Source organism: Pseudomonas mendocina, assembly GCF_003008615.1.
Classification (GTDB): domain Bacteria; phylum Pseudomonadota; class Gammaproteobacteria; order Pseudomonadales; family Pseudomonadaceae; genus Aquipseudomonas; species Aquipseudomonas mendocina_C.
The window spans coordinates 112,726-168,611 of record NZ_CP027657.1 but is presented as its reverse complement, the minus strand read 5'-3'; the positions used below and the strand labels follow the sequence as shown (position 1 = coordinate 168,611).

Here is a 55,886-nt window from a genome sequence, read left to right as displayed (position 1 = left end):
TTCGCGCTCTTCGTGGAACAGCTTGGTGTGCGGCTCCTGGGTGCGTGCGGTGACGCGCCAGTCGATGGTGCGCACATCGTCACCGGCCTGGTAGACGCGCACCTGATCGAAGTCCACGCCACGCCCACGCAGGCGTGAGTGGTGCAGGCCGATCAGCGGGCTGCGTCGCGCCGGCGTGGAGAACAGCGGCACTTCATGCACCTTGTGGCGCATGTCGATCAGCTCGCCGAGGGTGACGTGGATGCCGGGTTGGCTGGCTGGGGTTTGCATGGACATCAGCATGTAGCCCGGATGCAATCCGGGAAGCAGGGTGAACCAGCCCCGGATTGCATCCGGGCTACGGGAGGGGATTGTGCTGCGAGCAGCTGCATCAGGCCACCGCCACCACATCGAGGATGCGCTGGATCACGCGATCCTGATCCACCCCCGAGGCTTCGGCTTCGAACGAGAGAATGATGCGGTGGCGCAGCACGTCGAACAGCACCGCCTGGATGTCTTCGGGGCTGACGAAGTCGCGTCCGGCCAGCCAGGCGTGGGCGCGAGCGCAGCGATCCAGGGAGATCGAGCCACGCGGGCTGGCGCCGTAGGCGATCCAGTCGGCCAGCTCGGTGTCGAACTTGGCCGGGGTGCGGCTGGCCATCACCAGTTGCACCAGATACTCCTCCACGGCATCGGCCATGTACAGGCCGAGGATTTCCTTGCGCGCGGCGAAGATCGCCTGCTGGCTGACCCGGTGTTCGGGCTTCGCTTCGCCATTGAGCGCATCACCACGGGCCTGGGCGAGAATCTTGCGTTCCACGGCTGCATCGGGAAAACCGATCTTCACGTGCATCAGGAAACGGTCGAGCTGGGCTTCCGGCAACGGGTAGGTGCCTTCCTGCTCGATGGGGTTCTGCGTGGCCATGACCAGAAACAGCGGCGACAGTTCGTAGGTGCTACGGCCTACCGATACCTGGCGCTCGGCCATGGCTTCGAGCAATGCCGACTGCACCTTGGCTGGCGCGCGGTTGATCTCGTCGGCCAGCACCAGGTTGTGGAAGATCGGCCCCTGCTGGAACACGAAGCTGCCGGTTTCCGGGCGGTAGATCTCGGTGCCGGTGATGTCCGCAGGCAGCAGATCGGGAGTGAACTGGATGCGGTGGAACTCGCCCTCGATACCTTCGGCCAGCTCCTTGATCGCCTTGGTCTTGGCCAGGCCGGGCGCACCTTCGACCAGCAGGTGGCCGTCGGCTAGCAGGGCGACCAGCAGGCGGTCGATGAGCTTGTCCTGGCCGAGAATCTGGCTGGAAAGGAATTGTCGCAGGGCGACTAGCGCGTCACGGTGTTCCATCGTCGGGCTCTTCTGGGCAATGGGCGAGCGCTGTTTTCAGCCTCGCGTGCAGACCGCCGACTTTAATGCATTTGCGGCTTCAGCCGCTATGCATCGCGTGCGCGTTATGACTGGCCTCTCAACAGATGTAGGGTGGGTGTAACCCGCCGCTTGACGGTGGCGGGTTGCACCCGCCCTACGCAGTAGACCGGTTATTGCCACTGTTTCAGCAGTTCGCGTTGCTGGTGTTGAGCGCTGTCCTGGGTGCTGGGTGTCAGGCGTACCTTCTGTCCGGGCAGGCACTGGGCCAAGCGGGCAACGGCTTGAGGCGTCAACGCACCGAGGCGCGGATAACCACCGATGGTCTGCCGGTCGTTGAGTAGGATGATCGGCTGGCCATCGGGCGGAACCTGCACCGCGCCCAGGGGAATGCCTTCGGAGATCATCGAGCCACGGTTGCATTGCAACTGCGGGCCATTCAGGCGAATGCCCATGCGGTCGGCGCGAGTGTCGATCAGCCAGTCGCAGTTGAACGCGTCGAACAGGCTCTGTCCGCTGAAGTCGCCGATCTGCGCGCCCAGTACCAGTGGCAGGCGAGGGCAGGACGAGTAGTGTGGAATCTGTTCCCGAGGGACTTCTCGCACGGACTCGGTGGTGCCGGCCCAGCTCAGTTCGTCGCCGTTGGCCAGGGCCTGGCCGTCGCCGTGCAGGCCACCGAGGCCTTCGCGCAGCATGCTGGCGCAACTGCCGAGTACCTCCGGTGCCAGGAAACCTCCGGGGGCGGCAAGGTAGGCACGGGCGCCCTGGCGTGGCTGGGCGAACGTCAGGCGCTGGCCGGCACGCACGCGGAAACTGCGCCAGGGCTGCAGGCTCTGTTCATCCAGGCGCGCGCTCAGGTCGGCACCTGCCAGCGCCAGCGTGGCGCCGCGAGTGCATTCGAATTCGCCATTGCCGAGGGTGATTTCCACCACGGCGGCGGTCAGTGGATTACCCAGCAGCCAGTTGGCCCAGTACTGCGCGATCCAGTCCAGCGCGCCGCTCTGGGTCACGCCCAGGTGGCGTACGCCAAAACGGCCGGCATCCTGCAGTTGGATGAAAGGGCTGCTACGCACGATGCGCAGCCCATTGCAGGTCTGGGTCATTGCACGGTCTCCAGAGGGCTGTCGTCGCCGCCCAGGCGGATGAATTCGGCACGTTCGACCGGTACGAAACGTACCCGGTCGCCCGGTTGCAGCAGGCTGTAGCCTTCGATGTCATCGCCGAAGAGTTTCACCGGGGTGCGCCCCAGCAGGTTCCAGCCGCCAGGGGAGGTCACCGGGTAGGCTGCGGTCTGGCGTTCGGCAATGCCAACGCTGCCCGGCGCGATGCGTTTACGCGGGGTGCTCAGGCGCGGCGTGGCGAGTAGCTCTTCGACCAACCCCATGAAGGCGAAACCCGGGGCGAAGCCCAGGGCGAAGACCTGATACGCGTGGTCACTATGGCGAGTGATCACCTCGGCTTCGCTGAGGCCGGTGCGTTCGGCCAGCAGGGCCAGCTCCGGTCCGACGCTGCGGTCGTACCAGGTGGGCAGGCAGTGTTCGCGGCCACTGCCGGTGACGGCAGGTTGCAGGCCTTCGAAGGCCTGGGCCACCAGGGCGCGAACCTGCTGTGCGTCGAGCAGGGTGAGGTCGTAATGCAGCAGCAGCGTGGTGTAGGAGGGCACCAGGTCGATCAGTGCCGCGCCGAAGACTTCCTTCAGGCGCAGACTGGCGGCCAGCATCCAGGGCATGTTGTCTTCGTCGATCTGCTCGAACAGACGCAGGATCAGGCTATCGATGCCGGCGACTTCGAGCCGTGGGGTGGGTGCTTTCATGCCTGATCCAGCGTATCGAATGCCTGGCGGATACGTTTGACCGCGGCGACCGAGCTGGCGTTGTCGCCATGCACGCACAAGGTCTGAGCCCGCAGCAACAGGGCGCTGCCATCGCTGGCGACCAGGGTCTCGCCACGTGCCAGGGTCACGGCCTGGTCGACGATGATTTCGCTGTCGTGGTGCACCGCTGCGGGCAGTTTGCGGCTGACCAGAAAACCCTCGGCGTCGTAGGCGCGGTCGGCGAAGGCCTCGAACCACAGCGTCAGGCCGTACTCGTCGCCCAGCGTCTGGAACTGGCTGTTGTCGCGGGTGCACATCAGCATCAGCGGCAGGTGGCGGTTGTACTTGGCCACGGCGCTCATCACCGCACGCAGCGTGGCGGGCTTGCGCATCATGTCCTGATACAGCGCGCCGTGCGGTTTGACGTAGCTGACGTGGCTGTCCTGGCTACGGCAGATGCCTTCCAGTGCACCGATCTGATAGAGCATCAGGTCTTCGACTTCCTGCGGCGTGCAGTCCATCGAACGGCGACCGAAACCGACCAGATCCTGATACGCGGTGTGCGCGCCGATGCGCACGCCATGTTCGACCGCCAGGGCCACGGTCTTGCGCATGGTGCCGGGGTCGGAGGCATGGAAACCGCAGGCGATGTTGGCGCAATCGATGAAGGGCATGACCTCGGCGTCCATGCCCATGGTCCAGGCGCCGAAGCTTTCGCCGATGTCGCAATTCAGAAGCAGGCTATTCAAGGGAGCATCCTAATCGTGGCTTGCATGTGGAGGACGTCTAGTGGACAGCGCGCAGGCTGTTCTAATGGTTGTCGTTCATTTTTCAGAGTGCCGCCTGAGGCGTCCAACTAATAAAAACATCCGCCCGAGATAGGAAAAGCTGATGGTGGCGGGTATCGGATTTTCTGATCGGACGACCCCGTTTTTTCCCGTTGGACAGTGTCGCCTCAGCGCTCGACAGTGAGCCCCGTGAGACGCTCCTTGGCGCTGTTTTGGCGCACCCCCGGTTCCCGTACCGGGGGACTTTGCTTTCCGCTGTGCAGAAGTCGGGCCGATTCTGCACCAGACCACCTGTCCAGTGGGGAACCCCATGAAGACCGTACACTGCGTGTCGGCGCTCTGCGCTCTGCTTGTCGCTTTGCCCGTGGCCTTTCCCGTGCAGAGTAACGAACGCTGGTCGATGTCCGTCGAGCAACCTGCGGGCAACTTCATCAGCCGTGTCGCGGTGGACTTCGCCAGAAGCGTGCGGCAGGCCACCCAGGGCCATCTGGACATCCGCGTACATCCCAACTCTGCCCTGTATCGGCGCCTGGATGTGAAGCCAGCGGTGAGCCGTGGCGATATTCAACTCGGCGACCTGTTCATGTCGGCGCTGGGCAACGAAGACCCGATCTACGAACTGGACAGCCTGCCGTTTCTCGCCACCGATTACGAGCAGGCCCGCAAGCTCTGGGCGGTCAGCCGCAGCGCGATCGAACAGCGACTGCTGGCTGACGGTGTGCGTCTGGTCTACGCGGTACCATGGCCGGCACAGAGTCTGTTCAGTGATCGCCCTCTGCAGCATGTTGGCGATCTGCGTGACCTGCGTTTTCGCAGTTACAACCCGACCATTTCGCGCCTGGCGCACCTGCTGCACGCGCAGCCGACGACCATCAATACCGAGGACGTGGCGCAGGCCTTTCGTGATGGCAAGGTCGACGTCATGCTGACCTCCAGCGCCACGGGCATGGATCTGCGCGCCTGGGATTTCGTTTCCCACTTCTACGATGTCAGGGCGTTCATTCCCAAGAACATCGTCATCGTCAACGAACGGGCCTTCCAGCGTTTGCCCGAGGCGCACCGGCAGGCGCTGCTGCATGCCGGCGAGCGCGCCGAGCGGGCCGGCTGGGAGCTTTCCTGGGCGTTGACCGGGTATCAGACACGCATGCTGGCCCGGCGCGGCATTACCGTCGTTCAGGACATTCCGCCGGCGCTGCATCAGGGCCTGACCGAGGTCGGCCAGACTCTGACCAACGAGTGGTTGGCGCGCGCGGGCGAGGATCGCGCACGCATCATCGATGACTATCTCGAGGGCGGCGAACGCTAGAGTCGCAGCAAGCGGTGAGCAAGGCCCGGCCGATGGATATCGGTCGGGCCTTTTCGTTCAGACCAGGCGGAACTGGCTGGCGCTGCGGCCGAGGGCATCGACCTGAGAGGAGAGGCCTTCGGTGTGATGGCCGAGGTTATGCCGCAGATCCTTGCTCTGGCCGGTATGCAGGTTGATGGACTCCATCTTGTCGGCGATGTCCTCGGTGGTGGTGGACACTTCTTCGATCGCCACCACGACCTGATTCATTTCACCGTTGAGGCGCTCCATGGCCTGGGTGATGGAGTCGATGGCGTTGGCCACGTCGCCGGCATGGCGTTCGCTGTCTGCCGCGAGGCCGAGGCCGTTGCTCATCAACTGATGCATGTGCCGGGTCTGCTGCTGGAACTCGCCGACGATGGCGCTGATGTCGGTGGTGGCGGCGACGGTTTTCTGTGCCAGCGAACGCACCTCGTCGGCGACCACCGAGAAGCCACGCCCGGCTTCACCGGCCCGCGCAGCTTCGATGGCGGCGTTGAGCGCGAGCAGGTTGGTCTGGTCGGCCAGGCTGTTGATCACATCGACGATACCGCTCACGCGAGCGCTGCTTTGCCCCAGTGCGTCGACCTGAGCGTGCGTGTCCTGAATCAACTGGGCCAGGCGGCTCATGCTTTCGACACTGGCGGCGATCACCTGGCCGCCGTTGCGGGCAGCATCGTAGGCGCTGCTGGTTGCCGTGCCGACCTCGGCGGTGCGTTGCGCCATGTCGTTGAGCGTGGCGCTGATCTGTTGCGAGGCGGAGGCGGCCTGTTCGGTCTGCATCTCCACCTGCATGCTGTTGTCGCCCAGTTGGCGCATGGCATCACCGAGATGACCATGCAGGCGGCCCAGTTCGCCATTGGCCTTCACCACCTGGGAAACGATGCCACCGATGCCCTGGATCATGCGATTGGCGGCAGCGGCCAACTGGTTGAATTCATCCTTGGGATTGTTGCCCACCGGCAGCTTGCCGGTCAGGTCGCCCGAGGCCACCTGGCTGAGCAGTTGAGTGGCATTGTGCAGACGTGCCACCAGTACGCGCGAGGCCTGCAGCAGGGTGATGGTGAGCAGGCCGGCGACGATGACGAAGCTCAGGCCCATGATCCACTGCGCAGAGCTGCGTGCCTGTTGCGCGTCCATTTCGGTTCGTGCCAGCAAGCCGCCTTCGAGGTTGCGGCTTTGTGCATCGACACTCTCCTGTAACTGCCGGGCAAGTTCGGCGATCTGCCGATTGGCCGCGTTGATGCGTTCGATGCTCTGCTGCGCCTGGTTGAAGGCTGCCGAGAATTTCTGCGCATTCTGCCCGATGGGGGTTTCCTGCCAGTCCAGGTCGGTGATCTTGGTCTGCAGTTCGCCGATGGCGGCCTGGGCGGTTTGGGCGAAGGCGTCATCGAAGGTCGACAGGTAGTCGCGCTGCGCGCTCAGGGCCTCGCTGATGGCGGGCTGGATCAGGCTGATGGTGATGGATTCGAGCTCGCGTGCGCTGTCAGCCAGGACTTTGCGCTGGCCCTCGAAGGGGGTCAGGCCCAGGCCTTGATTGAGGGTCAGCCAGGTGCGTTGTTCGGCCACTTCTCGCTGCAATACCGTCTCGATCTGTTGGGCATCTTCAATCAGGCTGGCGTCATTCAACTGCTTGGCCTGCTCCACGAGTTGTCTGACGAGCGCCTCCAGTTCGGTCAGATGCGCGGTGTAGCTGGCCACGTCGTTGGGGCTCAGTTGCTGTCGCTGCGCGCTTGTACGCCACCACTGGTTCATCAGCTCCGTGGTCGCGCTGGCATAGGCGCCGGCACTGCTGCGCGCCTGCAGCGCATCGCCCAGGCGCTGGTTAGCCCAGAATGAAGCGGCCGCCATCAGCGTCAGACTGATCAAGGTCAGTGCGACGAGCAAACGGAATTTTTGTTGCCAGGACAGTAAAAAGCTCACGATAACGCCTCGCCATCTTCTTCAGGATGATTCTCGGGAATCGGCAAGTTGTCATACAACTTGAAGAAAAGTCTATGGCCGGACTGCCTCCCGAGAAATGAAAAACGGGGCCTAAGAAGGCCCCGTCAGTGCGTCGCTATCACCAGAGTGGCAGTGTGTAGCTGAGAATCAGGCGGTTCTCGTCGAGATCGTTGCCGAAGTTGGAGCGAACTGTGGCGTTACGCCATTTCAGCCCGAGGTTCTTAAGCGGGCCGTTCTGTACCACGTAGGTGATGTCCATGTTGCGTTCCCATTCCTTGCCTTCGCTGCTGCGACCGGCGACCTCGACGTTGTTGCCGGAGATGTAGCGGGTCATGAAGGTCAGGCCGGGGATACCGAGGCTGGCGAAGTTGTAGTCGTAGCGCACCTGCCAGGAACGTTCCTCGGTGTTGGCGAAGTCGTTGATCTGCACGAAGTTGACCAGGAACGGATCGCTGCTGGCGATGTACGGGAACGGGTCGTCACCACTCATGCGCTGGTAGCCGGCACCGAAGGCGTGGCCACCCAGGCTGTAGGTGAACATGGCACCGAAGGCCTTGTTGTCGAGGTCGCGGAAGTTGCCGTCCTTGCGGCTCTGCGAATAGCGCAGGTCGCTCTTGAACGATTGGCCATCGCCCAGCGGCAGTACGTGCACCAGGGTGCCGTAGTACTGTTGGTAGACATCCTCGAGGGTGCCGTAGTGCAGGCCGGCGGTGAGCTGCGGGGTGATCTTGTATTCGCCGCCGCCGAACACGAAGGAGTCGCTGTTGCCGCCGATGCGGTTGCCGGTCATCTCGGTGTAGTCGGTGGAGCTGTTGGCCTTGATGCGGTTGATCTTGCCGCCCTGCAGGGTCAGGTTGTCGATTTCCTGAACGTTCAGCAGTGCACCCTGGAAGGTCTGCGGCAGCAGGCGTGAATCGTTGGCCGAGACGATCGGGCTGCGGAAATGCAGGGCGCCGGCTTTCAGCGTGCTGTTGGAGACCTTCACCTTGGCGGTCAGGCCGAGTTTGGAATATTCGTCCTGCGAACCGCCGGAACGATCCGCCGGGAGCAGGCCGCTACCGGCGGTGCCATCGCCGGAGTCGAGCTTCAGACCGAGCATCCCCAATGCATCGATACCGAAGCCGACGGTACCGTCGGTGTAGCCCGATTCCATACGCAGCAGAAAGCCCTGCGCCCATTCCTCTGCCTTGTCACGGGCGCCGCTCTGGCGGAAATCGCGGTTGAAATAGAAGTTGCGCATCTCGATGCTGGCTTTGCTGTCAGCGATGAAGTCGGCATGCGCGAGGGTTGGCAGGCCGCTGCCGAGCAGCAGGGCGGATGCCAATGGGTAATGGGGTTTCATGGTGCAGTGTCTCCTGTTGGGAGCGCGCAGCCGACGTGGGCGGGCTGCTTGGCAGAGCGCGTTTGGAATGATGTTGTTGTGGTCTGCGCAGAGCGCGGCGCCATTCTTCAAAGCGTTTCAAGATGGCGTCCAACGAGAAAAAACAGGGGCGGGCGATAAGAAAATTCATCAGCCGAATAGAATTTGCCTGGCATGCAACCTGCTACGCCCGACGCCGGGAAACGCAGTTGGCGAGGCCCGTTCTTTCAGCATTTCGAAGAGGCGTCGTGGCATGAACCTGAGATTTCTCGAGACCTTCGTCTGGGTGGCGCGGCTGAAGAGCTTCCGCCTCACCGCGGAGAAGCTTTTCAGCACCCAGGCTTCCATTTCCAGCCGTATCGCTGCGCTCGAGGACGAGCTGGGCACGCGTCTGTTCCTGCGTGATTCCAAGGGCGTTTCCCTCACTCCGGAAGGGCAGAAGGTGCTCGAGTATGCCGAGCGCATGATCGACACCATGCACGCCATGAAGCAATCGATCAGTGATACCGGCAGCATTCAGGGGAGGATTCGCGTGGGGGCGATGGATACCGTCATTCACACCTGGCTGAGTCCGTTCGTAACACGGGTGATGGAGCGCTACCCGGGGGTGGAGATCGAATTGACCGCCGACACCGCGCGCAACCTCAACGAGCAGTTGCTCAAGGGTTATCTGGACATCGTGTTTCAAACCGACATGGTCAACGGCGACAGCGTGCGCAATCTCGAACTGGCCAGTTTTCCGGTGCGCTGGATCGTGCCCACCGGTTCGCTCTACCACCGCTCCTATGCCTCGATGGACGAGCTGGCGCGCGAACGCATCATCACCTTCTCGAAGAACTCACGACCGCATCAGGACATTCTCAACCTGCTGCACATCGGCAACGTCAGTGCGCCGCGCATCAGTTGCGTGAATTCGATTGCGGCCATGACGCGGCTGATCCGCGATGGTTTCGGAGTCGGCGCCTTGCCGCCGGCACTGGTGCGCGACGAACTCAAGCAAGGGCTGCTGACCATTCTCGACGACGTACCCGAACCACCGTCGCTGCCAGTGGTAGCCACCTGGCGCACCGGTGTTGGCCTGGAGCTGAGCGAGGACATCATCTCCCTGGCCTGTGAAGCCCTGGGTGCCTATGTAGAAGAGATGGGGCAGGGAATGATGACCTGCATGGCGCCTCAGTCCGAGCAGAAACTCGCCTGATTTTCCTGCTGTTACCCGCCTTGATGATCGCCCGTTTATGGTGCGCGGAGGCTGCTTTTGCCTCGTTTCGTCTCATAACGATTTTTGATCATGCGCCCCCGGTTTTTCTAGTTGGACAGGGTTGGACGATCTGCCGAGACTCGGTTTCGTCAACACCTTGGCGCCTCGACCAGCGCCCATAACAACGATCAGGAGCATTGCATGAAAAGTACCGCATCAGGTTTTGCACTTTCCGCTCTGGCCGCGTGCCTCATCGGCTTTTCCAGTGTGAGTGCGCAGGCCGCCGAGCGCTGGAACATGAGTGCCGAACAGCCCGACGGCAACTCCATCACCAAGGTTGCCAAGGCCTTCGCCAAGGACGTTACCGACGCCACCAATGGCGAACTACAGATCCGTGTGCACAGCAACTCCGCTCTGTTCAAACGTCCAGAGGTGAAGCGTGCCGTGCAGACCGGGCAGGTTCAGCTCGGCGACGTACTGATGTCGGTTCTGGGCAACGAGGATGCGATTTTCGAAATCGACAGCGTACCGTTCCTCGCGCGCAACTATGACGATGCCAAGAAGCTCTGGGAGGTCAGTCGTCCGGCTGTCGAAGCGCGCCTGGAGAAGCAGGGCGTCAAGTTGCTCTATGCCATGCCCTGGTCGCCACAGAGCATCTTCACCAAGACCCCGATCAATACCATGGCCGATTTCAAGGGCATGAAGTTCCGCGCCTACAACCCGGCCACCTCGCGCATGACCGAGCTGATGGGCGCCGTGCCTACCGTGATCCAGACCGGTGAAGTGCCTCAGGCCTTCAGCACCGGCATGATCAGCGGCATGCTGACCTCGCCGACCACGGGCGTGGATACCCAGGCCTGGGATTTCTCCAAGTACTACTACGACGTCAAGGCGTTCATCCCGAAGAACTTCGTGATCGTCAACGCCCGTGCTTTCGCGCGTCTGCCCGAAGCGTCGCAGCAGGCCGTACTGGCGGCCGCCAAGCGTGCGGAAGAGCAGGGCTGGGCCGCCGCTCAGGCAGAAACCAGTGCACTGGTGGCGACCCTGGCGGAGAACGGCATGGAAGTCAGCGAAAGCGCTCCGAGCGAAGTGGAAGCGGGTTTCGAAAACATTGGTGCGACCATGGCAGCCGAGTGGCTGCAGCGTACCGGGGACGAAGGCAAGGCGATCATCGACGCCTACCGCAATTGATCCAGTGCGGCGCGCTTGCCGCGCCGCCTCCCGGGTGGGTTCGCCAGGGCCCGCCCATCGCTTCCTTCGCGTGCGAGGCATTCGTCTCATGAGTTGGCTACGTAAGTTGTACACCTTGTCCGGCCTGCTGGCCGGTCTGTTTCTGATCCTTATCTGCGTGCTGATCGTGGCGCAGATTCTGGCCCGGCAGTTCGGCACCATGATTCCGTCCACCGACGAGTTCGCTGCCTACTGCATGGCCGCTTCGGGTTTTCTGGCGCTGCCTTATGCGCTGATGCGCGGCGCGCATATTCGTGTCGAACTGCTCTTTCGTCTGCTGCCGCAGCGCAGCCTGTTCGCCGTCGAGGTGTTGGGCAACGTGGTCGGCTTGCTGATCGCCGCCTATCTGGCCTGGTACTGCGCGCTGTTCGTGCTGGAGTCCTACGAGTTCAGGGAAGTCTCTTCCGGTCTGTTGCCGATCCCGATGTGGATACCGCAGATACCGATGGTGCTGGGCACCGTGATCCTGGTGATCGCCATGGCCGAGCGTCTGGTACTGGTGTGCCGTGGGCAGCGCTTCGAAGACCAGACGCCTGGCGTGATGAGCGAGTGAGTGGCGCGTACCCCAATTAGATGTGGCGGCACAGCCGTCTAAAACAACAGTGAGTTCGCCGTGGAATACACAATCATTGCAATCACCCTGCTGGTGGCGCTGTTCGTCCTGCTTGGCGGTGGTGTCTGGGTAGCCCTGTCTCTGCTGGGCGTCGGTATCATCGGCATGGAGCTGTTCGGCGGGGCGCCTGCCGGTTCGATTCTCGCCTCCACCAGTTGGACGGCCAGTGCCAGCTGGACATTGACGGCGCTGCCGCTGTTCATCTGGATGGGTGAAATCCTCTATCGCACCAAGCTCTCGGAAGACATGTTCCGTGGCCTGGCGCCCTGGGTACGTGGTCTGCCGGGGCGGCTGCTGCACGTCAACGTGCTGGGCTGTGGCATCTTCGCCGCGGTCAGTGGCTCCTCTGCCGCGACCACCGCCACCATCGGCCGCATTTCGCTGCCCGAGCTGAAGAGCCGTGGCTATCCGCAAGGCATCGCCATGGGCTCGCTGGCCGGTGCCGGCACCCTGGGGTTGCTGATTCCGCCGTCGATCATGATGATCGTCTATGCCGTCGGCGCTCAGGTATCGGTGTCACGCCTGTTCATCGCCGGCATTCTGCCGGGCCTGTTGCTGCTGGTGATTTTCTCCGGCTACCTGATGATCTGGTCGAAGCTCAATCGCGACCAGCTACCACCGGAAGAGCCGGCATTGCCGCTGCGCGAGAAGCTGCGCCGGGCGCGTTTGCTGATTCCCGTGGTGGCACTGATCGTCGCCGTGATCGGCTCGATCTACACCGGTGTGGCGACCGCTACCGAGGCGGCGGCGCTGGGCGTGGTCGGTGCGTTGTGCATCGCCCTGTACTCGCGTTCGCTGACGGTCGAGACCTTCATGTCCAGCCTGCTCGGTGCGGTGTGCACCTCGTGCATGATTTTCTTCATCCTGCTCGGCGCCGCTTACCTGACCGCCGCGATGAGTTTCACCGGGCTGCCGTCGGCGCTAGCCGACTGGATCATCGCCAAGCAGATGTCGCCCTATGTGCTGCTGGCTGCGCTGCTGGTGTTCTTCATCATCCTCGGCAGTTGCCTGGATGGCATCTCGATCATCCTTCTGGCCACTGCGGTGATCCTGCCGGCCGTGCAGGCTGCAGGTATCGATCTGCTGTGGTTCGGCATCTTCATCATCCTCACCGTGGAGATGGCGCAGATCACGCCGCCGGTTGGCTTCAACCTGTTCGTGATCCAGAACCTCACCGGGCGCGACATGTGGACGGTGGCCAAGGCCAGCTTTCCGTTCTTCCTGTTGCTGGTGCTGACGGCGATTCTCATCACCCTGTTCCCGCAGATCGTCCTGGCACTGCCCGAGGCAATGCGCGGCGCCTGAGTCGCATCCATGCTCCGCCCGCTTTTCGTGGGCGGGGCATGGTTCGTAGAGCGCACCGCTCGGGTGCGCCCTTGACCGAAAATGTCGCAGCCTTGCAAGCGGCTGCGTACCGTCCCTCGTTAAGCTGATCCGCCATATGTGACCGATCGGTCGCCATTCTTCGTTACGGTTCTTGCGCTGCCTGCCGCTGTCATTGGCGCTTCATGGACTAACGTTGAACTAACGCGTGGATGGCGTGATCAAGACCTGCGATTGCCTTCCTGTCGAACCCCACCAGCCAAATGGAGCATAACCATGGCGTTCTTTACGGCGGCCAGCAAAGCCGACTTCCAGCACCAACTGCAAGCGGCCCTGGCTCAGCACGTGAGTGAGCAGGCGTTGCCACAAGTGGCGCTGTTCGCTGAACAATTTTTCGGCATCATCGCGCTCGAGGAGCTGATTCAGCGGCGCCTCTCCGACCTGGTCGGCTGCACCCTGTCAGCCTGGCGCCTGCTGGGCAGCTTCGACCCAGCTGAGCCGCAGGTGCGGGTCTTCAACCCGGATTATGAAAAGCACGGCTGGCAGAGCACCCACACTGCCATCGAGGTGCTGCACCCGGACATCCCGTTCCTGGTCGACTCGGTGCGTATTGAACTCAACCGCCGTGGTTACAGCATTCATACCCTGCAGAACAGCGTGCTCAGCGTGCGCCGTGACAAGAATGGCAACCTGCAGGAATTGCTGGCCAAGGGCAGTACCGGCAAGGGCGTTACCCAGGAATCGCTGATGTTCCTGGAGATCAACCGCTGCGCCAGCAACGCCGACATGAAATCGCTGCACAGCGCGCTGCTGGAGGTGCTGGAAGAGGTGCGCCTGAGCGTGGCTGACTTCCAGCCGATGAAGGCCAAGGCGCTGGAGCTGCTCGGCAAGCTGGACAAGAGCAAGCTGAAGATCGAGGCGGCCGAACTGGAGGAGGTCAAGGTCTTCCTGCAGTGGTTGCGCGACGACCATTTCACCTTCCTCGGCTATGAAGAATTCACCGTGCACGAGGCGGCAGACGGTGGCTATATCGAGTACGACGAAAGCTCGCTGCTGGGCCTGTCCACACGCCTGCGCAAGGGCCTGAGCCGCGCTGACCTGCATATCGAACCCTACGCCCTGAACTACCTGCGCGAGCCAATGCTGCTGTCCTTCGCCAAGGCCGCGCAGCCGAGCCGCGTACATCGTCCGGCCTATCCGGATTTCGTCTCCATCCGCGAGATAGACGCCAAGGGCAAGGTGATCAAGGAGTGCCGTTTCCTCGGCATCTACACCTCCATCGCCTACAGCGAGAGCGTGCGCGAGATTCCCTATATCCGCCGCAAGGTCGCCGAAGTGGAGAAACGCTCCGGCTTCACCGCCCATGGCCACCTGAGCAAGGAGCTGGTCAAGGTGCTGGAGGTGCTGCCGCGCGACGATCTGTTCCAGACGCCGGTGGACGAGCTGTTCAGCACCGCGCTGTCGATCGTGCAGATTCAGGAGCGCAACAAGGTGCGCCTGTTCCTGCGCTTCGACCCCTACGGCCGCTTCGTCTACGCGCTGGCTTACGTGCCACGTGATGTGTATTCCACGGAAACCCGCCTGCGCATCCAGCAGGTGCTGGTCGATCGTCTGCAGGCCAGCGACTGCGAGTTCTGGACTTACTTCTCCGAATCGGTCTTGGCACGCGTGCAGTTCATCCTGCGCGTCGACCCGAAGAACAAGCTCGATATCGATCCGCAGCAGCTCGAGCGTGAGGTGATCCAGGCCTGCCGTTCCTGGACCGATGACTACGCCGCACTGGTCGTCGACAGCCTCGGCGAAGCCAAGGGCACGCGCGTGCTGGGCGACTTCCCGAAAAATTTCCCGGCCGGCTATCGCGAGCGTTTCGCCCCGCATTCGGCGGTGGTGGACATGCAGCATCTGCTCAGGCTGAGCGCCGAGCGGCCGCTGGTGATGAGCTTCTACCAGCCGCTGGCGCAAGGCGACCAGCAACTGCACTGCAAGCTCTACCACGCCGACACGCCGTTGCCGCTGTCCGACGTGCTGCCGATTCTGGAGAACCTCGGCCTGCGCGTACTTGGCGAGTTCCCCTACAAGCTGCGCCGTGCCGACGGCCGCGAGTTCTGGATTCACGACTTCGCCTTCACCTATGCCGAAGGATTGAACGTCGATATCCAGCAACTCAATGACACGCTGCAGGACGCCTTCATCCATATCGTCGGCGGCGACGCCGAGAACGATGCCTTCAACCGCCTGGTGCTGACGGCCGCCATGCCCTGGCGCGACGTGGCGTTGCTGCGGGCCTACGCGCGTTATCTCAAGCAGATTCGCCTGGGCTTCGACCTGAGCTACATCGCCGCGACCCTGATCAACCATGCCGATATCGCCAAGGAGCTGGTGCGCCTGTTCAAGACGCGCTTCTACCTGGCGCGCAAACTCAGTGCCGAGGATCTGGAAGACAAGCAGCAGAAGCTCGAGCAGGCCATCCTCGGTGAACTGGACAACGTCGCGGTGCTCAACGAAGACCGCATCCTGCGCCGTTACCTGGATCTGATCAAAGCCACCTTGCGTACCAACTTCTACCAGTTGGGCGAGGGCGGTCAGGCTAAAGGCTACTTCAGCTTCAAACTCAGCCCACGCCTGATCCCGGACATTCCGCGTCCGGTGCCGAAGTTCGAAATCTTCGTCTACAGCCCACGTGTCGAGGGCGTGCACCTGCGCTTCGGTGATGTCGCCCGTGGCGGCCTGCGTTGGTCCGACCGCGAGGAGGACTTCCGTACCGAGGTGCTCGGCTTGGTCAAGGCGCAGCAGGTGAAGAACGCGGTGATCGTGCCGATGGGCGCCAAGGGCGGCTTCGTGCCGCGCAGGATGCCGGTCGGTGGCTCGCGCGACGAGGTGATGGCCGAGGGTATCGCCTGCTACCGCATCTTCATTTCCGGCCTGCTCGACATCACCGACAACCTCAAGGAAGGCGAAGTGGTGCCGCCGCAGAACGTGGTGCGCCATGATGCCGACGACCCCTACCTGGTCGTTGCGGCGGACAAGGGCACCGCGACTTTCTCCGATATCGCCAACGGCATCGCTGCCGAATATGGCTTCTGGCTGGGCGACGCCTTCGCTTCTGGCGGCTCGGCTGGCTACGACCACAAGGGCATGGGCATCACCGCCAAGGGCGGCTGGGTTTCGGTGCAGCGTCACTTCCGCGAGCGCGGCATCGACGTGCAGAAGGACAACGTCACCGTGATCGGTATCGGCGACATGGCCGGCGATGTGTTCGGCAATGGCCTGCTGCTGTCGCAAAGCCTGCAACTGGTGGCGGCCTTCAACCACATGCACATCTTCATCGACCCCAATCCGGACGCGGCCAAGAGCTTCGTCGAGCGCAAGCGTCTATTCGAGCTGCCGCGTTCGAGCTGGGCCGATTACGACGCCAAGCTGATCTCCGAGGGTGGCGGCATCTTCCTGCGCAGTGCCAAGAGCATCACCATCAGCCCGCAGATGAAGGAGCGTTTCGACATCGCCGCCGACAAGCTGGCACCGACCGAGCTGCTCAATGCATTGCTCAAGGCACCGGTGGATCTGCTGTGGAACGGCGGTATCGGCACCTACGTGAAATCCAGCAAGGAAAGCCACGGCGATGTCGGCGACAAGGCCAACGACGCGTTGCGCGTGGATGGCTGCGAGCTGCGCGCCAAGGTGGTGGGCGAGGGCGGCAACCTGGGCATGACCCAGCTTGGCCGTGTCGAATTCGGCTTGAATGGCGGCGCCAGCAACACCGACTTCATCGACAACGCCGGTGGCGTGGACTGCTCCGACCATGAGGTGAACATCAAGATCCTGCTCGGCGAGATCGTCGCCGCCGGCGACATGACCGAGAAGCAGCGCAACAAGCTCTTGGCCGAGATGACCAATGACGTCTCCGAGCTGGTGCTGGGCAACAACTACAAGCAGACTCAGGCGCTGTCGCTGGCCGAACGTCGCGCTCGCGAGCGCATCGGCGAGTACAAGCGCCTGATGAACGCGCTGGAGGGCGCTGGCAAGCTCGATCGTGCCCTGGAGTTCCTGCCGACCGACGAGGCACTCAACGAGCGTGCCTCCAGCGGTCGCGGCCTGACCCGTCCGGAACTGTCGGTGCTGATCTCCTACAGCAAGATCGACCTCAAGGAGTCGCTGCTCAAATCCCTGGTGCCGGATGACGACTACCTGGCTCGCGAAATGGAAACCGCGTTCCCGGCGATCCTCACCGAGAAATTCGGTGACGCCATGCGCCGTCACCGCCTCAAGCGCGAGATCGTCAGCACGCAGATCGCCAACGACCTGGTCAACCACATGGGCATCACCTTCGTGCAGCGCCTGAAGGAGTCCACTGGCATGAGCGCGGCCAACGTCGCGGGTGCCTACGTGATCGTGCGCGACCTGTTCCGCCTGCCGCACTGGTGGGCACAGATCGAGGCGCTGGACTACAAGGTGCCGGCCGAGCTGCAACTGCAGTTGATGGATGAGCTGATGCGTCTGGGCCGTCGCGCCACGCGCTGGTTCCTGCGCAGCCGCCGCAACGAGCTGGATGCCGCGCGCGACGTGGCGCATTTCGCGCCGCGCATCGAGGCGCTGGTCGGTCGCCTGGACGAACTGCTCGAAGGTCCGGCGCGCGAGCAGTGGCTGGCGCGCTATCAGGGCTTCGTCGAAGCGGGTGCACCGGAGGAGCTGGCCCGCGTGGTCGCTGGCACCACACACCTCTACACGCTGTTGCCGATCATCGAGGCGGCGGACGTCACCGGCAAGGATGCCAGCGAAGTGGCCACGGCCTACTTCGCCGTGGGTGGCGCGCTGGATCTGTCCTGGTATCTGCAGCAGATCACTGGCCTGGCGGTGGAAAGCAACTGGCAGGCGCTGGCCCGCGAAGCCTTCCGTGATGATCTGGACTGGCAGCAACGGGCGATTACCGTATCGGTGCTGCAGATGGCCGATGGCCCGCAGGAGATCGAAGCGCGTATGGCCCTGTGGCTGGAGCAGCATCAGCGCCTGGTGGATCGCTGGAAGGCGATGCTCACCGAGTTGCGTGCGGCGACTGGCAGCGACTATGCCATGTACGCGGTGGCCAACCGCGAGCTGATGGATCTGGCGCAGAGCGCCTGATCTGCGGCTGAAACGAGAAAGCCCCGCCAAGTGCGGGGCTTCTTCGTTTCAGTCGGGTGAGGCTGTCATCGGTGCGCATGGCGCACCCTACGGGCGATACACGCGATGCGGTGTGTCGTAGGGTGCGCCGTGCGCACCGTCATCGCCTCGGTTAGCGCAGCATCTGCTCGACCAGGCGTTTCTCTTCGGTCAGCTCACGCTGACGTGCATCGATGCGTGAAGCCAACTGGAAGTTGTTGCTGGCGCGGCGCTTGGCGAAATCGAGCTGTTCGATGGCCTGGTTGTAGTCACCGACCAGAGCGAAGTATTCAGCACGCGCCTGGTGCAGGCCTATGGTGTTGCCGCTCAGGCCGCGAACCTCGGCGACCTGATACCAGACATCGGGATCCTTGGGGCGGGTCTTGAGCAGTTCGTCCAACGCACGCTCGGCGTCGCGCACGCGCTGCTGCTTGAGCAACAGATCGATGTGCGTCTGTTGCAGCGGGTAGTTGTTGGGATACAGGGTGAACAGGCGCTGCTGGCGGCGTTCGGTGGCGTCCAGGCGGTTGGCGGCCATATCGATTTCGATCTGCGCCAGGTTGTAGACGATATCGTCCGGCGCCTTGCTCAGCAGCGGCGCCAGAGTCTGCCCGGCTTCGGCGAGCTGGCCGGATTTCATCTGCGCCAGTACCAGGCCGTAGCGCGCAGCGTCCAGATTGGGATTCTCGTCGAGCATGGCACGAAAGCGCTTGGCCGCGACGCCTGGTGTCTCTTCATAGGTCAGTTGCACACGGGCGCGCATCAACTGGTAACGCAGGCTGTCCTCTCGACCTGCCGCCGGGTATTGCTCGGCGCGGTTGCGGGTATCGGCGATACGCGATTCGGACACCGGGTGAGTCAGTAGGAATTCCGGCGGCCGTGCGTCGTAACGGTACTGGCGCATCAGGCGTTCGAACATCAGCGGCATGGCGCGTGGGTCGTAGCCGGCCTTTTCCAGGTTGACCAGGCCGATACGGTCGGCCTCCTGCTCGTTCTGCCGGGAGAAACGCCGTTGCTCCTGAATCGCAGCGGCCTGGGTGGACATGATCGCCGCTATACCGGCATCGCCTGCACCAGCGGCGGCAGCGACGATACCGGCGAGCATGGCTGCCATGATCGGCAATTGCATGCGTTGCTGGGCCTCGACGCCACGGGCGAAGTGACGCTGCGACAAGTGCGCCAGTTCGTGCGCCATCACCGAGGCGTACTCGGCCTCGGTCTGGGCATAGAGGAACAGGCCACCGTTGACCCCGACGATCCCGCCGGGGGCGGCGAAGGCGTTCAGTTGCGGGCTGTTGAGCAGAACGAATTCCAGGCGACGGTCCTGCAACTGACTGGTTTCCGACAGGCGATAAACGCTGGTCTCGACGAAGCCCTTGAGCTGCGGGTCGTCCAGTTGCGACACCTGACCACGCAATAGGCCGAGCCAGGCGCGGCCGAGCTGGTGTTCCTGCTGCGGCGAGACGATCGAGGAACTGGCATCGCCCAGCGACGGAAGATCACTGGCGCCGGTATGCGCGGCAAACAGGCAGGCGAGCGTCAACAGGGTAGGGCGCAGAAAAGTCATGCACTCAAAGCTCTTAGGCGGCAAAGGCGTTACTGTAGCCGGCCAGCCACTGCGCTGGCCAGGGTTGTAAGGGCTTGGGTATCCTAGCCGCTTTCATGGAGTAAACGATGACAGACGTACCGGCCTTCGATGCCGAACTGGACGCCTGCGGGCTCAACTGCCCGCTGCCCTTGCTCAAGGCCAAGCTCGAACTCAATCGCCTGGCCAGCGGCGCAGTGCTCAAGGTGAGCGCCACCGACGCCGGCTCGCAGCGCGATTTTCGGGCCTTTGCCAGCCTGGCCGGGCATGCCCTGCTGCATGAAGAAGTCGAGGCTGGCGTCTACCGTTATTGGCTACGCAAGGCATGATTGCTTGTAGCAGCCTGCAACACATCCCGCCGTCGTAGCGCTCATGTCTCATGCGCAAGGCGCATGAGAGCGCCGGTATTTTCCGGCATCAAGGAATTTCCGATGGTCAAGGTTCTACGTGATTGGGTGCATCGCTATTTCTCCGACGAGCAGGCGGTGGTGCTGGCCGTGTTGCTGGTGCTCGGCTTCGGCATAGTGTTGACCCTGGGCGGCATGCTCGCTCCGGTGCTGACTGGCATGGTGCTGGCCTTTCTGATGCAGGGGCTGGTCAATGGCCTGGAACGCTTGAAAGTGCCGCAGGTGTTGGCTGTGTGGATCGTCTTCACCTTGTTCATGGGTGGGTTGGCGGTTTTCCTGCTTGTGCTGATGCCGCTGCTCTGGCAACAGCTAAGCACCCTGTTCAACGAGCTGCCACGCATGGCGGCGGAATGGCAGTCAATGTTCCTGCTGCTGCCGGAGCGTTACCCGAACCTGATCACCGATGCGCAGATCGTCCAGCTGATGGACAGCATGCGCGGCGAGACGGGCAAGATGGGCCAGTGGGCGCTGTCGTTCTCGCTGTCCAGCCTGCCAATGCTGATGAGCCTGATGATCTACCTGGTGCTGGTGCCGATCCTGGTGTTCTTCTTTCTCAAGGATCGCGAGCTGATCGGCCAGTGGTTTCGCGGTTACCTGCCGCGTGAAAGGGCGCTGATCACCCAGGTGGCGCAAGAGATGAACGAGCAGATCGCCAACTACATTCGTGGCAAGTTCATCGAGATCGTCGTCTGTGGCGTGGCGACCTACATCGCCTTTGCCTACCTGGGCCTCAACTACGCCGCGCTATTGGCGTTGCTGGTCGGCCTGTCGGTGGTGGTGCCGTATATCGGCGCAGTGGTGGTGACGGTACCGGTGGCGTTGATCGCGCTGTTCCAGTGGGGCTGGAGCGACCAGTTCATCTACCTGATGGTGGTCTACGGCATCATCCAGGCACTGGATGGCAACGTGCTGGTGCCGTTGCTGTTCTCCGAGGCCGTCAACCTGCATCCAGTGGCAATCATCTGTGCCGTGCTGCTGTTCGGTGGGTTGTGGGGTTTCTGGGGCATCTTCTTCGCCATTCCCCTGGCGACGTTGTTCAAGGCAGTGCTCAATGCCTGGCCGCGAATCGAGCCAGAGCCTGTACAAGCCTGACTGGGGAGGGTAGGTGCGGCTTCAGCCGCGAAGAGCGCAGAACGCCTGTTGTCTGCCAATGAAAAAGGCCGCAAATGCGGCCTTTTTCAGTTTTCAGGGGTATCCAGCGATGCCGTAGGGTGCGCCGTGCGCACCGACAAAACGCCATCACCGGCGCACTTAGCCCTTGTGCAGCGCCTCGGCGGCGGCCAACACCTTGTCGACGTGGCCGGCAACCTTCAGGTTGCGCCATTCCTCGCGCAGCACGCCATCCTTGTCGATCAGGAAGGTGCTACGCACGATGCCCATGTACTCCTTGCCGTAGTTCTTCTTCAACTGATAGACGCCGAACTGGTCGCACAGCTCATGCGCCTCGTCGCTGATCAGCTCGAAGGGGAACTCCTGCTTGCACTTGAAACTTTCGTGTTTCTTCAGGCTGTCCATCGACACACCGAAGATCACTGTATTGGCCGCCCGGAACTGTTCGAAGCGGGCGCGGAAGTCCATGCCCTCGGTGGTGCAGCCCGGTGTGGCGTCTTTCGGGTAGAAGTACAGCACCACCTGCTTGCCCTTGAGATCGGACAGCTTCACCTGCTGGCCACTGGTGGCCTGGGCCTGGAAGTCGGCGACGGGTTGGTCGATGGCTACGGTCATGGGGACTCCTTCAATAGAGGCGGTCGATGATCTCGCGAGCTGGCGCCATGCAAGGCCGCGGAGGTTACGCGCTATGAATGAACTGGCCGGATCTGTTGCTGGCGCAGCAGAGCGTCACGGGTTCTGTGGGCGCCAGGGTTCGATCAGCGCATCCAGATTCAATGCATCGGCAAAGTCCAGGAATTGGTCACGCAGCCAACTGATCTGCGTGCCCGCTGGCAGTGTCACGGTCAGCGTGGCGTTGAGCATGGTGCCGCCGGTCTGTGGCGCCTGGTAGGTGTCGCAGGTCAGGCTTTCCAGCTCGACACGGTGGTCGATGAAGAACTGGCACAGCTCGTTGAGAATGTCCGGGCGATACACCGCACTGACGTAGGCAACGTACGGCAGAGCCTGCGGGCGAACTTCGGCGGCGGCGCTGCGAATCACATTGACCGAGAAATCATGCTTCTTGGCCAGCGCGGGCAGGCCGGACTCCAGGCGAGCCAGGGCATCCCAGCTACCGGATACCTGTAGCACCAGGGCGCTGAACTCTCCATGGCGGCTCAGGCGGGTGCTGATAACGGCACAGCGGTTTTCATGGCTGGTGCGGCTGAGCAGGTTGGTCAGGGCCATGGCATCGCGGCCGAGGGCACTGATAACGAGGAATTGTTCGCGAACGGGGGGGGTGGACATGCAGCCTTCCTAAAGCGATGAACGGTCTGCGCACTGGCAGCCACAGACCAAAGACAGCAGGTTAGCGAAAAGCACCGCTCAGGGGAATGGCGGCACCGTGTGCCGAGGGCGACGATGAGTGCCGACAAGCCCTTGTCCGTTGCTTGTGCCGGACTGGTGGCACCAGTACCATTACGGCTCAATTTTTCCGGCAGGAGCGGTTGCATGATTGCGGGCAGTATGGTGGCACTGGTCACGCCCATGGATGCGCAGGGTGGTCTGGATTGGGAGGCCCTGAGCAAATTGGTGGATTTCCACCTGCAAGAGGGCACCAATGCCATCGTCGCGGTCGGCACCACGGGTGAGTCCGCCACGCTGGACGTGGGCGAGCACATCGAAGTGATCAAACGCGTGGTCAAGCAGGTTGCCGGTCGCATCCCAGTGATCGCTGGCACCGGTGGCAACTCCACCCGCGAATCGGTCGAGCTGACCCGTGCCGCTCAGGAAGTCGGCGCCGACGCGGCGCTTCTGGTCACCCCTTACTACAACAAGCCGACTCAGGAAGGCCTGTACCTGCACTTCCGCCACATCGCCGAAGCCGTGGCCATCCCGCAGATCCTCTACAACGTACCGGGCCGCACCGTGTGCGACATGCTGCCGGAGACCGTCGAGCGCCTGTCGAAGATCGACAACATCATCGGTATCAAGGAAGCCACCGGCGACCTGCAGCGCGCCCAGGAAGTGCTGGATCGCGTCAGCAAGGACTTCCTCGTCTACTCCGGTGACGATGCCACTGCCGTGGAACTGATGCTGCTCGGTGGCAAAGGCAACATCTCCGTTACCGCCAATGTCGCGCCGCGTGCGATGAGCGACCTGTGCGCCGCCGCCATGCGTGGCGAGGCGGCTATCGCCCGCGCCATCAACGACCGCCTGATGCCGCTGCACAAGGCGCTGTTCCTGGAATCCAACCCGATTCCGGTGAAATGGGCACTGCACGAAATGGGCTTGATGGGCGACGGTATTCGCCTGCCGCTGACCTGGCTCAGCCCGCGTTGTCACGAACCGCTGCGCCAGGCCATGCGCCAGTGCGGTGTATTGGCTTAACTCAAGGATTCTACGCATGAAGCGACTGGCCGGATTTTCCGCCCTTGCTCTGATCGTCTCCAGCACCAGCGGTTGTGGTTGGCTCTGGGGTGAAAATGGCTATTTCCGTGATCGGGGCACTGATTATCTGGAGGCGCGTCAAACCGCCCCGATGCAGCTGCCGCCCGATGTCCAAGCCAAGCGTCTCGACCCGCTGTTGCCGGTGCCGGCACAGATCGCCAGCAGTACTGAAACCCCGGCGGAGTTCGAAGTGCCGCGTCCGCTGGCACTGCAGGTGCGCGTCGATGAGCGCGAGTTCAGTCTGCAGCGCAGTGGCGATTCGCGTTGGGTCGTGGCCCAGCGCGTACCGGCCGAAGTCTGGCCGCTGGCTCGCCAGTTCTTCGAGGACAACGGCTTCCGTATCGCCGAAGAGCGTCCGCAGACCGGTGAATTCACCACCTCCTGGCAGCGTTTCGACGAACTCTCCGCCGGCATGGCGCGTCGCCTGAGCAGCCGTGTTTCCGGCGTTGCACCGGATGCCGAAACCCGCGTGCGCGTGCGCATCGAGCCGGGCGTACAGCGCAACACCAGTGAAGTCTTCGTGACCAGTGCCGAGCGTCCGGCCGGCAGCACGGCCGATGTCGGCTTCGCCGCCCGCAGTGGCAACGCCAGCCTGGAAGCCGCACTGCTCGACGAAATGCTGGTAAGCATGGCGCGTGGTGTGGAGCAGGGCGGTTCGGTTTCCCTGCTTGCCGCTCGCGACTTCGATGCGCCCAGTCGCGTCAGCCTGAGCGAAGACGGCAACGGCAACCCGGTACTCAACCTTGGTGCCGATTTCGACCGCGCCTGGTCCGGCGTCGCCCGCTCGCTGGAGCTTGCCGACGTACGCGTCGACGACCTCAACCGCAGCCTTGGCCTGTACTACATCAACCTGGCCGAAGGTGCCCAGGTCAATGAAGAGAAGCCAGGCTTCTTCGGTCGCATGTTCGGCAGCGCGCCGAGCAAGGAAGAGATCGAAGCCCGCGCCGAGCGCTATCAGGTTCGCCTGACCCCAGTTGGCGATGGCGTGCAGGTCACCGTGGAAAAAGACCTCAACACCGTTGCCCCGGCCGATGTATCGCGCCGTGTGCTGAGCCTGATCCAGGACAACCTCGGCTGACCGCATCGCGACTCAGCCATTGATCGATGGGCGAAACCCTCAAGGGTTTCGCCTGTTTTGTTTGCCAGAAACGGAAATGCCGACATGAGCACACCCACCACCCTGAGCCTCAAAAAGATCTACTCGGGCAAGGTTCGCGACCTCTACGAAATCGACGACAAGCGTATGCTGATGGTGGCCACTGATCGTCTGTCGGCATTCGACGTGATCCTCGAGCAGCCGATTCCGGAGAAGGGCAAGATCCTTACCGCCATCTCCAACTTCTGGTTCGACAAGCTGGCTGACGTGGTGCCCAACCACTTCACCGGCGACACGATCGAGGACGTCGTGCCGGCTGCCGAACTGCCGCTGGTCGAAGGCCGCGCCGTGGTCGCCAAGCGCCTCAAGCCGGTTGCCGTGGAGGCCATCGTACGCGGTTATATCGCCGGCTCCGGCTGGAAGGAATATCAGAAGAGCGGCACCGTCTGCGGCATCGCCCTGCCGGCGGGCCTGAAGGAAGCGGCAAAGCTGCCGCAACCGATCTTCACCCCCTCGACCAAGGCCGCCGTGGGCGATCATGACGAGAACATCAGCTTCGAGCAGTGCGAAGCCATCATCGGCGCCGAACTGGCCGCCAAGGTGCGTGACACCGCCATCGCGCTGTACAGCGCTGCCGTCGAGTACGCCGCTACCCGCGGCATCATCATCGCCGACACCAAGTTCGAATTCGGCCTGGACGAAGATGGCACCCTGACCCTGATGGACGAAGTGCTGACTCCGGATTCCAGCCGCTTCTGGCCAGCCGACAGCTACGTCGAAGGCCAGAACCCACCGAGTTTCGACAAGCAATTCGTGCGTGACTGGTTGGAGTCCACCGGCTGGAACAAACAGCCCCCGGCCCCGGCTGTACCGGCAGACGTTGCGCAGAAGACCGCTGACAAGTACCGCGAAGCACTGACCCGCCTGACGGTATAAGCCTTAGCGCCAGTCTGGCCTGAGCTCAATAAAAACGCCGCGCTCCGTGAAGGAGGGCGGCGTTTTTGTATCTGTAGCCTGCAGGACAGGGCTGGCTGAGCCCATGAAGCAAAAGCCCCGAATCGCAGTGCGATTCGGGGCTTTTTCGTATGGCGGGAAGATAGGGATTTGAACCCTAGGTGCCATTGCTGACACAACGGATTTCGAATCCGTCCCGTTCGACCACTCCGGCATCTTCCCAAGCGGCGCGAATCATAACAGCTCAATCAGTTTTGGCGAAGCTTATTTTGAAAAAAATTCTTGTGCTATCAGGTGGTTGTGTAAGTTCGCCCTAGGGTAGGCAGTCTTCCTATTCGCTAGCATCGCGGGATCAGCCGAGACCTGAGGGGATAATACTCAGAGAATAGGTGGGCTTCGGGATGCCTGTCAGGTGGAGAGGTTCAAGAATGGAGGCTCGCAGAAGAGCCACTGGAATAGCTGACTAGCGGCACTCGTAAAGCTGCAACCTGAAGGTGTTACTTGCAAGCGTGATTGGTACCGTCATTACCCTTGGCGCGCTCAATGTGGCCGGCCAAGCATTCCTGCAGAACACCGTAAAGAACCTGGCCGAGAACAGGCAGCAACCGAAGCCCAAGCCGGTTGCCGAAATCACCCGATCAGAGCCAACGCCGAGGAACGACTGGGACAGGATCGTGGAAGAGCAGGCAAGACGAGGCGCAATGTCTCAGCAGCAACCTGAGCAGCCCACTGGCTCAGATAGCCCCACGTTCAAGCAGACCGTGTTCAATGATCAGAACTACACGCCGAGAGGGGCTGACAACGTGCTCAGCTCTCGGGAAACTCCAAAGCCTGTAGCTCAAGAACAATCCCAAGAGTCGTTGCGAGTGACTGGAATCAAGGAAGAGAGAAAATTGAAAGATTTGTGCTGGGGTAAAGAAGGAAGCATTGAGCGGCGAAATTGTAGGTCACAAATCGAGCTTAATCACAGGGATTAACGTTTGGTTAAGGGGCGGGCCTTAGCCTGTCCCAGTGACGAAGGGAGCGATTTGAACCACTTGTTAGGCAATGCTACTCAGGAACATTAGCTTGAAAAAGCAGAGCTTCGCGATTTGGTAATTCGTCATACAGGTGTTTAAGTGTTAACTCAATTAATGCCCTGACATCGTGGGGTTGTGGCATTTCAGGTTCTGTGTTCGATATGATCAGTGGCAACGGATTCTCTGAAATAGAGCCCACAAAAACTTTCGCGTCTTTGATTGTAATATCTGAGTGAGCAAGGAATGTGTCTCGAAGACTTAGTAGTCTGTCATGGAGTAAGCGATCAGTCTCTGTGAGATTCTGTAGAGGAAGAATATATCGCCACTTTTTCGTGCCGCGAGACTCTTTATATGGTTTTGCATATTCAATGATTGCCATTTGATACGCTGCGCCCCAAATTATATCTCTTGGCTCTGTACTTTGAAGCTTGCAGATAATTTCCCAGGCCCGATTTAGCCTTATGAGGCACTCTTGGAAGTAGACGTAATCTTCATCGTTGGGTGTCATTGGATTGAGCCTAACGTTTGGTTAAGGGGCCGGCTTTAGTCGGTCCCGAGTGAGCGAAGCGAGCGACTTGAACCAGTAGTTAGGTTTTTATGGTTGCACGGTGCGCGAGTGCCTTACCTCGCTATAGCGCATTTGCAACAGGTTGCCCTGTGACTCAAGGTGCCCTTGCTCGACAAGGTTAGCAACGCGCTGCGCGTAGTAAAGATCTGGAATATCGTTGAACTGACCCTGAATTTTGCTCATGGTTAGCCCTACAAGCATTGCAACCTTTCGCCAACCACTGCCTATATTCGCAAGCAGCTCGGTATCGATTTTCTCTACATCCGAGGCAGAGAGTTTACTTACTGCCAACTCCTGGGCTTGATTCAACGGTGGATCGTTCGGCTCCACTGTACCTGTTTCATTCATTGCTTTTATCTCAGCGTTATCTTGTGCGGTGTCCAAAAAGCCAGAAATAAATGTGGCAATTACTAAAGGCACGAATAGAAGTCTGGCCATAAGAGCCTAACGTTTGGTTAAGGGGCGGGCTTTAGCCCGTCCCAGTGAGCGAAGCGAACGGTTTGAAACAGTTGTTAGAGGTAAGTGACACGCAAACCTCCAGCTTTGATTCCGATAGTATCTCCGCTTTGCATTTCGATGTTATATAGCTCAGAAGTTTTCGTAGCAGAGTTTACAGATACAGAACTGCCCCAAGGATTGTTATGAGGAATTACCGCTTCTTTAAGGTCGGTGAATTCTACAACTCTTATGGCAGATTCAGGCGCATTGGTTTGCGCGATACGAATGTATAAGCGGCAAATTGATTCCGCCCAGCTCACTTCGACTTTTATCAGGCTTGAATCATGCGGAATTAAACCCTCAATTTCCTTGGGCTGCACCATGCTTTCCATGCCTTACCTCTAACTATAAATTAGGCAACATTGCTGTCGCATAACATCCCCCAGTAATGTCTGATAATCAACCATAAGTCGGCGCAAGCCTTTGATTTATCACGTATCAAAGTTGAGAAACGCGATACTCTCAGGTTGGAAAAGCGACACAGAAGACCTTGAGCACAGGGGAGTGACGGCCAGAAGCTAGCTATAGCTGCCTGACCTGTCTAGCTGGCGTGTCGAAATCAACGGGCGACAGAGTGCCGCAATGAGCAGAAGGTGTGAGGCGGAAGCCCCGACTTTGCTGGCTTTGGGCAGCGATGGGCAGCAACGGGCACCCGTAAGACGGGTTCAAATCCCTATCTTCCCGCCATATGCAAACAAAGCCCGAATCGCATCGCGATTCGGGCTTTGTCGTTTCTGGCTGATGACTTTTGTATGACCGTTTCGTGACCTGATCTGCGCACAAGCAACCCTCGATTCGCCCGCAGCTGGCGTCCTACGGGGCTTGCCTGATTTTGTGAGTGAATGTGTGTAATTGAGGCTTGGCACAGTGCCACTGGCTGGACTACTCTCCGGTCACCGGGCTAACGAAGTGTCCCAACAGGCAGGATGCCGACCCCATGCACTTCGTTAGCTCGGTTATCAGTTTCAGCTCCGTTTGCCTTCAGGCGAGCGGAAACGACAAAGCCCTCTGATCGAGGGCTTTTTCGTTTCTGTGCGGCATGATCGCCGCTGTTCGCTCGTATAAGAAGCGTCCTTGCCGTGCTTCCTTCCCCGCCCTTGATCTCAACTTTCGTTAAGCCTAGGCGATATCTGGCTTTTTGCCATTGCTCGTGGCTCAGCGCGCCACGCTGACGCCTTCGAGGCTGGCGAAGGAGGTGTCCTTGGCGGTGAGGAGGAAGTCGCGCATGAAGGGCGCATCGAGCATGTCGGTGCGGATCGCTGCATAAAGCGTGGCGAACAGGCCTTTCTCGCCCAGGCGCTTGGCGCGCACGTAGCCGCGCGAGCTGTATTCATGCAGTGCCCAGTTGGGCAGGCCACAGACGCCACGGCCGCTGGCCACCAGTTGCATCATCATCACGGTCAGCTCCGAGGTGCGTACCTGGGCCGGTTCGATGTCGGCCGGTTCGAGGAAGCGGGTGAAGATATCCAGGCGGTCGCGTTCCACCGGGTAGGTGATCAGGGTTTCGCTTGCCAGATCCTGTGGCTGGATATGCGCCTTGGTCGCCAGACGGTGCTGGTTGGCCACGGCGAGCATGGCTTCGTAGGTGAACAGCGGTACATAGGTGATGCCGCTCAGTTCCACCGGATCAGAGGTCACCACCAGGTCGAGGTCACCGCGAGCGAGTGCCGGAAGCGGGGCGAAGGAGAAACCCGAGGCCAGATCGAGCTCGACTTCCGGCCAGGCATCGCGGAACTGGTCGATGGTCGGCATCAGCCACTGGAAGCAGCTGTGGCATTCGATGGCCATGTGCAGGCGGCCGGCAGTGCCGCCGGCCAGGCGTGCCAGGTCGCGCTCGGCGCCACGCAGCAGGGGCAGGGCAGCGTCGGCCAGTTGCAACAGGCGCAGGCCGGCGCTGGTGAAGCGCACCGGCTTGGTCTTGCGCACGAACAGCTGTAGGCCCAGGCGTTCTTCCAATTCCTTGAACTGGTGCGACAGCGCCGATTGGGTCAGGTGCAGGCGCTCGGCGGCCTCCACCAGGCTGTCGGTTTCGCGCAGGGCGTGCAGGGTTTTCAGGTGGCGTAGCTCAAGCATGGCGGCTCTCGGCGAGGTTCATTCATCAAGTTCAACGGGTTGGATGAAAATGGTTCATGCAGATTACATGAGTAAATCTATAGATCAAGGCGAAAATCTTGAGTTTGTCTCACTCGCTGGCCCTGCGGAGAATGGCGCCATCTCGATTCATTCTGGAGCGTTACGTCATGGCCTTGTCCCATTCCCTCGGTTTTCCCCGTATCGGTCGCGATCGCGAACTGAAAAAAGCCCTCGAAGCCCACTGGAAAGGTGAGCTGGACGAGGCCGGGCTGCGTGCGGTCGGCAAGCGCCTGCGTGCCGAGCACTGGCAATTGCAAAAGGATGCCGGTATCGATCTGCTGCCTGCGGGTGACTTCGCCTGGTACGACCAGGTACTGGGGCATTCTCTGGCTTTTGGTGTCATTCCCGAGCGCTTCCGTCCGGCGTCCGGCAAGCCGACGCTGAACACGCTGTTCGCCATGGCGCGTGGCACCGTGGCGACGAACCATAGCCACAGCTGTTGCGGTGGCGCTCACGCGCAAGAGATGACCAAGTGGTTCGATACCAACTACCACTACCTGGTACCGGAGTTTTCCATCGATCAGCAGTTCGCTCTGAGCTGGGGGCAGTTGTTCGAGGAGGTCGACGAGGCCCATGCGCTGGGCCACAAGGTAAAGCCGGTGCTGATCGGCCCGCTGAGCTACCTGTGGCTGGGCAAGGCCAAGGGCAGTGAGTTCGACAAACTGGAGCTGCTCGAGCGCCTGTTGCCGGTGTATGGCGAAATCTTCCAGCGCCTGGCGGCCCAAGGTGTGGAGTGGGTACAGATCGATGAGCCGATCCTGGTGCTGGATTTGCCGCAGGACTGGAAGAACGCCTTCGAGCGTGCCTACAACCTGATCCAGCGCGAACCGTGCAAGAAGTTGATCGCCACCTATTTCGGCGGCCTGGAAGACAACCTGGGCCTCGCTGCCAACCTGCCGGTCGACGGGCTGCATATCGATCTGGTGCGTGCGCCGGAGCAGTACCCGACCATTCTCGACCGTTTGCCTGCTTATAAAGTGCTTTCGCTGGGAGTGGTCAACGGCCGCAATGTCTGGCGCTGTGATCTGGACAAGGCGCTCGATGTTCTGCGCCACGCCCACGAGCGTCTCGGTGAGAGGCTGTGGGTCGCACCGTCCTGCTCGCTGCTGCACAGCCCGGTGGATCTGGCCCGTGAAGACAAGCTCGACGCCGAGTTGAAGAACTGGCTGGCCTTCGCCGTGCAGAAGTGCGAAGAGGTCGCCTTGCTGGGCCGAGCGCTGGAGGTACCGGAAGATGCCGAGGTGCAGGCCGGGTTGGCGCAGAGCCGTGCCGTGCAGGAGGAGCGTGCGGCTTCTTCGCGCATCCATAAACCCGAGGTGCAGGCCCGCCTGACGGCGATTCGTCCGCGCCATGCCCAGCGCCAATCGCCGTTCGTCGAGCGCATCGAGCAGCAGCGTGAGTGCCTGCAATTGCCATTGCTGCCGACCACCACCATCGGTTCGTTCCCGCAGACTTCGGCCATCCGTCTGGCGCGGCAGTCGTTCAAGCAGGGCAAGCTGAGCGCGGCCGAGTACACCGAGGCCATGTACAGCGAGATTCGCCACGCGGTTCAGGTACAGGAGCGCCTGGGGCTGGACGTGCTGGTGCACGGCGAGGCCGAGCGTAACGACATGGTCGAGTACTTCGCCGAGCAGCTCGACGGATATGCCTTCACCCGTTTCGGCTGGGTACAGAGTTATGGTTCACGCTGCGTCAAACCGGCGGTGATCGTCGGTGACCTGAGCCGCCCGCAGGCGATGACGGTGGAGTGGATCAAGTACGCCCAGGGCCTGACCGACAAGGTGATGAAGGGCATGCTGACCGGCCCGGTGACCATGCTGATGTGGTCGTTCCCGCGCGAGGACGTCTCGCGTGAGGTGCAGGCGCGCCAGTTGGCCTTGGCGATCCGCGATGAGGTGGTGGATCTGGAGGCTGCCGGCATCAAGATCATCCAGATCGACGAAGCGGCATTCCGCGAGGGGTTGCCGCTGCGTCAGGCGGCCTGGCAGGACTATCTGGATTGGGCGACCGAAGCATTTCGCCTGTGCGCGTCGGGTGTGCGTGACGAGACGCAGATTCATACCCATATGTGCTACAGCGAGTTCAATGACGTGATTGAGTCCATCGCGGCAATGGATGCCGACGTCATCACCATCGAAACCTCGCGTTCGGATATGGAGTTGCTGGAGGCCTTCGAGCGCTTCGCCTATCCCAACGAGATCGGTCCTGGCGTGTATGACATTCACTCGCCACGCGTGCCGGACAGCGCCGAGATGGCGGGGCTGCTGCGCAAGGCCGCGCGGCGAATCCCGCTCGAGCGCCTGTGGGTCAACCCGGACTGCGGGCTGAAGACCCGCGCCTGGCCGGAGACCGAAGCGGCGTTGGTGAACATGGTGGCGGCGGCCAGGCAGTTGCGCGTCGAGCTGGCCTGAATCTCCACTGTCGCTGCGAAAGCCCCTCCCACGGTTCGCTGGGCGAGGGGCTTTCGTCGATCCGGGTGTACCGCTCGTCCCCCTTCATCAAACTGTCACGCCTGTGTGGCAGCGCCATCGAGCGACTTTCATCAGACTCGCGCTTCAGTGGGGTTCTGCGTTTCTGGTGTTTTCCATGCGTGCATTCATTTTCTTCGCTGCATTGCTGTGCGGCTTGCCGTCTTTTGCGGCCAATCGTTGTGACCTGTCCGAGCCGACCCGCTATGCGGATGTCGGCGACGTGCGGCTGGCCTATCAGAGCGTTGGCAGTGAGCGCGATCCTGCGTTGCTGCTGATCATGGGGCTGGGCGGGCAATTGATTCACTGGCCCGACGAGGTGGTCGAGCGCCTGTGCCAGCAGGGCTTTCGCGTAGTGCGCTTCGATAACCGTGATGTTGGCCTGAGCAGCTGGAGAACGCCGGCGCCGAGCATCAACCTGGCCTATGAGGTGGTGCGCTATCGGCTGGGGTTGTCACTGGGGGCGCCTTATCACTTGCGCGACATGGCCGCTGATGCGCTGGGTCTGATGGACAGCCTGGGCGTGGATGATTTTCATGTGTTGGGGGCGAGCATGGGCGGCATGATTGCCCAGCACCTGGCCGACCTGGCCCCGCAGCGCGTGCGCAGCCTGACGCTGGTGATGACCAGTTCCGGCGCGCAGGGCCTGCCGGCGCCCAGCGATGCGCTGGTAGCCCTGTTGGCGCGGCGAGAGGCGGGCAGTCGTGAGGCAGCTCTGCAGCAGCAGGCTGATCTGCTCGCGGCGCTGGGGAGCCCCTCGGTGCACGATGATCGCACGCTGTTGCTGCATCAGGCCGAGGTGGCTTACGACCGTGCCTTCAATCCCGAAGGTGTACAGCGCCAGCTATTGGCGATTCTCGCCGAGTCGAGCCGGGTCGAGCTGCTCAATCGTCTGCAGGTGCCGACCTTGGTGGTTCACGGCACTGCCGATCCGTTGTTGCCGGTGATGCATGGCGTGCATGTGGCTGCGCATATCAAGGGCGCTGAGCTCAAGTTGATTCCGGGGTTGGCTCATCGTTTTCAGGAGGCGTTCAAGGAACCCCTGCTGGCTGCCGTGCTGCCGCATCTGGCAGCGCATCGGCAGGATCTGGGCCTGGCGCATCTTTGAGGGGAGGGGCAGTCACAGCTCCTGATTGTGCTTGATCGCCTCACGACGTTGCAGTTGGTCGATGTGCTCGCTGCTGTGGCGCAGCAGCTTGTCGGCCATGACCATTCGCTCGATATAGCGCGCAATGTTCTGCTCGGCGTCGTGGCGGGACAGATACGGCCCTTCCAGCGTGCCTTCGCGGGTGGCGAAGAAATACTGCCCATTGACGGCACTCACGCGTGAACTGCGGTAGTGCGTCCCCGGATGGGGGTCGACGTTGCGTTGACCGAACATGACGAGAACTCCACTGCAGAGGCAGGATGAGTTGAGTCTACTGCGCGCCATATGCTGCGTTGGGCAAAGCGACCAGTGGTCGATGTAGGCGGCCTGATCGCTGTTTTTTAGCGATATTTCTGTGATTTTGACGTCATCGTGCTGACGTTTCCGTTGTGGCGAGCGGTACAGTTACCGCTGGCAACGGGGTGGAACTGTTACTGTGTCGCCTGTCTGAGCTCTCCTAGAATGATCGGCTGCGGTTGGCGAGCCTGCCCATCGCAAGCACGAGGTCGCCATGCATATCTCTTCTGGTCGTTGGATGTACGGCCTGTTCCTTGCCCTGACCACGTCGTTGTTGTGGGGCGTTCTGCCAATCAAACTGAAAGAAGTTCTGCAGGTGATGGATCCGGTCACGGTGACCTGGTATCGCCTGATGGTGGCGGGCTCTCTGTTGTTTGCCTACCTGGCCGTATCGCGGCGCCTGCCGAGTTTCCGCCCGCTGGGGCGCAAGGGCGGCGGCTTGCTGGCGCTCGCCATTGGCGGGTTGACGGCCAATTACGTGCTGTACCTGATGGGGCTCAACCTGCTCAGCCCTGGCACCACGCAGCTGGTGATTCAGGTGGCGCCGATCCTGCTGCTGATCAGCAGCGTGTTCATCTTCCGCGAGCGTTTCAGCCTCGGCCAGGCGATTGGCCTGGTGGTGATGCTGCTGGGCTTCGCGCTGTTCTTCAATCAGCGCCTGGATGAGCTGCTGACCTCGCTGACGACCTATACCACCGGCGTACTGACCGTGCTGGCCGCGGCCTTCGTCTGGACCTTCTATGGATTGGCGCAGAAGCAGTTGCTGACGTCGTGGAGTTCGGTGCAGGTAATGATGGTGATCTACCTGGCCTGTGCGCTGCTGCTGGTGCCCTGGGCGCAGCCGTTGCAGGTGCTGGAACTGAGCCCGCTGCAGGGCTGGCTGTTGCTGGCCTGCTGCCTGAATACCCTGGTGGCCTACGGTGCCTTCGCCGAGGCGCTGGCGCACTGGGAGGCTTCGCGGGTGAGCGCGACCCTGGCGCTGACGCCGCTGGTGACCTTCGCCTCGGTGGCGCTGGCAGCGAGCTGGTGGCCGGATCACGTGGTGCCCGAACAGGTCAACTGGATCGCCTATGCGGGAGCGGTGGTCGTCGTGCTCGGCTCGGCACTGACGGCCCTGGGCCCGTCGATCATGGCGAGCCTGCGCACCCTACGGTGAGTCGTGGCGTGCTCTGTAGGAGGCGCTTCAGCGACGAGTCTTTGTCGCAACCGAAGCCCCTCCCGTGGCCACTACAAACTAGGCCTTGGCTCCCAGGGCTTCGGCCTTGCGCAGCCAGTTCTGGCGTTGCTGTTCGCTGGATGGGCGTACCGGGGCGAATTCGCTCAGGCGGCGGGTCTTGATGCCGCAGAAGCCGAGGATGGTTCGCACCATCTGCCGGTGCGCTGGGGCGCCGTAGATCCAGCGGAAATACCAGGGTGGGGTGTCCATGGTTACCAGCAGGTCGGCGCTGCGGCCGCTGAGCAGTTTGTCCCACAGCTGCGAGCGGTTGCGGTACTTGAAGGCGAAGCCTGGCAGGAATACCCGGTCGAAAAAGCCCTTGAGCAGCGCCGGCACGCCGCCCCACCAGACCGGATAGACGAACACCAGGTGCTCGGCCCAGTGGATCAGACGCTGGGCTTCGAGCAGATCCGGTTCCAGGTTCTGACTCTGCTCGTAACCGTCGCGCAATACCGGGTCGAACTGCATTTCGCCCAGTTTGATCTGGCGTACCACGTGGCCTTTGCCACGCGCGCCATGACTGTAGGCCTCGGCCAGAGCGTGGCAGAGGCTGTCCTTCTTCGGCGTGCCGAGAACCAGCAGAATTCGCTTGCCATCGCCTTCCAGCGGGGTCGCACCGCTCTTGCCTTCAGTCATGCCGACCGGCTCCAAGCATGTCCTGTGGTCGAACCCATTGATCGAACTCCTCTTCGTTCAAGTAACCAAGCTGCAAGGCAGCCTGGCGCAGTGTGCTGCCTTCGGCGTAAGCCTTCTTGGCGATTTCAGCGGCCTTGTCGTAGCCGATATGCGGGTTGAGCGCGGTGACCAACATCAGTCCGCGTTCCAGGTGCGCGGCCATTTGCGCGGCGTCCGGTTGCAGGTCGGCGATGCAGTGCTGCTGGAAGTTACGGCTGCCGTCGGCGAGCAGTCTGATCGATTGCAGCAGGTTATGGATGATCACCGGCTTGAACACGTTGAGCTGCAGGTGGCCCTGGCTGGCAGCGAAGCTGATGGTGGCGTCGTTGCCCAGCACCTGGCAGGCCAGCATCGACAGTGCCTCGCACTGGGTTGGGTTGACCTTGCCGGGCATGATCGAGCTGCCTGGCTCGTTGGCCGGCAGGCGCACCTCGGCGAAGCCGGCGCGCGGGCCGGAACCCAGCAGGCGCAGGTCGTTGGCCAGTTTCATCAGCGCCACGGCCAGGGTCTTGAGGGCGCCGGAGAGCTGTACCAGTGGTTCATGACCGGAGAGGGCGGCGAACTTGTTCGGCGCGCTGGTCAGCGGCAGGCCGGACAGTGCTGCCAGTTCCCCGGCGATAGCTTCGGCGAAGCCGGGTGGTGCGTTGAGACCGGTGCCGACGGCGGTGCCGCCCTGAGCCAGTTCGCAAACCGCGGGCAGGGCGGCGCGAATGGCGGCTTCGGCATGGCCAAGCTGGGCGACGAAGGCGGAAAGCTCCTGGCCGAAGGTGATCGGCGTGGCATCCATCATGTGGGTGCGCCCGGTCTTGACCAGGTTGGCGTGGCGCTGCGCCTGTTCCTGCAGGCCGTCGCGCAGTTCGGCGATGGCTGGCAGCAGGCTGTGCTTCACGGCCTGTGCCGCAGCGATGTGCATGGCGGTGGGGAAGCAGTCGTTGGAACTCTGCGCGCGGTTGACGTGATCGTTGGGGTGTACCGGGCTCTTGCCGCCACGGCTGCCACCTGCCAGCTCATTGGCGCGACCGGCGATCACCTCGTTGACGTTCATGTTGCTCTGCGTGCCGCTGCCGGTCTGCCAGACCACCAGGGGGAATTGCGCGTCATGCTGGCCGTCGAGCACTTCATCCGCGGCCTGTTCGATCAGGCGGGCAATATCGGCTGGCAGCTCGCCGCTGCGACTGTTGACCCGGGCAGCGGCTTTCTTGATCAGGGCCAGGGCATGCAGTACGGGCAGTGGCATGCGTTCGACGCCGATGGCGAAGTTGATCAGAGAACGCTGCGTCTGCGCGCCCCAGTAGGCTTCGTTGGGGACTTCGATGGGGCCGATGCTGTCTGTTTCGGTACGGCTCATGGGGTTCTCCGGAAGGTGGGGCGAGGGTGCTTGGCAGTTTAGGCTGCCTCGCTGGAGACTGGTTCCACGGATTGTCTATTGGCCCTATTACCAGCGTGCGTGCGTCTCGCCGAGCCAGCCCAGCGCCCCATCGACCGGCACGCGTTCGCCCTTGGGGCCGCGCAGCACGCCGGTGTAGTGGCCGAACCACTGCACGGTATTGGCATGGAAGGGGCCGAGTTTGGGGCAGGCGCGATGCAACTGACGCGGGGTGAAGAGCAGTGAAGCGCTGTCGTCTGCGCTGTCCAGGCGCCACGGCGCCAGAGGCGCCTGCGAGCTGCGTTCGATCTGCATGGGGCTGTCCAGCAGTTGCACTTCACCGCCGAACCACAAGGCGTCTTCCGACAGGCCGCTGTGTTCCAGCCAGCCCGAGCCGAAGTTGCCGGCGATGCCGCCGGCTGCGGCAAAGGCCGCGCGTTGCCAGTAGCTGTTCAGTGGCCAGACGCCACGGCCGAAATCCAGTGCAGCGAAGCTTTGTCCGGGTGTGCAGCGGTATTGCTTGCGTCCCAGTTGCACGCTACCGGCTGCCGGCAGGCCGAGTTGTCGGCTGGTGGCGTGGAAGCCGCCGCCCTGCAGCGGTGCGACCAGATTGACCGATTGCAGGTGAGCGGGGCGCTGGATGTCCAGGGCCACCTGCAGTGGCTGGCCGCCTATATCAGGCGCTGTCGCGGTCAGGCGCAGTCGGCCTGGGTGCTCGTCGATGCGTAGCTGCAGGCGTGAATGGCTGAAGGCGTGGCTTTCCAGCGGCAGATCCGGCAGCTGGCAGCCCAGGGCGAAGGGGCGGAACTGGGTGTGCGCCACGGCCTGGCCGTTTTCCAGGTCGAGGAAATAGGCAGCGCCGTAGCCCAGGTAATCGAGGTCGGCGAGGGTCAGGGAGAGCATCCATTGCGGCGTGGTGATGCACCAGTGGTTCCAGCGTTTGCGGCGCCCTGCATGGCCATGCAGGGTGCAGTCCACTTGCGGGCGGCTCGACCAGCCGACAGCGTCGTCCAGCAACCGGCCTTTGCTGTCGCAAAGCGGCTGTGGCGGAAGAGCGGTATAGGCGGTGGCGATACTGGTCATCGAGCACGTCCATGTGTGTGCGCAGGCTGGCGATCAATTGCCGAGGCGGGGAGTGCGCACGCCATCTATCTACTGGTGGATGGCGCAAAGCATGCCGAGCGCGCGCTAGCATGGGCAAGTACTGGCAATTTGGCAACTGACCAGCGGGTGCGCCAGTGGACATGCGCGTTGTGAGCCAGTGCACAACTCGCTGGAGCGCTTGAGGGAATTCGGCTCAGGGCACAAAATGCGGCCACCGCAGTCTACTCAGACTCATTCATCACCAGTGGAAGCCTCTCCATGCTCCGTTTCTCCCAACTGTGCACCGCCGTTCTGCTTAGCGCTTCGGCATCCCTGGCCATGGCCGATGCTGCCAGCCACGCCGCCGATGCCGAGCGCTTCCTCAAGCTGGCCCATGCCGACAAGCTGACCGTGCCGGTCTATGCCCAGGTGCAGCAGATGTTCGCCCAGCGTTTCGCCCAGGCGCCAGAGGGCAAGAAAGCCGTGCTGGAGAGCTACCAGGCCAAGGCCAATACGGCATTGGACAAGGCGGTGGGCTGGGACAAACTCAAGCCGGACATGGTCAAACTGTACACCACCAACTTCAACGAGCAGGAACTCAAGGATCTGATCGCCTTCTATGAGTCGCCGCTGGGGCAGAAGGTGCTGCAGAAGATGCCGACCCTCACCGCACAGTCGGCGCAGATCACCCAGAGCAAGCTGGAAGCCGCGGTGCCGGAAGTGAACAAGCTGCTGGCCGATATGAGCAACGAGATCGGCGTCAAACAACCCTGATGGAGCCCATGATGTCCAAGCAAGACCTTCTCACCGCGGCCCTGACCGATCTGCAGCCCGAGCACCTCGACGTGCTGGATGAGAGCCACATGCACAGCCGCGGCCTGGAAACGCACTACAAGGCGGTGATCGTCAGCCCGGCGTTCGCGGGCCTGAATGCGGTCAAGCGGCACCAGAAGGTCTACGCCACGGTTGGCGAGCTGATGGGGCAGATCCATGCCCTGGCGCTGCATACCTACACCCCGGAGGAGTGGGCGGCGCAGGGCGTGGCACCGGATTCGCCGACCTGCCATGGCGGCAGCAAGCACGACCACTGAGTTCGCCTGCCGGGCGCCCGCAAGGGTGCCAGGCCATCGTCCCTGCTGTAGAATCACCCCGCGCCGGCCCACGCCGGCGTTTTCGTTTGAATCGCGATCTGCGCCTTCGCCGCCTTGCCGGGTCGGTGCACGAGATCGCACCGCAGTCCGCCCTTTACGTGGGTGACTACTGAGAGAACTGTTCATGACCGACAAGATCGTCGTCGCGGCGCTGTACAAATTCGTCTCCCTGCCGGATTACCAAGCGCTGCGCGAACCCCTGCTGCAAACCCTGATCGACAACGACATCAAGGGCACCCTGCTGCTCGCCGAGGAAGGCATCAACGGCACCGTTTCCGCTAGCCGAGCCGGCATCGATGCGCTGCTCGCCTGGTTCCGTCTGGACGCGCGCCTGGCCGACATCGATCACAAGGAATCCTATTGCGATGAACAGCCGTTCTATCGCACCAAGGTCAAGCTGAAGAAGGAAATCGTCACCCTCGGCGTACCGGGCGTCGACCCCAACCAGCGCGTCGGCACCTATGTCGAGCCGCAGGACTGGAACGCCCTGATCAGCGACCCGGAAGTGCTGCTGATCGATACCCGTAACGACTACGAAGTGGCCATTGGCACCTTCGAGGGCGCCATCGATCCCAAGACCAAGTCGTTCCGCGAGTTCCCCGAGTACGTTCGCCAGCACTTCGACCCGAGCAAGCACAAGAAGGTGGCGATGTTCTGCACCGGTGGCATTCGCTGCGAGAAAGCCTCCAGCTACATGCTCGGCGAAGGGTTCGAAGAGGTCTATCACCTCAAGGGCGGCATCCTCAAATACCTCGAGGAAGTGCCGCAGGAACAGACCAAGTGGCAGGGCGACTGCTTCGTCTTCGATAACCGCGTCACCGTGCGTCATGATCTGTCCGAGGGCGAGTACGACCAGTGCCACGCCTGCCGCACGCCGATTTCCGTCGAGGATCGCCAGTCCGAGTTCTACAGCCCCGGCGTCAGTTGCCCACACTGCTGGAATTCGCTCTCGGAGAAAACCCGTGAAGGCGCTCGCGAGCGGCAGAAGCAGATCGAGCTGGCGCGTGCGCGCAACCAGCCGCACCCCATCGGCCGTAACCCCCGCCAACTGAACGAGGCCTGATCATGGCAAGCCGCCTGCTCTACGTGATGGATCCGATGTGCTCGTGGTGCTGGGGCTTTGCCCCGGTCGTCGAGGCGCTCGCCGAGCAGGCTGCTGCGGCAGGCGTGCCGTTACAGGTCGTGGTCGGCGGCTTGCGCCGTGACCAGGTGGCCGTCGATGCAGCGGCGCGGGTGAAGTACCTGGGCTACTGGCAGGCGGTCAATGCCAGCACCGGGCAATTGTTCGATTTCCAGCGTGGGCTGCCAGAAGGATTGGTGTACGACACCGAGCCGGCTTGTCGCGCGCTGGTCACCGCACGCCATCTCGATGTCGCCAGCACCTGGGCGCTGCTCAAGGGCATTCAGCAGGCGTTCTATACCGAAGGTGTCGACGTCACCCAGGCCAGTGTGCTGGTGCAACTGGCCGAGCAGGCGGGCATCCCGCGCATCGAGTTCGCCGAGGCCTTCGACAGTCAGGCCATGCATGAGGCCACGGCCGCCGATTTCAGCTGGGTGCAGGATCTGGGTATTGCCGGCTTCCCCACGCTGCTGGCCGAGCGTGACGGCCAACTGGCTCTTCTGACCAACGGCTATCAGCCTTTGGACGCGTTGGCGCCGCTGCTGGGCCGTTGGCTGGAGCGTGCGGCTCATGCCTGATCGGTTGAGCTGGGCTGAAGTCCGTCGCCTGGCCCTGCATCACAGGAAAGCGCTGATCCTTGCCAATCTGGTCGCCGTGCTGGCAACGCTGTGCAGCGTGCCGATCCCCTTGCTGTTGCCGTTGCTGGTCGACGAAGTGCTGTTGGGCGATGGCGATGCCGCGCTCAAGGTGATGGACAACTTCCTGCCGGCCAATTGGGAAACGGCCGCCGGCTATATCGGTTTGATGCTGGTGCTGACCCTGGTACTGCGTGGGGCGGCGCTGATATTCAACGTGCTACAGGCGCGGCTGTTCGCCCGGTTGTCCAAGGACATCGTCTACCGCATCCGCATGCGCCTGATCGAGCGCCTCAAGCGTATCTCCCTTGGCGAGTACGAGAGCCTCGGTGGCGGCACCGTGACCACGCACCTGGTCACCGACCTGGATACGCTGGACAAATTCGTTGGTGAGACGTTGAGCCGCTTTCTGGTGGCGGTGCTGACATTGGTCGGCACCTCGGCGATTCTGATCTGGATGCACTGGCAGCTGGCGCTGTTGATCCTGCTGTTCAATCCGCTGGTGATCTACGCCACGGTACAGTTGGGCAAACGCGTCAAACATCTGAAGAAACTGGAAAACGACAGCACCGCACGGTTCACCCAGGCGCTGACCGAAACCCTCGAGGCTATTCAGGAAGTACGCGCCGGCAATCGCCAGGGCTTCTTTCTCGGCCGCCTTGGCGGTCGCGCCCGTGAGGTGCGTGACTACGCCGTGGCCTCGCAGTGGAAGAGTGATGCCTCTAATCGCGCCAGCGGCCTGTTGTTCCAGTTTGGTATTGACGTGTTTCGCGCTGCGGCGATGCTCACCGTGCTGTTTTCCGACCTGTCCATCGGCCAGATGCTCGCGGTATTCAGCTACCTGTGGTTCATGATCGGGCCGGTGGAACAACTGCTCAGCCTGCAATACGCCTTCTACGCCGCTGGCGGTGCGCTGACGCGAATCAACGAGCTGCTGGCGCGCAAGGACGAACCGCAGTATCCCGGCCAGGTGAATCCGTTCAAGGGGCGTGAAACCGTCGGCATCGAGGTGCATGGGCTGACCTTCGGTTACGGCGAGGAGCCGGTGCTCAATGGCCTGAACCTGTCCATCGCACCAGGAGAGAAGGTGGCTATCGTCGGTGCGTCCGGTGGCGGCAAGAGCACGCTGGTGCAGCTGTTGCTCGGCCTCTACACGCCGCAGGCCGGCAGCATCCGCTTCGGCGGCAGCAGCCAGGAGGAGATCGGCCTGGACTGCGTGCGCGACAACGTGGCGGTGGTGCTGCAGCATCCGGCGCTGTTCAACGATACGGTGCGCGCCAACCTGACCATGGGCCGTGAGCGTAGCGATGAAGCCTGTTGGCAGGCGCTGCGTATCGCGCAACTGGCCGATACCATCGAGCAACTGCCGCAGGGGCTCGATAGCGTGGTTGGCCGCAGCGGCGTGCGCCTGTCCGGTGGCCAACGTCAGCGTCTGGCAATTGCCCGCATGGTGCTGGCCGAACCCAAGGTGGTGATCCTCGACGAAGCCACTTCAGCGCTGGACGCCGCCACCGAGTATGCGTTGCACGAGGCGCTGGCGCAGTTCCTCAATGGCCGCACCACATTGATCATCGCCCACCGCCTGTCTGCGGTGAAACAGGCCGATCGCGTCCTGGTGTTCGACGGCGGTAGCGTCGCCGAGGATGGCGGTCATCAGCAGTTGATCGCCGAAGGCGGGTTGTACGCCAAGCTGTACGGGCATTTGCAGCAGGGTTGACGCTTCTGTTAGTGCGCACTCTATGAGCTGGAGTTTGTAGGGGGCGCCGTGCGCACCGCGTCGATGATAAGCGTCAGGCCATGTCGATCAACGCTTCGCCCAGTTCGTCGAACAGGCTCTGTACCGAGCGCAGGGCGCGGCAGTCCGGGCGGGTGAGAAGCCAGAGTTCGGTATCGCAACCGGGCAGGGCAGGTGTCAGTGCCTGCAATTCCGGCTGGCTGCGCAGGATGAAATCCGGCAATGCCGCCACGCCCAGCCCTGTGCGGGCCAGTTGCGCCACGGCATGCATGCTGCTGCAGCGATAGGCGGGCGTCACTCCGGGGAGTTCATGCATGCGCCACAGCACCGTGGCGTGGTCGGGCATCGATTCGTCCGGTGCGATCCACGGTTGGCGGCTCAGGTCGCTGCGATCCTGTCCGTCATTTCGTGCACAGACGACATAGGACACCGAGCCGAGTCGTCGGCCGACCAGGTGTTCCGGCGGCTGTCTGGTCAGGCGCAGGGCGACGTCGGCATCGCGTCGGCTGAGGTTGGCGAAGTCATTGGAGGTGACCAGTTCCAGCGCCAGTGCCGGGTAGTTCGGCATGAAGCGCGCCAGCGCCGGCAGCAGCAGGCTGCTGAGTACGGCGTCGGTACAGGTCAGGCGCACCGTGCCGCTGACCACCTGTTTGCCCTGTTCCAGTGCCACGCGCGCGGCATCCAGTGCCTGCTCGGCCTGTTCCGCCTGCTCGGCGAGGGCCTTGGCGGTGTCGGTCGGCTCGTAGCCGCGCCGGCTCTTTTCGAACAGCGCCACGCCCAGGGCGGCTTCCAGTCGGCGGATGGAGCGGAACACCGTGGAAACGTCGACCTGCAGCAACTCGGCCGCACGGGCCAGGGAGCGCCCGCGTACCAGTGCAAGTACCAGGGTGAGGTCGGTGTGGTCGATCTGATATTGCATTTGTGCAATCTCTGATTGTCTGTTCGCCAATTATTATTGCGCGAGCGCCATCTTATAGTGGTGTACAGACCGCCAAGCAAGAGGGGGAGCGCGCATGTACAGCAAGTGTCGAGTGAAGATTGCCCTTGTCGGGGATTACAACCCGGCGATTACCGCCCACCGGGCCATTCCCGAGGCGCTGCGCCTGGCCAGCGAGGTTCTGGGCGTGGCGGTCGAACCGCACTGGTTGGCGACTGACAGCATCGTCGATGACGCCGCCCTGGCGGACTACGACGGCATCTGGTGCGTGCCGGGCAGCCCCTACAACGCTACCGAAGGTGCATTGCGGGCGATCCGCTTCGCCCGTGAGCAGGGCGTGCCCTTTCTCGGCACCTGTGGTGGCTTCCAGCACGCGCTGCTGGAGTACGCGCGCAATCAGCTGGGTTGGACGGATGCCGAACATGCCGAGCTGTCGCCCCAGGCGCCAATGCCACTGATCGCGCCACTGGCCTGTGCCCTGCAGGATGTCAGCGAGCGTGTGCACCTGGTATCGGGCTCGCGTATCGCCGAGCTGTACGGGGTACGCGAGATCAGTGAGCAGTACCTGTGCCGCTATGGCCTCGACGATGCCTTCGTCGAGCCGCTGATGGCGCAGGCGCTGAAGGCTTCCGGGCATGACGAGGCGGGTGCCGTGCGCGCCATCGAGCTGGAGGATCATCCGTTCTTCATCGCCACCCTGTTCCAGCCTGAGCGTGCTGCGTTGGAAGGGCGCCTGCCGCCGGTGGTCGCCGGCCTGGTCGGTGCCTGCGCGGTGCAGTCGGTGCATGAAGCGCAGCAGGAGGCAGTGGCGTGATCGCCAAGACGCCCAAGCCGCCGTACTACGTGGTGATGTTCACCTCGGTTCGCACCGAGGTCGATGCCGGTTACGCCGAGGCGGCGCAGCGCATGTTGGAGCTGGCCGCGCAGCAGCCGGGCTTTCTCGGTGTGGAGTCGGCGCGCAGCGATGGCCTGGGCATCACCCTGTCCTATTGGCAGAGCGAGGAGGCCATCCGTGCCTGGCGTGAGCACGCCGAGCACAGTGCCGTTCGCGAACAGGGGCGCGCCGACTGGTATGCCGCTTTCACCACCCGTGTGGCCAAGGTCGAACGGGCTTACGGTTTCGAACGCCCGGAATGAGGGCGTGTGGCAAGTCGGTCAACCATCGTGTAAGGAAAATTTTACGATTGGCCGAGTTGGTCGTGGCCAGCCAGTGGCTTACAGCTTGGTGTAAATAAAAATTGCCACTGCCGGGCTAGACCGCTGTGGCGAGGTGTCGCAAGCCATCTTGAGCGTGCTGCTGCGCTCGGTTGTCATGAGGTTGTCCGCAACGCATTCGTGCGGCTGCCATAACAATGACAATCAGGAGGCGAGATGAACGCCGTGGCCAAGATCGAGCAGCACAATCCCATCGGAACCGACGGTTTCGAGTTCGTCGAATTCACCGCACCGAGTGCCGAAGGTATCGAGCAACTGCGCCAGTTGTTCACAGCCATGGGCTTCACCGAAACCGCCAAGCACCGCTCCAAAGAGGTGTGGCTGTTCCAGCAGAACGACATCAATATCGTGCTCAACGGCAGCCCCACCGGCCATGTGCGTGCCTTCGGCGAGAAGCATGGCCCCAGCGCCTGCGCCATGGCCTTCCGGGTGAAAAATGCCGCTCAGGCCGCCGCCTACGTCGAACAGCAGGGCGCCACCCTGGTGGGTAGTCACGCCAACTTCGGCGAGCTGAACATCCCCTGCGTCGAAGGCATCGGTGGTTCCTTGCTCTATCTGGTCGACCGCTATGGTGACAAGAGCATCTACGACGTCGATTTCGAATACATCGCAGGCCGTGGCCCCAACGACAACGCTGTCGGGCTGCAGTGCATCGACCACCTGACCCACAACGTGCGTCGCGGGCAGATGGACGTCTGGTCCGGTTTCTACGAGCGTATCGCCAATTTCCGCGAGATCCGCTACTTCGATATTGAAGGCAAACTCACCGGCCTGTTCTCCCGCGCCATGACCGCGCCGTGCGGCAAGATCCGCATCCCGATCAACGAGTCGGCCGATGACAAGTCGCAGATCGAGGAATTCATCCGCGAGTACCACGGCGAGGGTATCCAGCACATCGCCCTGTCCACCGACGACATCTACGCCACCGTGCGCCAACTGCGTGCCAACGGCGTGGATTTCATGACCACTCCGGACACCTATTACGAGAAGGTCGATACCCGTGTTGCTGGCCATGGTGAGCCGACCGATGTCTTGCGCGAGCTGAACATCCTGATCGATGGTGCTCCGGGAGATGACGGCATCCTGCTGCAGATCTTCACCAACACGGTGATCGGTCCGATCTTCTTCGAGATCATTCAGCGCAAGGGTAACCAGGGCTTCGGCGAGGGCAACTTCAAGGCTCTGTTCGAATCCATCGAGGAAGACCAACTGCGTCGCGGTGTGATCTCCGAGGAGTGATGCCATGAGCCGTCAATGGATTCGCTTTCCCCTGCGTGAGGGCGAGTGTTCGCGTCAGGCGCATTGCGACCTGCCGCAGGGCACCTACGAGCGCGAAATGGGCCGCGAGGGTTTCTTCGGCCCCACCGCGCACCTGCACCATAAGCATCCACCCACTGGCTGGATCGACTGGGAAGGCCCGCTGCGCCCGCACGCGTTCAACTTCAACGACATCCCCAGCGAGCGTGATTGCCCGCTGGCGGCGCCGCTGACGTTGCACAACGCCGACGTCAAGCTGCGCGTGTGGCGCACCCATGGCGCCATGCGTCACCTGGTGCGCAATGCCGATGGCGACGAGCTGCTGTTCGTTCATGAAGGCAGCGGGCACTTCTATTGCGATTTCGGCCACCTGGAATACCGCGACGGCGACTACCTGCTGATCCCGCGCGGCACCGCCTGGCGTATCGAGGCCAGCACGCCGAGTTACTTCCTGCTGATCGAGAACACCGACGGCGCCTACCAGTTGCCGGACAAGGGCCTGCTCGGCCCACAGGCGATCTTCGACCTGGCGGTGCTGGAGCACCCGCATATCGATGACGCCTTCAAGGCGCAGCAGGACGAGAATACCTGGCAGATCCGCATCAAGCGGCGCGGCCAGATCAGCACCGTGACCTACCCGTACAACCCGCTGGACGTGGTCGGCTGGCACGGCGACAACACCGTGGTGCGTCTGAACTGGCGCGACATTCGCCCGCTGGTCAGCCACCGCTACCACCTGCCGCCGTCGGTGCACACCACCTTCGTCGCCAATGGTTTCGTGGTCTGCACCTTTACCCCGCGCCCGGTGGAGTCCGACCCCGGCGCGCTCAAGGTGCCGTTCTTCCACAACAACGACGACTACGACGAAGTGCTGTTCTACCACCGTGGCAACTTCTTCAGCCGCGACAACATCGAGCAGGGCATGGTCACCCTGCATCCATGCGGTTTCCCCCATGGGCCGCACCCCAAGGCGCTGAAGAAGAGTCAGGTCGATCCGGCCACCTTCATCGACGAGGTGGCGGTGATGATCGACACCCGCCGCGCCCTGGAGGTGAGCGACGCCGCTGGTGCGGTGGACGTGGCCGAGTACGTCAATTCCTGGCGTGCGCCGGGTACACAAGCTTAAGGGCGGGCACCAATCGTCCCCTCTCCCCCTCGGGGAGAGGGGAGAGGGGAGAACAGCCCGCACGCGAACAGACGAATAGGTAGAAACCATGAAACTCGCATCACTGAATCAAGGCCGCGATGGCGTGCTGATCGTCGTTTCCCGCGACCTGACTCGCGCCGTGCCTGTGCCGCAGATCGCCGCCACCTTGCAGGCCGCGCTGGACGACTGGGCCGTGGCCCGGCCGAAACTGGAGGCGGTCTACCAGCGCCTCAACGACGGCCTGGAGGAGGGCGCCTTCGCCTTCGATCAGGCCGCCTGCCACAGCCCCTTACCGCGCGCCTACCACTGGGCCGACGGTAGCGCCTACGTCAATCACGTCGAGCTGGTGCGCAAGGCGCGCGGGGCCGAGATGCCGGAGAGCTTCTGGCATGACCCACTGATGTACCAGGGCGGTGCCGATGCCTTCATCCCGCCACATAGCCCGATCCGCCTGGCCGACGAAGCCTGGGGCATCGACCTGGAAGCCGAGCTGGCGGTGATCACCGATGACGTGCCAATGGGCGCCACGCCGGCCGAAGCGGCCGGGCATATCCGTCTGCTGATGCTGGTCAACGACGTGTCACTGCGTAACCTGATTCCCGGCGAGCTGGCCAAGGGCTTCGGTTTCTACCAGAGCAAGCCGTCGTCTAGCTTCTCCCCGGTGGCCATCACCCCGGATGAGCTAGGCGAAAGCTGGAAGGACGGCAAGGTGCACCGGCCGCTGGTTTCGCACATCAACGGCACGCTGTTCGGCCAGCCGAACGCCGGCGTGGACATGACCTTCAATTTCCCGACTCTGGTGGCGCATGCCGCCAAGACACGCCCGCTGGGCGCCGGCACCATCATTGGTTCGGGCACGGTGTCGAACTACGACCGCAGCGCAGGCTCAAGCTGCCTGGCGGAGAAACGCATGCTGGAGATCGTCGAGCAGGGCGAGGCGAAAACGCCGTTCCTCAAGTTCGGCGACCGGGTACGTATCGAAATGTTCGACGCCGCCGGCCAGAGCCTCTTCGGCGCCATCGACCAGGTGGTGGAACGCTACGATGCCCGCTAATTCGTAGGAGCGGCTTTAGCCCGCGATGTTCTTGGCGTCTTCAAGATCGATCGCGGCTGAAGCCGCTCCTACAACTTGCGTTTCGAAAGGAGTCCGCAATGCTGAAACTCTACGGCTACTGGCGCTCCAGCGCCGCCTACCGTGTGCGCATCGCCTTGAACCTCAAGGGTCTGGCCTACGAGCAAGTGCCGGTGCATCTGGTCAAGGACGGTGGCCAGCAGCACGCCGCTGACTACCGAGCGCTGAACCCGCAGGGCCTGCTGCCGCTGCTGGTGGACGAGGAAGGTGGTGGTGTACACATCGCTCAATCACTGGCGATCATCGAGTACCTCGAAGAAATCTTCCCGCTGCCGGCGCTGCTGCCAGCCGATCCGGCCGAGCGTGCGCAGGTGCGGGCGTTGGCGCTACACATCGCCTGCGATGTGCACCCGCTGAATAACCTGCGCGTGCTGCAATACCTCTCCAGCGAGCTGGGTGTCGATGACAAGGCGAAGAACGCCTGGTATCGGCACTGGGTCGAGCTGGGCTTGGCTGCGGTGGAAGAGGGGCTGGCGGCGTTCGAAGGGCGTCTGTCGCTGGGCTCGCGGCCAGGCTATCTGGAGGCCTGCCTGATTCCGCAGCTATACAACGCACGGCGTTTTGCCTGTGATCTTGCTGCCTACCCGCGCATTCTCGACCTGGCGGCGCGCTGTGAGCCACTGGAGGCTTTCAGTTTGGCTGCACCCGAGGCGCAGCCCGATGCTCAATAGGATTTGAGTTATCGGTGCTCGCCTCAATACCCCCAGATTCTGTCCTGAGAGGGTGGCGAAAAATCGCCGAATGCTCGGCATAAACCAGCGGATATTTGCCGATTCAGGCAAATACCGCACTTCTTACCGTCAATGGTGCGTGCAGGGTTTTGGCGTTTTGCCAGAACTCAAGCCGCGCCGTCTTCTGGCCGATACCCAGCCATAGTCCTGGCACAGCAGTTGCCTGGGGTATCGACCAAGTCGTGCCCTATGAAGGCGTGACGTTATAAGAAGAACTTGGAGCTGCCGTTTATGTTCAAGCCTGTCGCACGTCTATTCGCCAACCTTGCCGTCGGCAAGAAACTCTTCATCGGTTTCGGTCTGGTTCTGCTGCTGACCGCCGCCATGACCGGTAGTGGCTTTCTCGCCGTGCAGGCCGTGCTTGGCGGACATGAACAGGTCGGCAAGCTGGGGCAGGTGAATCAGGAGATCCTCCAGGCGCGCAGGCTGGAGCGCAGCTTCGCCATCGAGCAGACCCCCGAGAGTGCCGAGCGCGTTCACGTCAGCCTGCGCAAGGTCGAAGCCATGCTGGCCGACTTCGCAAAGAATTCCGCCATGGTCGAGGGCGCGCGTATCCAAACCATGCAGCAGGCCGTCGACGAGTACCTGAAGCAGTTCGACAACTACGTCGCCCAGCAGGGCAAAGCGCGCGAGGCGCGTCAGGACATGCGCGATGCCGCCGGCGAGGCGCGCGATCGTTTCGAAATGATCGAACTGGACATGTACGACGCCGTGCGTGAACTACGTCTGCAGGGCGACCGCCTGCGTGGCAGCGATCCGTTGACCCTGGCGGAAACCGCCTCCGGTCTGAGCAAGCGCATGCTCGACCTGCGCAGCTACGAAAGCCTCTACATCATCGACGGTTCGGCCAAGGCGCTGGAGGAGTGGGAGTACGTCAGTGACGATCTGCAGACCGTCGCCAACAGCCTGATGGTCTGGCTCAATGACGATCAGAAAGCCTCTATCGAGACGGCCCTGCAAGCCCTGACCCTGTACCAGCGTTCGTTCCAGTACTACCAGCAGATTCGCAGCCAGAATGAGGCCACGGAGAACGCGATGATCGAGCGCGCTCGCTCGGTACTCGGACTCGCCGAGGCGGCGCAGGCCAGCGCCGAACAGGGCATGCTCGACGACAGCCGGCGAGCGCTGACGATGCTCGGCGTCATGGGCGCTGCGGCGGTGATCTTCGGGCTATGCGCCGCGCTGTTGATCACCCGTCTGATCGTCGTACCGCTACGCCAGACCGTAGGTTTCGCCCAGCGCATCGCCGCCGGTGATCTCAGTCAGGACATTCCCCAGGATCGTCATGACGAAGTGGGCCAATTGCTCGCCGCCATGCAGGACATGACTGTCAGCCTGCGCAACCTGGTCGGCCGCATCGGTGGCGGCGTCGGGCAGATCGCTGCTGCTGCCGAGCAGCTCTCGGCCATCACTGCGCAGACCAGTAGCGGGGTGCAGACGCAAAAACTCGAGACCGAGCAGACCGCCACCGCCATGCACCAGATGGCCGCCACCGTGCAGGAAGTGGCGCAGAACGCCGAGCAGGCCTCGCTGGCGGCGCGTGATGCCGACCTCGAGGCGCAGCAAGGCAATCGCGTGGTGCAGCAGGTGGTGGATCAGATCGACAGCCTGGCCAATGAAGTGGAGCAATCCGCCGAGGCCATCGCTGCGCTGAATCAGGAAAGCGCACGGATCGGCAGTGTGCTGGAAGTCATCCGCAACGTGGCCGAGCAGACCAACCTGCTGGCGCTCAATGCGGCTATCGAAGCCGCGCGTGCAGGTGAGCAGGGCCGTGGTTTTGCCGTGGTTGCCGACGAAGTACGCGCACTGGCCAAGCGCGCGCAGGACAGCACCGAGGAAATCGAAGGCCTGATCGCCGGCCTGCAGAGCATGGCCAAGGGCGCGGTGCAGCAGATGGACAGCAGCCGTGACCTGACGCGGCGCACTGTCGAGCTGGCGGGCGAGGCGGGCGATGCCCTGGGGCGCATCACCCAGGCGGTCAGCACCATCGAACAGATGAATCAGCAGATCGCCGCGGCTGCCGAGGAGCAGAGTGCGGTGGCCGAGGCGATCAACGAAAGCGTCACCCGCGTGCGCGATATCGGCGAGCAAAGCGCCACGGCCAGTGAGCAGACCGCTGCCTCCAGCGCCGAGCTGGCACGCCTGGGCGTGGAGCTTCAGGGGCTGGTGCGGCAGTTCCGTACCTGAAAGGCAGGAGGCGGCGTGCCGCCTCCTGCTCGTTGCGACTGCCTCAGCCCAGATGAAAACCGCCGTCGATGGGGATGATGGTGCCGGTCATGTAGGCGCCGGCACTGCCGGCCAGGCTCAGCGCCAGGGCGGCCATCTCTTCCTCGCGCCCCCAGCGTTTCATCGGAATCACTGCGGTGTCGGCAGCCAGCGCCGCTTCGTCCTCGGCGATGAAACGGGTCATCTTGCTCGGGAAGCGCCCCGGGGCGATCACGTTGACGTTGATGTGCTCGCCCACCAGCTCCTTGGCCAGCATGCGCGACAGCTGGTGCAGCGCGGCCTTGCTCGGGCCATAGGCATAAGCCTGTTCCCCCATGGCGCTGATGCCGGCTACCGAACCGATATTGATCACCCGTGCCGGGCAATCCGCTGAACCGGCCTTGCGCAGCAGCGGCAGCAATTGCTGGATGCAGCCGAATACCGAGGTGACGTTGAGCTGCATGACTTTTTCCCAGCCCTTGGCCGGGTAGCTTTCCAGCGGCGCGCCCCAGGTGGTGCCGGCGTTGTTGACCAGGATGTCGAGCTTGTCGATGCGCCCGGTCAGCTCGGCAGCCAGGGCCTGTACGCCTTCCTCATCGGAGAGGTTGGCGGTGATGCCGGTGCACTTGCCGAAGGCGGAAAGCTCGGCGGCGGTCTGTGCGCAGGCTTCGCCGTCGCGGGCGCAGACATAGACGTGGGCGCCGGCTTCGACGAAGGCCTTGGCGATCATCAGACCGATGCCGCGGGTGCCGCCAGTGACCAGGGCGGTGCGCCCGGCAAGGGAAAAGTACGGATGCATGAACAGGCCTCGCAGGATGGTGAAGACTTCACCCTAGGGCCTGGCGACGCGGAAAGCAGGCATCATTGCCCACCGAAATGCCTGCTCATGCGCCAAACCCTCCGTAGGGTGCGCCGTGCGCACCGCTGGCGGTGTCGACGCTATGCGATGTTCGCTGCCTTCTGCACATCCAGCACCCGGATGCGTCCCGGCTCGGGATAGTGCCAGTGCACGTCTAGATCCCAGAAGCGCGCGCCATAGCGTCGTTCGGGCTCTGGTTGCTGGTAAGCCGGGCGCGGATCTTGCGCCAGGCATTGCTCGATCAGTTCCACCAGCGGCTCGTTCAGGCGCAGCGCGTGCTGGCGCGCCAACGGCAAGGCATCGGCTTGCCACTCCACGGGGATCAGTCGCGGCGCGGCATCGGCCATGGCGTTGTGCGCATCGTTCACGCAATCGGCGTAGGGCACGTAGGGCTTGATATCCAGCACCGGCGTGCCGTCGAGTAGATCGATGCCGGACAGGTACAGGCGACCCGGTTCGACCTTTTCCAGGCGCACCACCGACTGACCAATACCGTTGGGGCGATGGGTGGCGCGAGTGCTGAACACGCCGACCGACTGGTTGCCGCCCAGACGTGGCGGGCGCACCTTCAGGCGCGGCTTGTCCTCCAACGCCTGGTGAAACAGAAACAGCAGCCAGACATGGCTGACTTGCTCCAGGCCTTGCACGGCCTCGCCCTGATCGAAAGGCGGCAGCAGTTCCAGCACGCCGCGTGCGGCAGGCGCCAGATGCGGTTGACGGGGAATGGCGAACTTTTCCTTGAAGCAGGAGTGGACGATACCGACCGGGGAAACCAGATGCTGCATGGCGTTCTGCTTAGCGCCTGGAAACCGGTGCGTCATGCGCCACCCGGCAGCCAGCATCGCGGAACGGGCCGGTGAAACGAATCCAGCCTTCGCCGGGGCTGACCTGGGCGCAGGTCAGATGGCCGTCGACCTTGCTCTGCCAGAGGAAGAACGGCGCCGGCGCGGCGAGGGCGGAGAGGTTCAGGGCGAGAAGGGTGATCAGAAGCAGGGTGCGCATGGCGGCAATCTCCAGGGCGTGAGCGCGTAGGGCGGGTGCAACCCGCCGGATGGTCTGTGGCGGGTTGCACCCGCCCTACGGCATTTGCAGGCGTAGCCTACTACAGCTCTGCTTCAGAAGCGTTCCTTGTCACCGAGGTAGCGCCATTGCCCGGCCGGCAGCTTGGCCATCGGCACGCCGCCAACGCGGATACGCTTCATGGCCAGTACCTTGAGGCCAAGGGCGGTGCAGATCTGTCGCAGCGTATCGGGCGCAGGATTCTTCAGGGCGAAGCGCAGGCGCTGTTCGCTTTGCCAGCTGGCTTTGCATGGCGGGAACTGCACGCCTTTGTGCAGTAGGCCTTTCTTCAGGCGCTCCAGGGCGCTGGCAGGCAATTCGCCGCTGACCTCGACCAGGTATTCCTGCTCCAGCTTGTTGCCGTCTTCGCGCAGTTTGCGCTGGGTACGCCAGTCCTGGCTGAGGATGACCAGGCCGCTGGCGCCATTTTGCAGCGGCAGGCTCTGTTCCTGACGCAGAAAGTGCCCATGCAGGATGCGCTGTGCGTGTGGGTCTTCTTCCCAGTGCTGTGCGGCGGTCAGTAGCTGCTGCAACTTTGCGGCGCTGATGTTGGTCGGGCAATTCACCAGCAGGGTGACGGCCGCGACGGGATCAAGACTGGCATCGGGGTGCAGCTCGACGCGTTGATCCTCGACCTTGAACTGCGGCGCTTCGACGACCTTGCCATCCACCGTCACCCAGCCGCCGGCGATGTACAGGTCGGCCTCACGGCGCGAGCAACCGAACAGTTCGATGACGCGTTTGGACAGGCGGGTGGGTTCGCTCATGGGTTGGCTCTGCAGGAAAAATGGCATTGTACCGGCAAGCGTCATCCGGGACGGGAAAGAAAGGCAGCTTGAAGCGGGTGGCAATAAAAAGCCCCGCATTGTGCGGGGCTCTTGGGGGGGGCGGGTGATCAGACCAGCTCGCCCCACATGTCGTATTCGTCGGCATCGACGATGCGCACACGCACCTTGTCGCCCGGCTTGACGTTGGGGGAGTCGATGAACACGCTGCCGTCGATCTCCGGGGCGTCGGCCCAGGAGCGAGCCACGGCGCCTTCGCCGTCCACTTCGTCGACCAGCACGTCCATCTCCAGGCCAATCTTGGCCTGCAGACGCGCGGAGCTGATTGCCTGCTGATGCGCCATGAAACGCTCCCAGCGCTCCTGCTTGATCTCGTCCGGTACCGGCTCCAGGCCCAGGTCGTTGGCGGGTGCGCCTTCTACCGGCGAGTACTGGAAGCAGCCGACGCGGTCGAGCTGCGCCTCGGTCAGCCAGTCGAGCAGGTACTGGAAGTCTTCTTCGGTCTCGCCGGGGAAGCCGACGATGAAGGTGGAGCGAATGGTCAGTTCGGGGCAGATCTCGCGCCATTTCTTGATGCGCGCCAGGGTCTTGTCTTCGAAGGCCGGACGCTTCATCGACTTGAGCACTTTCGGGCTGGCGTGCTGGAACGGAATGTCCAGGTAGGGCAGCAGCTTGCCGGCGGCCATCAGCGGGATCACGTCATCGACGTTGGGGTAGGGGTAGACGTAGTGCAGGCGCACCCACACGCCCATGGAAGACAGTGCTTCGCACAGCTCGAGCATGCGCGTCTTCACCGGCTGGCCGTTCCAGAAGTCCAGCTTGTACTTCAGGTCGACGCCGTAGGCGCTGGTGTCCTGGCTGATCACCAGCAGTTCCTTGACGCCGGCCTTGACCAGACGCTCGGCCTCGCTGAGCACGTCGCCCACCGGGCGGCTGACCAGCTTGCCGCGCATGGACGGGATGATGCAGAAGCTGCAGGTGTGGTTGCAGCCTTCGGAAATCTTCAGGTAGGCGTAGTGACGCGGGGTGAGCTTGATGCCCTGCGGCGGCACCAGGTCGATCAGCGGGTTGTGCTCGGTCTTCGGCGGGATGACTTCGTGCACCGCATTGACCACCTGCTCGTACTGCTGCGGGCCGGTGACGGCCAGCACGCTCGGGTGCACGTCGCGGATGCTGTCTTCTGCCACGCCCATGCAGCCGGTGACGATCACCTTGCCGTTTTCCGCCAGGGCTTCACCGATGGCGTCCAGCGACTCGGCCTTGGCGCTGTCGATGAAGCCACAGGTGTTGACCACCACCACGTCGGCATCCTGGTAGGTCGGTACGATCTCGTAACCTTCCATGCGCAGTTGGGTCAGGATGCGTTCGGAGTCGACGGTCGCTTTCGGGCATCCGAGCGAAACGAAGCCGACTTTCGGGGTGGCGGTGGACATGCGGGCTAACCTCTAGCGGGCGCCTTGTGGGCGCCTCTGATCAAAAAGTGCGCAATTCTAGCGGCGGATCGGGCACTTGACCAGAGGCGCTTTCACCTCAATTACGCCCGGGCAGCATGCGCGTCAGGGTGTTATCGCGTACGACGTAATGGTGGTACAGGCCGGCGACCGCATGCAGGCCAATCAGCCAGTAACCGGCGGTGCCGGCCAGTTCGTGCAGTTCCTTGATCTGTCCGGCCAGTCCCTTGTCCGGGCCGATCAGTGCCGGTAGCTCCAGACCAAAGAAGGGGATGGGTTTGCCGGCGGCACTGAGAATCAGCCAGCCGGCCAGCGGCGCACCGATCATCAGGGCGTAC

Annotated in this window: 52 protein-coding genes and 1 tRNA gene (2 of these 53 only partly in view); 27 read left to right on the top strand and 26 right to left on the bottom strand. The window is 62.5% G+C overall.

From position 1 onward, the window contains the following. From C7A17_RS00875 to C7A17_RS00855, 5 genes are all read right to left on the bottom strand, one after another. Positions 1-270 carry the beginning of a DUF58 domain-containing protein gene (locus tag C7A17_RS00875; protein WP_106742659.1) on the bottom strand. The gene continues 678 nt to the left of window position 1, outside the view, so only the first 270 of its 948 coding nucleotides appear in the window; its start codon is at positions 268-270; its stop codon lies beyond the left edge, outside the window. Positions 271-370: 100 nt separating this feature from the next. Next, the gene (locus C7A17_RS00870; RefSeq protein ID WP_106736232.1) at positions 371-1,330 is read right to left on the bottom strand and encodes an AAA family ATPase; all 960 of its coding nucleotides are present in this window, start codon (positions 1,328-1,330) and stop codon (positions 371-373) included. 191 nt (positions 1,331-1,521) lie between these two features. Then, a complete protein-coding gene (locus C7A17_RS00865; RefSeq protein WP_106736231.1) occupies positions 1,522-2,451 on the bottom strand; it encodes a 5-oxoprolinase subunit C family protein in 930 nt (309 codons plus the stop codon). Continuing rightward, entirely contained in the window at positions 2,448-3,161 is a 714-nt protein-coding gene (locus C7A17_RS00860) for a 5-oxoprolinase subunit B family protein (protein ID WP_106736230.1), read from the bottom strand. The genes C7A17_RS00865 and C7A17_RS00860 overlap by 4 nt, the downstream gene beginning before the upstream one ends. Continuing rightward, entirely contained in the window at positions 3,158-3,910 is a 753-nt protein-coding gene (locus tag C7A17_RS00855) for a 5-oxoprolinase subunit PxpA (protein ID WP_106736229.1), read from the bottom strand. The genes C7A17_RS00860 and C7A17_RS00855 overlap by 4 nt, the downstream gene beginning before the upstream one ends. A 349-nt stretch (positions 3,911-4,259) precedes the next feature. Here C7A17_RS00855 and C7A17_RS00850 point away from each other — a divergent pair, with 349 nt between their 5' ends. Continuing rightward, positions 4,260-5,255 carry a TRAP transporter substrate-binding protein gene (locus C7A17_RS00850; protein WP_199796382.1) on the top strand — a complete coding sequence of 332 codons (996 nt, stop codon included), beginning with the start codon at positions 4,260-4,262 and terminating at the stop codon, positions 5,253-5,255. Positions 5,256-5,312: 57 nt separating this feature from the next. Here C7A17_RS00850 and C7A17_RS00845 read toward each other — a convergent pair whose 3' ends face one another. Further along, on the bottom strand, positions 5,313-7,196 hold the full coding sequence (locus C7A17_RS00845) for a methyl-accepting chemotaxis protein (RefSeq protein WP_106736227.1): 1,884 nt from the start codon (positions 7,194-7,196) through the stop codon (positions 5,313-5,315). Positions 7,197-7,335: 139 nt separating this feature from the next. Beyond that, entirely contained in the window at positions 7,336-8,559 is a 1,224-nt protein-coding gene (locus C7A17_RS00840; RefSeq protein WP_106736226.1) for an OprD family porin, read from the bottom strand. A gap of 271 nt (positions 8,560-8,830) precedes the next feature. Between C7A17_RS00840 and C7A17_RS00835 the strand changes: the two genes are divergently transcribed. From C7A17_RS00835 to C7A17_RS00815, 5 genes are all read left to right on the top strand, one after another. Continuing rightward, positions 8,831-9,775 carry a LysR family transcriptional regulator gene (locus C7A17_RS00835; protein ID WP_106736225.1) on the top strand — a complete coding sequence of 315 codons (945 nt, stop codon included), beginning with the start codon at positions 8,831-8,833 and terminating at the stop codon, positions 9,773-9,775. Between the two features lie 201 nt (positions 9,776-9,976). Further along, complete coding sequence (locus C7A17_RS00830) at positions 9,977-10,966, top strand: TRAP transporter substrate-binding protein (RefSeq protein ID WP_106736224.1); 990 nt, start codon at positions 9,977-9,979, stop codon at positions 10,964-10,966. Positions 10,967-11,054: 88 nt separating this feature from the next. Further along, complete coding sequence (locus C7A17_RS00825) at positions 11,055-11,558, top strand: TRAP transporter small permease (protein ID WP_106736223.1); 504 nt, start codon at positions 11,055-11,057, stop codon at positions 11,556-11,558. Between the two features lie 60 nt (positions 11,559-11,618). Continuing rightward, entirely contained in the window at positions 11,619-12,923 is a 1,305-nt protein-coding gene (locus C7A17_RS00820) for a TRAP transporter large permease (RefSeq protein WP_106736222.1), read from the top strand. 294 nt (positions 12,924-13,217) lie between these two features. Continuing rightward, positions 13,218-18,059, top strand: a complete 4,842-nt coding sequence (locus tag C7A17_RS00815) for an NAD-glutamate dehydrogenase (protein ID WP_106736221.1) — start codon at positions 13,218-13,220, stop codon at positions 18,057-18,059. A 151-nt stretch (positions 18,060-18,210) separates the two neighbouring features. Here the strand turns inward: C7A17_RS00815 and C7A17_RS00810 are convergent, their stop codons facing one another. Beyond that, entirely contained in the window at positions 18,211-19,644 is a 1,434-nt protein-coding gene (locus tag C7A17_RS00810) for a M48 family metalloprotease (RefSeq protein WP_106736220.1), read from the bottom strand. A gap of 107 nt (positions 19,645-19,751) precedes the next feature. On the opposite strand from C7A17_RS00810, the gene C7A17_RS00805 reads away from it, so the two are divergent. Further along, on the top strand, positions 19,752-19,991 hold the full coding sequence (locus C7A17_RS00805; protein WP_106736219.1) for a sulfurtransferase TusA family protein: 240 nt from the start codon (positions 19,752-19,754) through the stop codon (positions 19,989-19,991). A 102-nt stretch (positions 19,992-20,093) separates the two neighbouring features. Further along, on the top strand, positions 20,094-21,161 hold the full coding sequence (locus tag C7A17_RS00800) for an AI-2E family transporter (RefSeq protein WP_106736218.1): 1,068 nt from the start codon (positions 20,094-20,096) through the stop codon (positions 21,159-21,161). A 159-nt stretch (positions 21,162-21,320) separates the two neighbouring features. On the opposite strand, the gene C7A17_RS00795 is transcribed toward C7A17_RS00800, so the two are convergent. Together C7A17_RS00795 and C7A17_RS00790 are read right to left on the bottom strand one after the other, a co-directional pair. After that, positions 21,321-21,794: a peroxiredoxin gene (locus tag C7A17_RS00795; protein ID WP_106736217.1), complete on the bottom strand. Its 474-nt coding sequence runs from the start codon at positions 21,792-21,794 to the stop codon at positions 21,321-21,323. A gap of 114 nt (positions 21,795-21,908) precedes the next feature. Continuing rightward, entirely contained in the window at positions 21,909-22,466 is a 558-nt protein-coding gene (locus tag C7A17_RS00790) for a glycine cleavage system transcriptional repressor (RefSeq protein WP_106736216.1), read from the bottom strand. 204 nt (positions 22,467-22,670) lie between these two features. Between C7A17_RS00790 and dapA the strand changes: the two genes are divergently transcribed. The 3 genes from dapA to C7A17_RS00775 all read left to right on the top strand — a co-directional run bounded on the left by dapA (position 22,671) and on the right by C7A17_RS00775 (position 25,641). Then, positions 22,671-23,549 (top strand): 4-hydroxy-tetrahydrodipicolinate synthase, encoded by an 879-nt coding sequence (gene dapA, locus C7A17_RS00785; protein WP_106736215.1) that lies wholly within the window; start codon positions 22,671-22,673, stop codon positions 23,547-23,549. A gap of 16 nt (positions 23,550-23,565) precedes the next feature. Next, positions 23,566-24,687, top strand: a complete 1,122-nt coding sequence (gene bamC, locus C7A17_RS00780; protein WP_106736214.1) for an outer membrane protein assembly factor BamC — start codon at positions 23,566-23,568, stop codon at positions 24,685-24,687. Positions 24,688-24,771: 84 nt separating this feature from the next. Continuing rightward, entirely contained in the window at positions 24,772-25,641 is an 870-nt protein-coding gene (locus tag C7A17_RS00775; protein ID WP_106736213.1) for a phosphoribosylaminoimidazolesuccinocarboxamide synthase, read from the top strand. Between the two features lie 150 nt (positions 25,642-25,791). Here C7A17_RS00775 and C7A17_RS00770 read toward each other — a convergent pair. After that, positions 25,792-25,881: transfer RNA gene (locus tag C7A17_RS00770), tRNA-Ser, on the bottom strand. A 287-nt stretch (positions 25,882-26,168) separates the two neighbouring features. On the opposite strand from C7A17_RS00770, the gene C7A17_RS00765 reads away from it, so the two are divergent. Next, entirely contained in the window at positions 26,169-26,636 is a 468-nt protein-coding gene (locus C7A17_RS00765) for a hypothetical protein (RefSeq protein WP_106736212.1), read from the top strand. A gap of 73 nt (positions 26,637-26,709) precedes the next feature. Here C7A17_RS00765 and C7A17_RS26690 read toward each other — a convergent pair whose 3' ends face one another. The 4 genes from C7A17_RS26690 to metR form a co-directional block, all read right to left on the bottom strand. Beyond that, on the bottom strand, positions 26,710-27,186 hold the full coding sequence (locus C7A17_RS26690; RefSeq protein ID WP_158704627.1) for a hypothetical protein: 477 nt from the start codon (positions 27,184-27,186) through the stop codon (positions 26,710-26,712). 87 nt (positions 27,187-27,273) lie between these two features. Next, a complete protein-coding gene (locus C7A17_RS00760) occupies positions 27,274-27,684 on the bottom strand; it encodes a DUF3658 domain-containing protein (RefSeq protein WP_106736211.1) in 411 nt (136 codons plus the stop codon). A 74-nt stretch (positions 27,685-27,758) separates the two neighbouring features. Beyond that, entirely contained in the window at positions 27,759-28,076 is a 318-nt protein-coding gene (locus C7A17_RS26685; protein WP_158704626.1) for a hypothetical protein, read from the bottom strand. 823 nt (positions 28,077-28,899) lie between these two features. Beyond that, a complete protein-coding gene (metR, locus tag C7A17_RS00755) occupies positions 28,900-29,817 on the bottom strand; it encodes a transcriptional regulator MetR (RefSeq protein ID WP_106736210.1) in 918 nt (305 codons plus the stop codon). Between the two features lie 167 nt (positions 29,818-29,984). On the opposite strand from metR, the gene metE reads away from it, so the two are divergent. Both metE and C7A17_RS00745 read left to right on the top strand, forming a co-directional pair. Continuing rightward, the gene (metE, locus tag C7A17_RS00750) at positions 29,985-32,288 is read left to right on the top strand and encodes a 5-methyltetrahydropteroyltriglutamate--homocysteine S-methyltransferase (RefSeq protein WP_106736208.1); all 2,304 of its coding nucleotides are present in this window, start codon (positions 29,985-29,987) and stop codon (positions 32,286-32,288) included. Positions 32,289-32,463: 175 nt separating this feature from the next. Continuing rightward, positions 32,464-33,453, top strand: coding sequence for an alpha/beta fold hydrolase (locus tag C7A17_RS00745; protein WP_106736206.1), 990 nt, complete (start codon positions 32,464-32,466; stop codon positions 33,451-33,453). A gap of 12 nt (positions 33,454-33,465) precedes the next feature. On the opposite strand, the gene C7A17_RS00740 is transcribed toward C7A17_RS00745, so the two are convergent. Beyond that, positions 33,466-33,726, bottom strand: coding sequence for a DUF6316 family protein (locus tag C7A17_RS00740; RefSeq protein WP_106736204.1), 261 nt, complete (start codon positions 33,724-33,726; stop codon positions 33,466-33,468). 277 nt (positions 33,727-34,003) lie between these two features. Here C7A17_RS00740 and C7A17_RS00735 point away from each other — a divergent pair, with 277 nt between their 5' ends. Next, positions 34,004-34,945: a DMT family transporter gene (locus C7A17_RS00735; RefSeq protein WP_106736202.1), complete on the top strand. Its 942-nt coding sequence runs from the start codon at positions 34,004-34,006 to the stop codon at positions 34,943-34,945. A 78-nt stretch (positions 34,946-35,023) separates the two neighbouring features. Here the strand turns inward: C7A17_RS00735 and C7A17_RS00730 are convergent, their stop codons facing one another. From C7A17_RS00730 to C7A17_RS00720, 3 genes are all read right to left on the bottom strand, one after another. Further along, the gene (locus tag C7A17_RS00730) at positions 35,024-35,641 is read right to left on the bottom strand and encodes an NAD(P)H-dependent oxidoreductase (RefSeq protein WP_106736200.1); all 618 of its coding nucleotides are present in this window, start codon (positions 35,639-35,641) and stop codon (positions 35,024-35,026) included. Continuing rightward, entirely contained in the window at positions 35,634-37,028 is a 1,395-nt protein-coding gene (locus tag C7A17_RS00725; RefSeq protein WP_106736197.1) for a class II fumarate hydratase, read from the bottom strand. Before C7A17_RS00725 ends, C7A17_RS00730 begins: the two co-directional genes overlap by 8 nt. 87 nt (positions 37,029-37,115) lie before the next feature. Continuing rightward, positions 37,116-38,129 carry a DUF2804 domain-containing protein gene (locus C7A17_RS00720; protein ID WP_106736195.1) on the bottom strand — a complete coding sequence of 338 codons (1,014 nt, stop codon included), beginning with the start codon at positions 38,127-38,129 and terminating at the stop codon, positions 37,116-37,118. 279 nt (positions 38,130-38,408) lie between these two features. On the opposite strand from C7A17_RS00720, the gene C7A17_RS00715 reads away from it, so the two are divergent. The 5 genes from C7A17_RS00715 to C7A17_RS00695 all read left to right on the top strand — a co-directional run bounded on the left by C7A17_RS00715 (position 38,409) and on the right by C7A17_RS00695 (position 42,752). Further along, positions 38,409-38,903, top strand: coding sequence for a DUF2059 domain-containing protein (locus C7A17_RS00715; RefSeq protein ID WP_106736193.1), 495 nt, complete (start codon positions 38,409-38,411; stop codon positions 38,901-38,903). Between the two features lie 11 nt (positions 38,904-38,914). Beyond that, positions 38,915-39,220 (top strand): BolA family protein, encoded by a 306-nt coding sequence (locus C7A17_RS00710; protein WP_106736190.1) that lies wholly within the window; start codon positions 38,915-38,917, stop codon positions 39,218-39,220. Between the two features lie 184 nt (positions 39,221-39,404). Further along, entirely contained in the window at positions 39,405-40,343 is a 939-nt protein-coding gene (trhO, locus tag C7A17_RS00705; RefSeq protein ID WP_106736188.1) for an oxygen-dependent tRNA uridine(34) hydroxylase TrhO, read from the top strand. Between the two features lie 2 nt (positions 40,344-40,345). Then, complete coding sequence (locus C7A17_RS00700) at positions 40,346-40,978, top strand: DsbA family protein (protein WP_106736186.1); 633 nt, start codon at positions 40,346-40,348, stop codon at positions 40,976-40,978. After that, on the top strand, positions 40,971-42,752 hold the full coding sequence (locus tag C7A17_RS00695; RefSeq protein WP_106736184.1) for an ABC transporter ATP-binding protein: 1,782 nt from the start codon (positions 40,971-40,973) through the stop codon (positions 42,750-42,752). Before C7A17_RS00700 ends, C7A17_RS00695 begins: the two co-directional genes overlap by 8 nt. A gap of 73 nt (positions 42,753-42,825) precedes the next feature. On the opposite strand, the gene C7A17_RS00690 is transcribed toward C7A17_RS00695, so the two are convergent. Beyond that, entirely contained in the window at positions 42,826-43,689 is an 864-nt protein-coding gene (locus C7A17_RS00690) for a LysR family transcriptional regulator (protein WP_106736182.1), read from the bottom strand. 94 nt (positions 43,690-43,783) lie between these two features. Between C7A17_RS00690 and C7A17_RS00685 the strand changes: the two genes are divergently transcribed. The 7 genes from C7A17_RS00685 (at position 43,784) to C7A17_RS00655 (ending at position 51,376) form a co-directional block, all read left to right on the top strand. Beyond that, entirely contained in the window at positions 43,784-44,521 is a 738-nt protein-coding gene (locus C7A17_RS00685) for a CTP synthase C-terminal region-related (seleno)protein (RefSeq protein WP_106736180.1), read from the top strand. Then, positions 44,518-44,844: an antibiotic biosynthesis monooxygenase family protein gene (locus tag C7A17_RS00680; protein ID WP_106736177.1), complete on the top strand. Its 327-nt coding sequence runs from the start codon at positions 44,518-44,520 to the stop codon at positions 44,842-44,844. The genes C7A17_RS00685 and C7A17_RS00680 overlap by 4 nt, the downstream gene beginning before the upstream one ends. A 234-nt stretch (positions 44,845-45,078) precedes the next feature. Further along, positions 45,079-46,161 (top strand): 4-hydroxyphenylpyruvate dioxygenase, encoded by a 1,083-nt coding sequence (hppD, locus tag C7A17_RS00675; protein WP_106736175.1) that lies wholly within the window; start codon positions 45,079-45,081, stop codon positions 46,159-46,161. Positions 46,162-46,165: 4 nt separating this feature from the next. Next, complete coding sequence (locus tag C7A17_RS00670; protein WP_106736173.1) at positions 46,166-47,305, top strand: homogentisate 1,2-dioxygenase; 1,140 nt, start codon at positions 46,166-46,168, stop codon at positions 47,303-47,305. Positions 47,306-47,393: 88 nt separating this feature from the next. Beyond that, a complete protein-coding gene (locus C7A17_RS00665) occupies positions 47,394-48,380 on the top strand; it encodes a fumarylacetoacetate hydrolase family protein (RefSeq protein WP_106736170.1) in 987 nt (328 codons plus the stop codon). Between the two features lie 98 nt (positions 48,381-48,478). Continuing rightward, positions 48,479-49,129, top strand: a complete 651-nt coding sequence (gene maiA / locus C7A17_RS00660) for a maleylacetoacetate isomerase (RefSeq protein WP_106736168.1) — start codon at positions 48,479-48,481, stop codon at positions 49,127-49,129. 291 nt (positions 49,130-49,420) lie between these two features. Then, a complete protein-coding gene (locus tag C7A17_RS00655; protein WP_106736166.1) occupies positions 49,421-51,376 on the top strand; it encodes a methyl-accepting chemotaxis protein in 1,956 nt (651 codons plus the stop codon). 43 nt (positions 51,377-51,419) lie between these two features. On the opposite strand, the gene C7A17_RS00650 is transcribed toward C7A17_RS00655, so the two are convergent. The 6 genes from C7A17_RS00650 to C7A17_RS00625 all read right to left on the bottom strand — a co-directional run. Further along, positions 51,420-52,193: an SDR family oxidoreductase gene (locus C7A17_RS00650; protein ID WP_106736163.1), complete on the bottom strand. Its 774-nt coding sequence runs from the start codon at positions 52,191-52,193 to the stop codon at positions 51,420-51,422. Between the two features lie 140 nt (positions 52,194-52,333). Continuing rightward, positions 52,334-53,038: a tRNA (N6-threonylcarbamoyladenosine(37)-N6)-methyltransferase TrmO gene (gene tsaA / locus C7A17_RS00645; RefSeq protein ID WP_106736161.1), complete on the bottom strand. Its 705-nt coding sequence runs from the start codon at positions 53,036-53,038 to the stop codon at positions 52,334-52,336. Positions 53,039-53,048: 10 nt separating this feature from the next. After that, positions 53,049-53,255: a hypothetical protein gene (locus C7A17_RS00640; RefSeq protein WP_106736159.1), complete on the bottom strand. Its 207-nt coding sequence runs from the start codon at positions 53,253-53,255 to the stop codon at positions 53,049-53,051. 113 nt (positions 53,256-53,368) lie between these two features. After that, the gene (locus tag C7A17_RS00635; protein WP_106736157.1) at positions 53,369-54,079 is read right to left on the bottom strand and encodes an rRNA pseudouridine synthase; all 711 of its coding nucleotides are present in this window, start codon (positions 54,077-54,079) and stop codon (positions 53,369-53,371) included. A 128-nt stretch (positions 54,080-54,207) separates the two neighbouring features. Continuing rightward, on the bottom strand, positions 54,208-55,530 hold the full coding sequence (gene rimO, locus C7A17_RS00630; RefSeq protein ID WP_106736155.1) for a 30S ribosomal protein S12 methylthiotransferase RimO: 1,323 nt from the start codon (positions 55,528-55,530) through the stop codon (positions 54,208-54,210). Between the two features lie 97 nt (positions 55,531-55,627). Continuing rightward, positions 55,628-55,886, bottom strand: partial view of a cytochrome b gene (locus tag C7A17_RS00625; RefSeq protein WP_106742656.1) — the 3' end only. 290 nt of this gene lie beyond the right edge of the window; the window shows 259 of its 549 coding nt (coding positions 291-549); its start codon lies off the right edge, out of view — the gene reads right to left on this strand; the stop codon is at positions 55,628-55,630.

Excerpts from the sequence above, each read along its gene's own strand:
- C7A17_RS00870 (WP_106736232.1), bottom strand. The coding sequence starts at position 1,330 with ATGGAACACCGTGACGCGCTAGTCGCCCTGCGACAATTCCTTTCCAGC.
- C7A17_RS00865 (WP_106736231.1), bottom strand. The coding sequence starts at position 2,451 with ATGACCCAGACCTGCAATGGGCTGCGCATCGTGCGTAGCAGCCCTTTC.
- C7A17_RS00860 (WP_106736230.1), bottom strand. The coding sequence starts at position 3,161 with ATGAAAGCACCCACCCCACGGCTCGAAGTCGCCGGCATCGATAGCCTG.
- C7A17_RS00850 (WP_199796382.1), top strand. The coding sequence starts at position 4,260 with ATGAAGACCGTACACTGCGTGTCGGCGCTCTGCGCTCTGCTTGTCGCT.
- C7A17_RS00840 (WP_106736226.1), bottom strand. The coding sequence starts at position 8,559 with ATGAAACCCCATTACCCATTGGCATCCGCCCTGCTGCTCGGCAGCGGC.
- C7A17_RS00835 (WP_106736225.1), top strand. The coding sequence starts at position 8,831 with ATGAACCTGAGATTTCTCGAGACCTTCGTCTGGGTGGCGCGGCTGAAG.
- C7A17_RS00830 (WP_106736224.1), top strand. The coding sequence starts at position 9,977 with ATGAAAAGTACCGCATCAGGTTTTGCACTTTCCGCTCTGGCCGCGTGC.
- C7A17_RS00825 (WP_106736223.1), top strand. The coding sequence starts at position 11,055 with ATGAGTTGGCTACGTAAGTTGTACACCTTGTCCGGCCTGCTGGCCGGT.
- C7A17_RS00815 (WP_106736221.1), top strand. The coding sequence starts at position 13,218 with ATGGCGTTCTTTACGGCGGCCAGCAAAGCCGACTTCCAGCACCAACTG.
- C7A17_RS00810 (WP_106736220.1), bottom strand. The coding sequence starts at position 19,644 with ATGACTTTTCTGCGCCCTACCCTGTTGACGCTCGCCTGCCTGTTTGCC.
- C7A17_RS00805 (WP_106736219.1), top strand. The coding sequence starts at position 19,752 with ATGACAGACGTACCGGCCTTCGATGCCGAACTGGACGCCTGCGGGCTC.
- C7A17_RS00800 (WP_106736218.1), top strand. The coding sequence starts at position 20,094 with ATGGTCAAGGTTCTACGTGATTGGGTGCATCGCTATTTCTCCGACGAG.
- C7A17_RS00795 (WP_106736217.1), bottom strand. The coding sequence starts at position 21,794 with ATGACCGTAGCCATCGACCAACCCGTCGCCGACTTCCAGGCCCAGGCC.
- C7A17_RS00790 (WP_106736216.1), bottom strand. The coding sequence starts at position 22,466 with ATGTCCACCCCCCCCGTTCGCGAACAATTCCTCGTTATCAGTGCCCTC.
- dapA (WP_106736215.1), top strand. The coding sequence starts at position 22,671 with ATGATTGCGGGCAGTATGGTGGCACTGGTCACGCCCATGGATGCGCAG.
- bamC (WP_106736214.1), top strand. The coding sequence starts at position 23,566 with ATGAAGCGACTGGCCGGATTTTCCGCCCTTGCTCTGATCGTCTCCAGC.
- C7A17_RS00775 (WP_106736213.1), top strand. The coding sequence starts at position 24,772 with ATGAGCACACCCACCACCCTGAGCCTCAAAAAGATCTACTCGGGCAAG.
- C7A17_RS26690 (WP_158704627.1), bottom strand. The coding sequence starts at position 27,186 with ATGACACCCAACGATGAAGATTACGTCTACTTCCAAGAGTGCCTCATA.
- C7A17_RS00760 (WP_106736211.1), bottom strand. The coding sequence starts at position 27,684 with ATGGCCAGACTTCTATTCGTGCCTTTAGTAATTGCCACATTTATTTCT.
- C7A17_RS26685 (WP_158704626.1), bottom strand. The coding sequence starts at position 28,076 with ATGGAAAGCATGGTGCAGCCCAAGGAAATTGAGGGTTTAATTCCGCAT.
- metR (WP_106736210.1), bottom strand. The coding sequence starts at position 29,817 with ATGCTTGAGCTACGCCACCTGAAAACCCTGCACGCCCTGCGCGAAACC.
- metE (WP_106736208.1), top strand. The coding sequence starts at position 29,985 with ATGGCCTTGTCCCATTCCCTCGGTTTTCCCCGTATCGGTCGCGATCGC.
- C7A17_RS00745 (WP_106736206.1), top strand. The coding sequence starts at position 32,464 with ATGCGTGCATTCATTTTCTTCGCTGCATTGCTGTGCGGCTTGCCGTCT.
- C7A17_RS00740 (WP_106736204.1), bottom strand. The coding sequence starts at position 33,726 with ATGTTCGGTCAACGCAACGTCGACCCCCATCCGGGGACGCACTACCGC.
- C7A17_RS00735 (WP_106736202.1), top strand. The coding sequence starts at position 34,004 with ATGCATATCTCTTCTGGTCGTTGGATGTACGGCCTGTTCCTTGCCCTG.
- C7A17_RS00730 (WP_106736200.1), bottom strand. The coding sequence starts at position 35,641 with ATGACTGAAGGCAAGAGCGGTGCGACCCCGCTGGAAGGCGATGGCAAG.
- C7A17_RS00725 (WP_106736197.1), bottom strand. The coding sequence starts at position 37,028 with ATGAGCCGTACCGAAACAGACAGCATCGGCCCCATCGAAGTCCCCAAC.
- C7A17_RS00720 (WP_106736195.1), bottom strand. The coding sequence starts at position 38,129 with ATGACCAGTATCGCCACCGCCTATACCGCTCTTCCGCCACAGCCGCTT.
- C7A17_RS00715 (WP_106736193.1), top strand. The coding sequence starts at position 38,409 with ATGCTCCGTTTCTCCCAACTGTGCACCGCCGTTCTGCTTAGCGCTTCG.
- C7A17_RS00710 (WP_106736190.1), top strand. The coding sequence starts at position 38,915 with ATGTCCAAGCAAGACCTTCTCACCGCGGCCCTGACCGATCTGCAGCCC.
- trhO (WP_106736188.1), top strand. The coding sequence starts at position 39,405 with ATGACCGACAAGATCGTCGTCGCGGCGCTGTACAAATTCGTCTCCCTG.
- C7A17_RS00700 (WP_106736186.1), top strand. The coding sequence starts at position 40,346 with ATGGCAAGCCGCCTGCTCTACGTGATGGATCCGATGTGCTCGTGGTGC.
- C7A17_RS00695 (WP_106736184.1), top strand. The coding sequence starts at position 40,971 with ATGCCTGATCGGTTGAGCTGGGCTGAAGTCCGTCGCCTGGCCCTGCAT.
- C7A17_RS00690 (WP_106736182.1), bottom strand. The coding sequence starts at position 43,689 with ATGCAATATCAGATCGACCACACCGACCTCACCCTGGTACTTGCACTG.
- C7A17_RS00685 (WP_106736180.1), top strand. The coding sequence starts at position 43,784 with ATGTACAGCAAGTGTCGAGTGAAGATTGCCCTTGTCGGGGATTACAAC.
- hppD (WP_106736175.1), top strand. The coding sequence starts at position 45,079 with ATGAACGCCGTGGCCAAGATCGAGCAGCACAATCCCATCGGAACCGAC.
- C7A17_RS00670 (WP_106736173.1), top strand. The coding sequence starts at position 46,166 with ATGAGCCGTCAATGGATTCGCTTTCCCCTGCGTGAGGGCGAGTGTTCG.
- C7A17_RS00665 (WP_106736170.1), top strand. The coding sequence starts at position 47,394 with ATGAAACTCGCATCACTGAATCAAGGCCGCGATGGCGTGCTGATCGTC.
- maiA (WP_106736168.1), top strand. The coding sequence starts at position 48,479 with ATGCTGAAACTCTACGGCTACTGGCGCTCCAGCGCCGCCTACCGTGTG.
- C7A17_RS00655 (WP_106736166.1), top strand. The coding sequence starts at position 49,421 with ATGTTCAAGCCTGTCGCACGTCTATTCGCCAACCTTGCCGTCGGCAAG.
- C7A17_RS00650 (WP_106736163.1), bottom strand. The coding sequence starts at position 52,193 with ATGCATCCGTACTTTTCCCTTGCCGGGCGCACCGCCCTGGTCACTGGC.
- tsaA (WP_106736161.1), bottom strand. The coding sequence starts at position 53,038 with ATGCAGCATCTGGTTTCCCCGGTCGGTATCGTCCACTCCTGCTTCAAG.
- C7A17_RS00640 (WP_106736159.1), bottom strand. The coding sequence starts at position 53,255 with ATGCGCACCCTGCTTCTGATCACCCTTCTCGCCCTGAACCTCTCCGCC.
- C7A17_RS00635 (WP_106736157.1), bottom strand. The coding sequence starts at position 54,079 with ATGAGCGAACCCACCCGCCTGTCCAAACGCGTCATCGAACTGTTCGGT.
- rimO (WP_106736155.1), bottom strand. The coding sequence starts at position 55,530 with ATGTCCACCGCCACCCCGAAAGTCGGCTTCGTTTCGCTCGGATGCCCG.